Origin of the sequence: Luteibacter sp. (genome assembly GCF_009912395.1) — a bacterium.
Lineage (GTDB): Bacteria > Pseudomonadota > Gammaproteobacteria > Xanthomonadales > Rhodanobacteraceae > Luteibacter.
In genome coordinates this window covers 115,344-168,967 of sequence record NZ_WNDO01000010.1, presented here as the reverse complement: position 1 = coordinate 168,967, position 53,624 = coordinate 115,344, and the positions used below count along the sequence as shown (strand labels likewise).

The following is a 53,624-nucleotide window of genomic DNA, read 5'->3' as shown; positions in this document are numbered from 1 at the left end:
TCGCAACAGTGCCTGCTGCCTGAACTCCAGGCTGAACTCCTGCCCCTTTCTGCCTGCCTTGCTCTTGGTCATCGTCCACCTCCTATTGCGATAGTTAATCGCTTATAGGGGTGTCCGTGAAACGGGGGCAAGATCACATGCGATGAGAAAACGCCCCACATGTGCCGATTCCGCCCATCAACGCCATCCGGTGGAGCGTCAACATGTCGAGAGTCGGCGATAGCATGAGTAGTGAATCAAGCACCTGCCCGAGATGACGACGGGCGAAGACATCGTTGCGATGTTGAGGGCCAGCCCCGGAATCGAAGTGCGAATTAATTGCCGTCTAATAAAAATCAGAATCAAACACGGCAATAAAAAAACACCGATAGCTTTCGCTACCGGTGTTTGGAATTGGTGGGCCGTCTAGGATTCGAACCTAGGACCAATTGATTAAGAGTCAACTGCTCTACCAGCTGAGCTAACGGCCCGGAAACACAAATTGTAACACGCTAAAAGTGGGGTGGACGATGGGATTCGAACCCACGACATCCGGAATCACAATCCGGTACTCTAACCAACTGAGCTACGCCCACCATAAAACTGAACTGGCGCGCCCGACAGGAATCGAACCTGCAACCGTCGGCTTAGAAGGCCGATGCTCTATCCGGTTGAGCTACAGGCGCAGGCACTGTACGTAGAACACCAGTGGTCGGGGCAGAGGGATTCGAACCCCCGACATCCAGCTCCCAAAGCTGGCGCTCTACCAGACTGAGCTATACCCCGAAACCTAAAGCGACACCGATAACCTGGTGAAGCTGTCAGATGCTACGGGTCACAGCCAAGCCCGTCAATCCGTATGAACACACCACACTTTCAACTACCGTGGTTACCGCATTTCTGCGACAACCTGCTTAAAGATGGTGCGCCCGGAGAGATTCGAACTCCCGACCACCAAGTTCGTAGCCTGGTACTCTATCCAACTGAGCTACGGGCGCACACTTTAAACCTTTGACCCGATGACTACCGCTGCGAAGCGTTGTCGCCGTGTCGAGAAGCGGAATTATTCAGATATCGCGGGTGCTCGTCAACACTTTTTTGAAACTTTTTTTCGCGCGACGGTAACGAAGCGGTCAAATGGATGGCCGTTTCTTTATGGAAGAACGGCTTAGCTTTCGCATGACAACTTGTCGCAGAAAGCCTGATTTGAAGGTGTTTGGCGCGAGATGCGGCAAAACGATCGCCTGGATCGCTGCCCGCGACACCATGCCCCTGGACAGCATCTGGATGCGTGGAGGGTTTGGGTGTCGTAGACCCCGCAAGGCCCCCGGAGGCATCCCTCGGAACACTTCGATGCCTGACGGCAGGAATGCGCTCCTGCGGCGCTGGAGATGGCCTGACGCTGCGTACCCTATCGACGGCCCCGGAAGACGCCTGCTGCCGCAGGATCGCCGCTGAAGCGGCTCCCACCCGGAGTCGGGAGACCCTGACCCAGGACAGCCCCATAACGAAGAAGGGCGGCCCATGGCCGCCCTTCCCTGCTTAGACCTGCGTAGCCGGCTTGCCGACCTTGTCCGGCGCCGCACCGGCGTCTCCGCGCGGCGGAGGCGGCGGCGTGGTGCCCGGCTTCTGCCAGTCAGCCGGCGGACCTGGCTCGCGGCCAGCCATGATGTCGTCGATCTGGCGTGCGTCGATCGTTTCGTACTGCAGCAGCGCCTCGGCCATCACGTGCAGCTTGTCAATGTTGGTGGTGAGCAGGTCCTTGCTGCGCGCGTAAGCGCGGTCGAGGATGGTGCGCACCACTTCGTCGATCTTGCGTGCCGTCTCGTTGGAGACGCTCTTGTGCTGCGTCACCGAGCGACCGATGAAGACTTCATCTTCCTCCTCGCCGTAGGTGACCGGACCCAGCTCGTCGGACAGGCCCCACTTGGTGGCCATGTTGCGGGCCATCTTGGTGGCGCGCTCGATGTCGTTCGAGGCACCCGTGGTGACCTTGTCGTGGCCGAAGATGATCTCCTCCGCCACACGGCCGCCATAGAGCGAGCACAGCTGCGATTCGATGGCCACCTTGTTCATGCTGTAGCGATCGCCTTCGGGCAGGTACATCGTGACGCCGAGGGCGCGACCGCGCGGAATGATGGTGACCTTGTAGACCGGATCGTGCTCGGGAACGAGGCGACCGATGATGGCGTGACCGGCCTCGTGGTAGGCGGTGAGACGCTTTTCCTCGTCGTTCATCGCCATCGAGCGGCGTTCCGCACCCATCAGGATCTTGTCGCGGGCGCGATCCATGTGGCTCATGCGCACTTCACGGGCGTTCTCACGCGCGGCAAACAGCGCAGCCTCGTTGACGAGGTTGGCGAGGTCGGCACCGGAGAAGCCGGGCGTGCCACGGGCGATGGTCATCGCGTCCACGTCGGCGGCCGTGGGCACCTTGCGCATGTGCACCTTGAGGATCTGCTCACGACCCTTCACGTCCGGCAGGCCCACGACGACCTGGCGGTCGAAGCGACCCGGACGCAGCAGCGCCGGATCGAGCACGTCGGGACGGTTCGTGGCAGCGATAACGATGATGCCTTCGGTGCCTTCGAAACCGTCCATCTCGACCAGCAGCTGGTTGAGGGTCTGTTCGCGCTCGTCGTGACCGCCGCCCATGCCGGCGCCACGATGGCGGCCGACGGCGTCGATCTCGTCGATGAAGATGATGCAGGGGGCGTGCTTCTTGGCCTGCTCGAACATGTCGCGCACGCGGCTGGCGCCGACGCCGACGAACATCTCGACGAAGTCGGAACCGGAGATCGAGAAGAACGGCACCTTGGCCTCGCCGGCGATGGCCTTGGCGAGGAGCGTCTTACCGGTACCGGGCGGGCCCACCATCAGCACGCCACGGGGAATCTTGCCGCCCAGCTTCTGGAACTTGCCCGGGTCGCGGAGGAACTCGACCAGCTCGCCGACCTCTTCCTTGGCCTCGTCGCAACCGGCAACGTCGGAGAAGTTGACCTTGACCTGGTCCTCGCCCTGCAGCTTGGCGCGCGAGCGGCCGAAGCTCATGGCGCCGCGACCGCCGGAGCCCGCCTGCATTTGGCGCATGAACCAGATCAGCACGGCCACGAAGATGATGATCGGCAGCCAGTTGAAGACCAGGCCCAGCAGTGAGAAGCCGTTGTCGGCAGGCTCCTGGCGAAGCTCGACGCCCTTGTCGCGCATCTGCTTCACGAGGTCGCTGCTGGACAGGCCGACCACCGGCACGACGGTGCGGTAGGTGCCGCCGTCCTTAAGCTTGCCGGTGATGGTGGGCGGAGCGGTGGAGGTGATCGTACCGCTGGCGACGTTGCCGTTATCCACCTGCTGGGCGAAGGCCGTGTAGGACATGTCCTGCGACGATCCGCCATGCGGGTTGAAGGTCTGGAACACGGTCAGCAGGACCACCGCGATGATCAGCCAGAGCAACAGATTTTTTGCCATCTCGTTCATGCGCGGTTCTCGCCAGGTTGCCGGGACGTGGCCTTGAGGCCCGTCGCCAGCGCATAGACCTCTCGCGAACGCGCGCGGGAGGCCTTCGGTTTACGCATCGTCACGCGACTGAAGTCGGCGCGCAAGTTCTTCAGGTAATCGTCGAAACCCGCCCCCTGGAACAATTTCACCAGGAACGACCCTCCGGGCTTCAGCCAGTCCAGGCTGAACTGCCGGGCGAGGTCGCACAGGTCCATTGCTCGGATCTGGTCGGCGAGTGCCACACCTGACATATTGGGGGCCATGTCCGACAGGACAAGATCGACCTTCTGGCCTTCGAGCATGGACTCGAGCTCGTGCAGCACCGACTCCTCGCGGAAGTCGCCCTGCATGAAGTCCACGCCGGCCAAGCCGACCATGGGCAGGATGTCGAGGGCGATGACCTTGCCGGTATCGCCCAGGCGCTTGCGCGCCAGCTGCGACCATCCGCCCGGGGCGGCGCCCAGGTCGACGATGGTCATGCCCGGCTTGATGAGGCGATCGCGGTCGATCAGCTCCTCGAGCTTGTACACGGCGCGGGAACGCACACCCTCGGCCTGAGCCTTCTTGACGTAGGGATCGTCGAAGTGCTCTTTCAGCCAACGGGAGCTGGTCTTACTGCGTGCCATGGGCTCTTGACCGGATTCTTAATGAGTAGCGGGCCTTGCATGATACCCTTTGCAACCTGTCCGCCGCACATCGAACCTGAACGCAATGTCGCTCTCCGCTACCCAGATCCGTTACCTCCGCAGCCTCGCCCACGACCTGAGGCCGGTCATCCTGCTCGGCAACAAGGGCGCGACAGAGGCCGTGGCCAAGGAACTGGCCTCCGCTCTCGACATCCACGAACTGGTCAAGGTGAAGCTTTCCGGCGGCGACAAGGACGAACGGCAGGAGCAGATCGACTTCCTCACCGGCCACACCGGTGCCGAGAAAGTCCAGGAGATCGGCCATGTGGTCGTCCTGTTCCGCCGTAACGACCAGGATCCCAAGCTGGCCCTGCCCCGGTAACGTCCCATGGACCTCACCCTCGATCGCCCCGGCGATTACCTCTTCGTGCGCCGGGTCGGCGCCGACACCGTCACGATCGTCGATCGCGACTTCCACGCCAGCCTGCTGGTCACGCCGGAACAGGTGGTCGAGGACTGGGGTGTTTCCGACGCGAAGCAGATGAGTCTCACTGATGTCGAGACCATCGCGGCGCTGAAGCCCGAGATCGTCATCGTCGGCACCGGTGAGCGCCAGGTGTTTCCCCCGGCCGAAGTGATGGCGGGCTTCCTCCGCCGCGGCATCGGCGTCGAGGCCATGACCAGCGGCGCCGCCGCCCGTACCTACAGCCTGCTGGCCGGCGAAGGCCGCCGCGTGCTGGCCGCCTTCATCCTTCCCCCCAAGAGCTGATCGCATCATGCGTATCCTGGTCCTAGGCACCGGCGGGACCGGCGGATACTTCGGTGGACGCCTGGCCCAGGCCAACGTGGACGTCACTTTCCTCGTCCGCCCCGAGCGCGCAGCCACCCTGGACCAGCAAGGCCTGGTCATCCGCAGCCCGCTAGGGGATGCGACGGTAAGCGTCCGTCATACGACGGCGGAGCATGTAGCGAGCGCCGGTCCGTTCGACCTCGTGCTGCTTTCCTGCAAGGCCTATGACCTGTCGTCGGCCATCGACGCGATCACCCCCGCCGTCGGCGACAACACCGCCGTGCTGCCCATCCTCAACGGCCTTGCCCATTACCCCGTGCTGGATCGCCGTTTCGGCGCCGACAGGGTCATCGGCGGCCTGTGCGTGATCAGCGCGGCCAAGGGGCCGGCCGGTGAAGTGATCCACTTCGGCAACGGCGCCTCGGTCACCTTCGGCGAGCGCGACGGCCAGGCCCATGGCGGCCGCTGCGAGGCGATTGCCAGCGCTTTCGCCAAGGCAGGCGTGGACCACAGTCATTCCAGCGATATCGCCCGCGACCTCTGGGCCAAGTTCACCTTCCTCACGGCACTGGCGGGATCCACCTGCCTGTTCAGGGCAGCGGTCGGAGACATCGTCGGCACCGACGACGGTCGTCGACTCGTCGAGCACATGTATGAGGAATGCCTGGCGGTGGCGCGGGCGGCCGGACATGCCGTGCCGGACCAGGCGCGGTCGCGTGCATGGACCACCCTCACCCAGGAAGGCTCGCCACTGACCGCGTCGATGCTCCGCGACCTGGAATCAGGCCAGCGAATCGAAGGCGACCACATCGTCGGCGACATGCTGCGCCGGGCGCACGAGGCGGGGGTGAAGGCGCCGATGCTGGAAGTCGCCTGGGCGCACCTGCAGGCTTTCGAGGCTCGTCGAGCCCGCTAATCGTTGTAGGAGCGCGCTTGCGCGCGATCGCGCGCAAGCGCGCTCCTACATGGATTATTTCTGCGGCGGCAGGTACTGCAACGGGTCGACCGGATTGCCGTCGCGACGGATCTGGAACTGCAGCTCGTCACGCGTAGCACCGGACGAACCCATCTCGGCCACGACCTGGCCGGCCTTCACCTTCTCACCTTCCTTCACCAGGCGCTTGCGGTTATGACCGTAGGCGGAGAGGAAGCTGTCGCTGTGCTTGATGATGACCAGCTCGCCGTAGCCCACGAGGCCGTTGCCGCTGTACACCACCACGCCATCGGCGGCGGCCCGCACGGGATCGCCGTTCTTGCCGGCGATCTCGATGCCCGGGATCGCGTCGCCCGATGAGAACTTCTTGATCAACGAGCCATCGGCCGGCCAGCGCCAGGTGATGCCGCCCGCGTTGCGGGTGGCGCCGGTGGCGATGATCGGCGTGGCAGCGGAGGGGTTTTCGACCGGTGGAGGCGGCGTGTTCGCGGGAGCGACCGGTTGCGGCGGCGGCACCACGGATTCGGCCGGCTTACCTGCGACAACGACCGGCGTGTTGGTCGTGGTGGCCGGTGCGGGCTCGACGGGTGGCTTGGCCTCGGCTTCGGAGACCCCCTGGAAGCCGGGTTGACCGGCAGCCGGAGGCGTGGAGGCGGCGTGCGCCGCAGGCGGCACCGCAGCGGCGACGACGGGGGCGGCCGCATGCGGGGCTTCGGACGCCGCAGGCTTGGCGCCACCCGGAGCCGACAGGCGAAGCTCCTGCCCTGGCCAGATGGTGTAGGGGGATGCGATGCCGTTCCAGCTGGCAAGGTCGCGGAAATCGACCTTGTTGCGGAACGCGATGCTGTAAAGCGTGTCGCCCTTCTCCACGTGGTAGCTGCCACCCGGCGCCGGTGCCGGCGCGTTGTTGTCGGGTACCCGGCTATGGGTAATCGGCTCGTAGCTGCCGGGCGAACGGGTCACGACGACCGAACTGCGGGTGATGCCGCAGCCGGTCAGCACGAGGACGGCGCCGACGACGGCGGCCAGGCACAGCGGTCGGGTCATGGACATCGCGGATTTCCTTGCACGTTCACTCATCGCAACAGGAACCACCAAAGGGCCAGCAGGACGAGGATCACGATAACAGCCCAGCCTATCCACTCGATGTGTTTGCGCAGCATCTGTTCCGCGCGTTCACCGAACAGACGGACCAGGAGCGCCAGCAACCAGACCCGTTTGCCCCGGCCGATGAGCACGCACAGCAGGAAGGGCAGCACCGGCACGCCGACGATACCCGACGCCCAGGTGACGAACTTCATCGGCACCACCGGCTGCAACGCGGCCATGAACAGCACCACGTAAAGCCCCAGCGCGTGGGACTGCATCTTGGCCTGGAGGTCTGCCACGCCCTTCATGATGGGTGCGAGCAGGTGCATCGAATCGAGCGCCGGTTTCAGCGCTTCGAACGCGAAGTGGCCCAGCGCATAGCCGACCAGTGAGCCCATCAGCGAGAAGAGCAGGCTCCAGTTGGCGTAGCGGAACGCCTTGCGGGGCTCGGCCAGCATCATCGGTGCCAGCATCACTTCCGGCATGATCGGGAAGATGAAGGCCTCCACGAAGGAAAGGCCGGCAAGATAACGGACCGCATGGCGGTGACGCACCCAGACGATGGCACGCTCGTAGAGTGAAGCGAACAGCCGCATTCAGCGGTTTCCCCTGTAGTGAAAGTCCATTAGCCGATGCCGCCGAGAAGCGGCACGAAGCTGACCGGACCGAGTTCTTCGCGCTGCACCTCGCCCTGCTCCGTCTTGCGCAGGCGCACCAGCACCTGCTGGCTCGGGCTGCCGACGGGTGCTACCAGCACGCCGCCCGGCTTCAGCTGGTCGAGCAGCTTCATCGGGATGCGGTCGCCAGCGGCGGTGAGGAGGATGGCGTCGAAGGGCGCGTCGGATTCCCAGCCCAACTTGCCGTCATCGTGACGGGAGCGGAGGTTCTCGATGCCCAGCTGCCGGAACCGACGACGCGCCTGGCGAAGCAGTTCCTCGATGCGCTCCACCGTGTACACGGTGGGCACGATCCCGGCGAGCACGGCGGCCTGGTAGCCGGATCCCGTGCCGATTTCGAGCACCCGTTCGGGTACCCCGTGTTCGATCAACGCCTCGGTCATCCGGGCCACGATCCACGGCTGGGAGATGGTCTGTCCGTGACCGATGGGCAGCGCGGTGTTTTCATAGGCGCGCGAATGCAGCGCCTGGTCGATGAAATGGTGGCGGGGCAACTGGCGGATCACCTCGAGCACGCGCTCGTCGCGGATGCCCTCCTCCACCAGCTTCGCCACCAGGCGATCGCGCGCGCGTTGCGAAGTCATGCCTTCGCCGCGCAGGGCCGAGGGTGGCAGGGCGTGCAGGTTCACCACCTCAGGCCGCCTCCTCGCCCATGGAGGACGAAAGCGCCGTGGCCCAGTGGCTTACCTTGTCCAGCGCCTGGAAGCGGGTGAGATCGGTGTGGATCGGCGTGACGGACACATAGCCGCGACGCACTGCGTTGAAATCGGTACCCGGACCGTCGTCGTCGACCTCGCCCGGCGGCCCGATCCACCACATCGTGCGACCGCGCGGATCTTCCGTGCGGATCGCCGGCGCGGCACGATGACGCTTACCGAGGCGGGTGACCTCGAAGCCCTGGATCTCGCTCCACGGCAGGTCCGGGACGTTGACGTTCAGGATGGTGTCCGCCGGCAGCGGATCGGCGATGAGCTGGCGCATCAGCATGAGCACGGCGCTGGCGGCAGTATCGAAGTGGCGACCGGTGCCTTCCTTCGTGACCAGTGACACGGCAATGGCCGGAAGACCGAGGAAACGCCCCTCCATCGCGGCCGAGACCGTGCCGGAGTAGATGACGTCGTCGCCGAGGTTGGCGCAATTGTTGATGCCGGATACCACGATGTCGCTCTCGTGCTCGAGCAGACCCGCCAGCGCGAGATGAACGCAGTCGGTGGGCGTGCCGGCAACGCGGTAGAAACCGTTGTCGAGGCGTTGCGCGCGAATGGGCGCGTCGAGCGTGAGGGAGTTGCTCGCACCGGAGCGGTCGCGATCGGGGGCGACCACCGTCACCGCGCCGAACTCGGCCAGGCGGGAAGCCAGTACCCGGATGCCCGGGGCTTCCACGCCGTCATCGTTGCTTACCAGAACCTGCATGCTGATCCAGATCGAAAAACGGAGAAGGCGCCCCGACTTAAGACGGAAGACGCCCGACCGTCCAAGTCTACCGGACCGGGGCGCGGGATTCACCGAGAGCGGCTAGGATTGTGAACCATGAAACGTCGCACGCCATCGGTCCACGAGGACGACAGCCGTCTCTTCCGCGAGGCGATTGGCGACGTGCGCCCCATGGATCCGGTGGAAGCCGTGCCCGAACGCCCTCGGCCGGCGCCGTTGCCGGTCATGCGCGATGCCGACGAGGCCGCCGTCGCAGCGGACTCGCTGCTGTTCGACTACGATCCGGCCGACCTGGAGGTGGGCGAGGAGTTGTCCTACCTGCGCGACGGCTATCCGCCAAAGCTACTCAAGCAACTCAAGCGCGGCCAGTTCAGCATCCAGGCGGATGTCGACCTGCACCAGATGAACGCGGCTGCCGCCCAGCTCACCATCACCGAATTCCTTGCCGAATGCCATCGCGACGGCATCCGTTGCGTGCGGATCATCCACGGCAAGGGCCTGCGCTCGCGCGCGGCCGGCCCGGTGCTCAAGGGGCTCACCGATAAATTGCTGCGGCGACGCGACGATGTCGTCGCGTTCGCCTCGGCCCGCCCCATGCAGGGCGGAACCGGCGCGGTGGTCGTGCTGCTGAAGGCCTGACCCCGCGCCGGTGTTCCTTCAATGCGCCAGGGCTTGCGTGGCCTTGCGCAGATCGGCGGTCGCACGACGGGTCGCCTCGACCGTGAGACCCACCTCGGCGCGTGCCTGCGCCCAATCCTTCGCATCGATGGCGTCCCCGATACCGGGCAACGGCGCCACGTCCTCACCTTCCTTGCGTCCGGGTGCCTGCAACAAATGCCGGTACCAGGGGCGCTGCGGCAGGCCGGAGGCTTGCAGGAACGCGGGCCCGATGTCGCGAATCGCCCGATTGGCGATATCGATCCTGGCGGGCGCCACATCAGCGCCGGCCGCATCCGCCGCGTGATCGTAGGCTTCGGCGGCCAAACGCAGTTCCTTCACGGCATCACGCAGCGCGGAGAGATCGACATCCTCCCAACGATTGTCGACACGGTCGGGAGGCGCCGTCTTCCGATAGGCCACCGCCGCCAGTCGCCACGCATCACTTTCCACCAGCGCGTTATGACGAAGCGCCGCCTTGTGCGCCGATGCCGCATCGGCCGCGAGCCGTTCGACATCGCGATCCAGCGAGGCGGCGAACGCCGTGTAGCGCCACGGCAGCACATTCGCGTCGGCCACGCGCAACACCAGCCGCGCGTTGGTCTGGGCGAGCAGCCGAACATATGCGAGGCCCGGATCGCCGAAGCGCTGGTAATGCGTGTACGTGTCGTAGAGCGAGTGGTAGACCGGCACGCTTTCCTCGTCGCCGTCACGGTCGTAGCCATAGCGCACATGCAACGAAGGAATACCCAGGCGGTGCGCGAACGCCAGGTAGTCCGATCCGGTGCCAAGGCGCGCCGGCACGATCTCGCCGGACGCATCCCTGCCCTTCTCCGCCGCATCCACGGCACGCTTGGCGAGGCGTCGGGCCTGCACGGTCGCACCGGTTTCCGGATCGCGAAGATCGCTGGCAACGCCATCGACCAGGACGGCCAGCGACGGATCGCCGCCGGCGGAGAGGAAACCGCGACCGGTCGTATCGTTGTTGAGATAAAACACCGCCTTGCGCGACAACTCGTCCGCGTGGCGATCGGTCCAGGCCTTGGAGCCGAGGATACCCAGCTCTTCGCCGTCCCAGCTGGCAAACACCAGCGTGCGCTTCGGCCGCTGGCCGGCCTTCGCCAATTCGCCGATGGCCTTGGCCTCGGCCAGCATCGCGGTGGTACCGGCCAACGGATCCCAGGCGCCGAAGACCCACGCGTCGTGATGCACGCCACGGATCACCCATTCGTCCGGACGCTCCGAACCGCGCAGCGTGGCGATCACGTTATAAAGCGTTCGCCATTCCCACGGCGAGCGAACTTCCAGGTGCACCGACGCATCGCCGCCGATGTGATACGCGAACGGCAACCCGCCCTGCCAGCGGTTGGGCACGGCCGTACCGCCCAGGGCACGCAGGAAATGCTCGGCATCGCCGTAACCGATCGTCACGACCGGGATCGACAGGTCGGCGGTGTGACGCTGCGCCTGGATCGCCTTCGCGCCTTTCTCATCCAGCACGCTGTCGATGCCCAGCGTGCCACGCTGGACCGTGCGCGGTGTGCGCCACGCGCCCGTCGGATACACGTCGCCCTTGGCATAGCCGTCGGCCTCGGGATCGGAATAGATCACCACGCCGACCGCGCCGTGCTCCTGGGCCAAACGCGGCTTCACCCAACGACCGGCACCGCTGGATTTCACCAGCACCACCTTGCCCTTCACCGACTGGCCATAACGCGCCAGTTCGTCATAGTCCTTCTGCAGGCCTTCGTTGACGTAGATCAACGGCGCATCGACGTTGCCGTCCGGGCTATACGATTCCATGCCCGGCAGCACGCCGTCCTGGCGCGCCGTGTCGGCATCGCCGGGTATCGCCGGTTCCTTGAAGTCGGCGGCATAGTGGTCGCCGTCCGTCAGCGACAGCTTCTGCACCGTCGGATACGCCACCAGCACGCGAACCGGCTCGATCTTCACGCTCCAGCCCCACTCGCGGAAACGGTCGGCGATGAAGTCGGCGTTCTCCTTGTTGTGCGGCGAACCGACCTGGTTGGGCGCCGAAGTCAGACGCTTCAGCCAGCCGTCGAGATCGGACGCACCGATGGACGCATCGACACGATGCTCCCGCTCGGCCTGCGCAGGCACCTCCTGGGCGAAGGCTCCACCCGTCGCGCCGAGCAGGAGGGACACTAGCAACGTACGTACCTTCATCACTTCCACCGGTACGTCACGCTGGCGTAGTAGTAACGACCGTTCCAGCTGAGCGGCGAGAACAGGCTGTACTTGAAGTTGCCGCTGGTCGAATTGGCGTACTTCACCTGCCCGGGCTTGGCATTGAACACGTTGTCGGCGCCCGCGCTGAAGGTCCAGTTGTCGAGGTTGTAGTCGGCCGACAGATCCAGCGTCCAGCGATGCGCGAAGTTCTGGTCAAGCGCCGGGCCGCTGTTGCTGTACACCGTGTAGCTGCCGTAACGCTGCACGTTGGCATGGCCGGCCCAGCGACCGTGCAGGTAGTCGAAGCCGAGGTCGAGCTTGGTACGTGGGTTGGTATCGCCCAGCAGGCCCAGGCGCTCGCGGCGTTCCACGCGCTGCACAGCCACGCCCAACTCGTCGAGGATCGCCGGGTTGGCCTTGACCTTGGTGACCTTGTTCTCGTTGTAGGCCCAGCTCACCGTCGTGTTGAGACGGTCGCCGTTGGAGAAGTCGAAGCCGTACTGGCTCACGAAATCAAGGCCACGCGTACGCGTGTTCACCGCGTTGGTGAAGTAGCGAATCGACTGGTAGTTGGCGTCGACGCCATTGGCCACGAGATAGCTGTTCACCGCCGGCGTGTCGACCGGGATGTTCGACGACAGGTTGATGCGGTTGCTGATCTTGATCCAGTACGCGTCAACGCTGACGTTCCAGCCCGCGAGCGGCTCGGCGACGAAGCCCAGCGTGGCGCTGCGCGACTTTTCAGGTTTCAGCTTCTCGGCACCAAGCAGGCTGGCAGGCTTGGAGTCCACCGGGAACGTACCCGACTGCACGATCACCTGGCCGTGACCCAGGTCCTGCAACTGCGAGGAGATATCCGCATAGTGCTGCTGGACCAGCGTGGGCGCACGGAAACCGGTGCCCACGCTGCCGCGAACGGCGAAGCGCGGCGTGAAGTCGAAGCGACCGGACAACGACCCCGAGGTGGTGCCACCGAAGTCGCTGTAGTTCTCGTGGCGACCCGCAAGCGATACCGAGAAGCGATCCGTGAGGTTGGTCTCCAGGTCGATGTACTCGGAGGTGTCGTGGCGCTGCCAGTTGCCCTGGAGGTCGCCCTTGATGCCGCCGCTGGCGCCGTATTGCGACACCGCGTCACCCGGACGCACCTTGTACGCCTGGCGCAGGTACTCCACGCCGAACGACACGCTCACCGGATTCGGCAGCCAGGACGGCGAGAACTCCTTGCCGATGTCGAGGTTGGCGACCTGCTGCTGCGTCTTGTAGTCGGCCCCCTGGATGGCGAACGGCGTGTAGCCGTAGGCCTTGTACCAGTCGGCATTGATCTCGTGGCTGCGCTGGTCGTATTCATTGGAGCCATGGCTGGCCGACAGGTCGTAGTGCCAACCGTCGCCCACCTGCCCACGCAAGCCGGCGGTCAGCGTCGTGTCGTTCACCACGGGGACGCTGATCGGCAGGTAGCCGTTCGGATAGATCGCGATGACGTTGGTGGAATCGTTGCGATGACGGTAGAGGCTTGCCGTTTCCGCGCGGTCACGACGATACAGCGCCTCGAAGTACACCTCGGCCGCCTTGCTGAACTCGTACTGCCCGACCAGCGACACCTTGTTCGACTTGATCGCCGGATCGCCCAGGCGATAGACGCGCTGGTTGAACGTCGGCCCCTTGGTCTGGTCGAGGCCGGCGCGGTTGGTGTAGTCGTTGTTCTGGGTATCGATCGCGACGTGGATCGAGCCCTTGTCGCCCAGCTTGAAACCGGTATCCGCCGAGAGCTGGCGCTGCAGGCCATCGCCCGCGTCGTAGCCACCGAACTTGGCGGTCACCTGGCCGCCCTCCCCGCCCTTCTTCAGGATCACGTTGATGACGCCGCCGATGGCGTCGGAGCCGTACCGGGCCGACTGACCGTCGCGCAGCACCTCGATGCGCTCGATGGCGGAGATCGGAATGGCGTTGAGATCGACCGGGTTGGAGCCGCGACCGATGGCGCCGCCCAGGTTGAGGAAGGCGCCCGCATGCTGGCGCTTGCCGTCGATGAGCACCAACACCTGGTCGGGGCTGAGGCCGCGCAAGGTCACCGGACGCACCACTTCGGCGCCGCTGATCGTCGTGGGCTGGGGGAAGTTCAGCGACGGCACCAGGCGCGCGAGCGCGGCGCTGAGCTGGGTCGCGCCACTTTGCTGGAGCTGCTGGGGCGTGATGACGTCGATCGGCTGCAACGAACTGGACACGGTGCGCTCGGTGCTGCGGGTGCCCGTGACGATCACGGTGTCGAGCTGGCTGGCCTTCGCCGGCGTGGCGTCCTTGCCGGTGTCGGCATCCTGGGCGAAGACCGGCATGGCGGCCGAACCGAGGACGAAGGTGACGGCAAGGAACAAAGGCTTGCGACGGCGGTGTACGAGAGAAAGCATGAGGCGTGGATCCCCTGGATGCGAGGCATGGTGCCGGCGCGTCATGGCACGCCGGTTCGGAAAGGACAGCCGCCCGGCGACGATGCGCGCATGCGACGCATCGCCGGCCAGGTAAGCCGGAGTGAAAGAGGTCGTGTCCCGCGATCAGGCCGCGGGCATGGACAGCGCGCTACGCGCTAGGGACGAGGTGTCGCTTCAGCCCAGTCGACAACAACACGCGCGCACCACCTGACATCGCGGCGCGGCCGCGAGGATCATGGGGGAGTTGTTCGCGCTGAGGTTGGTTGCGTTCACTGGGACTGTGGATCGCCTGGTGGTGGACCGCGAAAGCGGTGGATTGGCAGTGGGCACGACCGTCCGGAGACGGCCCTGAGTGCCATTTGTTGCACCGCACAGTACATTTGTCAACCGACCCGCCCCCTTTCCGATCACCGACGCCCCGCTCGCGCCATGGCATCATTCGCGCCGATCAACGAGACCTTTCCCCCATGAGCGACTACGAAGACGACTACGACCGCGAGCGCGATTTCGACGACGAGGACGGCGACGAAACTGTCGAATCCTACGTCTGGCAATTGCTGCTGCTGATCAATCCCGGCGACGAAGAAAGCGCCGCGCAGCAGTTCAAGGCCTTCCAGGAGGAAGCCGAGGACCAGGGCGACGAGGACCCCATGCGCATCGTGGGCCAGGTCACCGACTGGCGCGCTGGCTTCGAGGTGGACGGCGACGACACGCGCGCCATCGTCGAGGCCATCAACGAGCTCGTGGCACGCTGGAACCTGCAGATCGACTGGGACGGTGATCCGGACGACGACGAGTTCCACGAGGACATCGAAGCCGGCGATATTTTCTCGCGCGCCTACGACCAGCTCAACGAACACGGCTACACCTTGTGGGCACGCGAAACGGAAGACGACGACGCCATCGCTGGCTGGATCACGTCCACGCGTGACAACGAAGGCATGCGCCTGATCGCCACGGCGCTGGGCATCAACCTGAGACTGGGCAACCAGGTCTCCTGAAGGGTGACTTGCGGAACATGCCGGGCAGGTTTGCCCGGCGCATAGTGCGGGGTGCGTCACATCGCCAGGGGAGGCGGACGATGAGCGGCATCCATGACATGCACATTTCGCGTTACGCCTCCGGCGCGGCCATGGAGGCCCATCGCCACGACGAGGCCTGGTTCTGCCTGGTCGTGGATGGCGGATACGAGGAGCGCATCCTCGGCATGTGCAACGAGCATGCCCCGGGCGACCTGCTCTACTGCCCCGCCCATGCGTCCCATGCCCAGCGCTTCGGGCGGGAGGGTGCCCGCAAGGTCATCTTCGCGCCCGATGCCGAACTCACGGCGGTGCTGGACGACCACGCCGCACGCCTCGATGGCCGCCCCCTGCTCCGCCGGTCCAGCGAACTGCTGGCCCTGGGACGTCGCGTCATCGCCGAGATCGGCGTCGACGATGCCTTCTCGTCGCTGGCCGCCAAATCACTCGCCCTGGACATGCTCGCCGTCACCGCAAAAGGGCTGGTAGACGAAAGCCATCACGAGCCACGCTGGCTACGCCTTGCCCGCGAATACCTGCACGACGATCCCTCGCGCGAGGTGACGCTGGAGGCCTTGGCGGCCGTGGTCGGTCGGCACCCCGTGCACCTGGCGCGCAGCTTCCGGCAGTTCCACCAATGCACCATTGGCGATTACGTGCGTCGCCTGCGCATCGACCGGGCCGCCCACCTGCTACGCACCACGCGCCGGCCGCTGATCAATATCGCCCTGGACTGCGGCTTTGCCGGCGCCGCCCAGTTCTCGCGCTCGTTCCGGGCGGTCCACGCGACCACGCCCAGCGCCTGGCGAAGCGCCCTCACGCCGCGCTAATCCGCGTAAAGCGACACCGTCGCCGGCTTGCTAGGTTGGCGACATGCGAACCCGACACCTCATCCCCGTCCTTCTCCTCCTCGGCGCCAGCGCGCTTGAGGCCCGCGACTATCGCATCGACCAGACGGCGTACTTCGCCAGCCCTGCCGCCGAAGCGCAGGATCGCAAGGCGCTGGACGCCGACATCGCCGCGCTCGCGGCGCCCTCGCCCATGACGCCCAGCACCTTGCTGGCCTACCTCCGACGCGCGGAAGCCCTGATGGCACGGGGCCAACGACACAACGCCTACATGCACCTTCGATCGGCGATGGACATCGACGATCACGAGGCGTCGGATGGCTACGCCCAGGCCGGGACGGCACTGGGCGCCCTCTCCCTCAAGGTGCGCACGACGCTGCGCGGCGTCGGAAACGACGGCTTCGACAAGGCAGCGACGAGCGAACCGGCATTGCGCAAGTACGCCTACATGCTCGACAAGGCGACGCGCAGCCTTCCGCATGAACTACCCGAGGGGGAGCAGAAGATCCTGGACGACCTGTCGGACCAGGGAGGCACGGCCCTGTGGAACGTCTATCAAAAAACACGCCGTGCCATGGCCTACGGCAAGATCCACACGGCCCACGGCGACCTGGACGTGGACAAGGACGCGACGACCCTCGCTCACGACCCCGACCGTGATGTGCGACGCGACGCGTGGCGACGCCGCCAGGCCGACAGCGCGGCCCAGGCCGAAACCTATGCCAGCATCCTCGTCGGCGTGGTGCGGCTGAACGACCGCACGGCGCGCCTCCAGCACTTTGCCGACGCGCCGGAAGCCGCGTATTTCGCCCGCCAGTTCGATCGCGCGGACGTGGACGCCACGGTGGCCGCGGTGCAAGCGCATGCCGACGTGCTCATGGACTACCAACGACTGCGCGCCGCGGACGCAGGCAAGCGCCTGGCTGTCCCGGATGTGCACACGTGGGACATGGGCGTGCCGATGGCCGGATTCACGGCACCCACCTTCGACTACGACGCCATGCGCGTGACGATCCCCAAGGCGCTCGCGCCCCTTGGCAAGGACTACGTCACCCATTTCACCGCCCTGCTCGATCCGGCGAACCAGCGCACCGACCTGGCCGCCTCGCGCGGCAACCGGGAAAGCGACGCCTTCTCCGTTGCCGCGCCCGGCGTGCCGGCCGGCCTGTTCGTCAGCGAGTGGTCGCATGCCCTCGCCTCGGCCAGCGTCGTCGCCCATGAAGGCGGCCATGCGATACACAGTCAGCTCATGAACGAGCACGGCGTATCGCCGTTCTATAACCACGGTCCGAGCTGGATGCACGAAGGCATCGCGATCCTCAACGAGATGCTGCTCTACGAATACCTGTACCGCCATGCGCCGGATGCGAAGACCAAGGCGTTCTACCTGCAATCTCAACTCGACGAGATGACCTTCGAGATCTTCACCTCGGCCGAAGAAGCCCGGCTGGAAGAATCCATCTACGACGGCGTGATCCACGGCACCGTGCGCAAGGCGGCCGACCTGGATGCCCTCACCCTCGACGTGACGAAGCGCTTCGAGATCTAGCCCGCCATTGATCCCGAACTCGCCCATGCGTGGATAGGCAAGCGGCTGATGTACGAGGACCCGCTCTACCTTGTGAACTACCTCTACGCCGGCTTGTGGGCGACGAAGATGTTCGACATGGCGATGAAAGACCCTGCGGATTTCCAGCGACGCTACGGCGCGTTAATGGCGGAAGGGTTCGACGCGCCGCCAAAGGACGTGATGCGTCGCTTCTTTGGCCACGAGATGACGCCGGGCGACCTGGTGGACGCGGACATGGCGTTGCTTCGGGCGAAAACGAAGGCGTTGCACGAACTCTACGACGCGATCCGGTAAGCGTTCGCCGCGTCGTTCGCACCGAACCAGGCGAGGCGCCCGGCCAGCCCGGCGACCTCGCCCACGATCAGCAGCGCCGGCGAGCGCACGGCATGCCGTGTCGCCAGGTCGGGAAGATCCGCCAGCGTGCCGGTCACCACGCGCTGCTCGGGGCGTGACCCGTTTTCCACCAGCGCGAACGGTGTCGCGGCATCGCGGCCGTGGGCAAGGAGGTTGTCGCGGATGGTCTCCACCTCCGCGACACCCATGTACAGCACCAGGGTCTGCCGCGCCTGTGCGAGCGACGCCCAATCCAGGTCGGCCCCCGCGGCTCGGCAATGCGCCGTGGCGAAACGTACCGACTGGGCATGGTCGCGATGGGTCAGCGGAATGCCCGCGTAAGCGGCGCACCCGAGCGCAGCGGTGATGCCTGGGACGACCTCGTAAGGCACACCGGCATCCCGCAAGGCTTCCAACTCTTCCCCACCGCGGCCGAAGACAAAGGGATCGCCGCCCTTCAGCCGCACGACCCGGCGACCGGCCCGGGCGAAGGCGATCATCAGCACATGGATGCGCTCCTGGGTGACGTGATGACGACCGGCCTCCTTGCCGACCTCAATGCGCTCGGCGTCCCGCCGCGCCAGCGCGAGCACCTCGGGGCTGACCAGTCGGTCGTGCAGGATCACATCCGCCTCGTTGAGGGCGCGTAGCCCGCTTAGGGTCAGCAGGCCGGGATCGCCCGGCCCCGCGCCCACCAGCACGACCGAGCCCGTCACGGCCGACCGTTCGCCCGCCAGTTCCTCCTCGGCCGCCTGTTGAGCTTCTTCCGGCCGCCCCGACCGGAGCAGGGTCGCGACCCGCCCGTGGAAAAGGGTTTCGTAGAACGCGCGCCGCGCCGCCGGTGCCGGCAGATGGCGACGGATGCGGTCCCGCAACGCCCCTGCCAGCAGGGCCAGCGCACCGAGGGACGGATCCAGCAAGGCCTCAAGACGTTCGCGGACGAGACGGGCGAACATCGGCGCGTGGCCGCCGCTCGAAATCGCCACGCACAGCGGTGCACGATCGATCACGGCCGGCACATGGAACGCGGAGGCCTCCGCATCGTCGACGACATTGGCCCAGACCCGACGATGTTGGGCGGCGTCGGCCAATCGTCGGTTCACGACCGTGTCCGAGGTCGCCGCGATGGCGAGCCAGGCGCCTTTCAGGTGCACTTCGTCGAACAGGGCTGCCACGTGGGCCACGCGACCGTCGTTCGTCCAGGTGCGCAGCGAGGGGGTAAGCTCCGGCGCGACCAGACGGACGATCGCGCCTGCGTCGAGCAGGCGCGAGACCTTCCGCTCCGCCACGGCACCTCCCCCGACAACGAGAACAAGGCGGCCGGACAGATCGGCGAACAGGGGATACAGCAACATGGCGATACGACGGCGGATGAGGGATGTCAACGCTAGGGCAGCCTTCACCGCCCCGGAAATGATCGCTGGGCACGTGGATATGCCTGCCGGTTATGAGCCAACAAAAACTTGACACTTTAGTTAAATAGACGTATAGACGTCTTTATGACGAACGTCGATGCCACCCGCATGAAGCTCACCCACCGGCATCCCGCACGATGTTTCCACGACGCCTGTTCCAACGCCGCCCTCGCATCAGGCCTTTCGTGGATTCCCCGCCATGACGCTCGTCCAGCTTCGCTACCTCGTCGCCATCGCCGACGCGGGTCTTAACATCACACTCGCCGCCGAGCGCGTCCACGCGACGCAACCCGGCCTGTCCAAGCAACTTCGCCAGTTGGAAGACGAACTCGGCTTCCGGCTCTTCCTGCGTAAGGGCAAGAGCCTGCAGGGCGTCACCGCCGCCGGCGAAAGCGTCCTCCACCGGGCACGCACCATCCTTGCCGAAGCCGGCAACATCCTCGCCATCGCCGCCAACCTGCGCTGCGAAGCCCAGGGCAGCCTGCGCATCGCCACCACCCATACGCAGGCGCGCTTCGCCCTTCCCGATGTCGTGGGTGCCTTCACACGGCGACATCCCGAAGTCAGCGTGCATCTTAATCCGGGGCGCGAGGCAGGTGTGCTGCCGCAGCTGCGTGCGGGTGGCGTGGATCTCGCGGTGGTCAGCGGCAGCGGCGGTCCGCCGCTTACCGGCATCGCCCTGCCCGCCTATCACTGGAATCGGACGATCGTGGTGCCGAAGGACCATCCCTTTGCCCGCCGTGCCCGTCCACCGTCGCTGGAGGAATTGGCGGCGCAGCCGCTGGTGGGCTACGAGTCGTCGATGCTTCCGGATTCGGCGTTGCAACGCACTTTCGTGGCCGCCGGCCTGCGTCCGCGCATCGCCATGACCGCGGGCGACGGCGACCTCATCCGTACCTACGTGCGCGAGGGCCTCGGTGTCGGCGTGCTGGCGGAAATGGCGGTGTCGCCGGACGAGCGCGATCTCGTGGCCTTGCCGGCGGATCATCTATTCGACCGTTGCACCACCTGGATCGTGTTGCGCGATGGATTGGTGCCGCGCGACTACCTGCTGGACTTCATCCACGAGTTCGCGCCGCACATCGATCCTCGCGATGTACGGCGCGTCGTATCGGGTGAAGCGACTGCCGGATGGCCCGCCGCGCCGCATTGGCGGCAGCGCGGCGGACGGACGGCTCAGGAAACGACCTGATCGATCAGGTCCTTTTCGAACAGCAGGTCGAGCACCCGGAGGGCCAGCACCTCCGGGGAGGCGGCATCGCCGTCCAGGATTAGCTCGGGGGCCTCGGGTACTTCATAGGGATCGTTCACGCCGGTGAAATTGGCGATCTTTCCGGCTCGGGCCTGCGCATAGAGCCCCTTACGATCGCGCGCCTCGCAGACTTCGATGGCCGTCGCGACGTGGATCTCGATGAAGCTGCCATGCGCCTCGACCAGACGACGTGCCTCGTCGCGCGCCGTGGCGAAGGGCGCGATCGGCGCGCAGATGGCGATGCCGCCATGACGGACGACCTCGCTGGCGATATAGCCGATACGCGTCACGTTGGCGTCGCGGTCTTCCCGTGAGAAACCCAGGCCCTTCGACACGTGGCGACGCACCTCGTCGCCATCCAGCACGGTCACCGGTCGCGCCGTGCGTTCCAGCAGCCGGGCGAGCACGGCCTGCGCGATCGTCGACTTGCCCGCGCCGGAAAGTCCGGTGAAAAACAGGGCGAACCCTCGCGCCGCCCGTGCTGGATGACGCTCGCGCAGGATGTCCACCACCTCGGGGAAACTGAACCACGACGGGATTTCGGTGCCTTCGCGGAGATGACGGCGCAGTTGCGTCCCCGAGATGTCGCGTACGTCGTCGTTCTCCACCACCTCGGTGCTGGGCAGGTAGACATCGCGATTGGCGGCATAGACCATCGCGGGGAACGGCACGATGGTGATGCCCAGCTCCTTTTCGTAGGTCTGCAACAGCGCTTGCGCGGCGAACGGATCGTAAAACGGCTTGCCATGGCTGTCCTTGCCCGGGCCGGCGTGATCGCGCCCCACGATGAAGTGCGTGGCTCCGTAGTTTTTGCGCACGATCGCGTGCCAGAGCGCCTCGCGCGGGCCGCCCATGCGCATCGCCAACGGCAGCAGGGATAGCTTCACGCTGTCCTGCGGGTACTGCGGAAGCAAGGCCCGATAGCAACGCACCCGCGTGTAATGATCCACGTCGTCCGGCTTGGTCAGGCCGACCACCGGATGGATCAGCAGCTTGGCGCCCACCTTCTCCGCCGCGCGAAGCGTCAGTTCGCGATGCGCGCGATGCATGGGGTTGCGTGTCTGGAAGGCCACGATGCGGGTCCAGCCCTGGGCCGCGAACCACTCACGCAAGGATCGGGGGGTATCGCGCAGTTCGGCGAAGTCGAAATGCGGAATGCTCGCGATACCGCGGATCCGACCACCGATCGCGAAGGTCCCGGCACGATCCAGCGTGCGCGCCGCGCCGGGATGCAGGCGATCCGTGGTGCCGAACACCAGCGACGCCTCGCGTTCGCGGTCGGGCTGCCAGACATCGCCAACCTCAAGGATCGCCAGCGGTACGCCCTGCTTGTCGCGCAAGGCCAGTTCGTCGCCCGGCGAGACGCCTTGCGCGAACGCGGCGTCCACGTCGAGCGTGATCGGAATGGGCCACAGCGTGCCATCCGCCAGCCGAAGATGTTCGACCACGCTGTCGTAGTCCGCGCGACCGAGGAAGCCTTCCAGCGGCGAGAACGCACCGCTGACAAGCAGTTCCAGGTCGCAGGATTGCTGCGCGTCGAGCACGATGCCCGGCAACGAGGCGCTGTGTCGGCGCAGCGCTTCCGCCTCGTCGGTGGACACGGCGAGGTCCTTGAGCGCGCCGCCGTGTGCGGGCACGGCGTGGAGGGGCCGGACAGCGTCCGGGACCGGTGTGGCGAAAGCGGGCAGGTTCATGGTCGGGGTCTTTTCTTGTGGTGGTGGCTCAGACGGAGTCGTGCAGGCCGCACTCGCGCTTCCATCCGAAGAAGCGCGTGTCTTCCGGGTCCATGCCCGGTTCCAGACGACGGGTGGTGTGGGTGTCGCCGATGGAGACGTATCCCTCGTCCCAGAGCGGGTGGTAGGGCAAGCCGTGGGCTACGAGGTAGCGCCCCACGTCGCGGTCGCTCCAGTCCGCGATGGGATGGACCTTCCAGCGTCCTTCGTGGCGCTGGATGAACGGGGTGGCCGCGCGTCCGCGCGACTGGTCGCGACGCAGGCCGGCGATCCAGGTGCCTGCGCCCAGTTCGTCGAGCGCATGGCGCATCGGCTCCACCTTGCGCATGCGGTTGTATGTCGCCAGGCCCTCGCTGCCCTGCTCCCAGAGCCGACCGTCGCGCGCCTCCTGCCAGGTGGGGCCGATGGCCGCGCGCGTGACGTGGAGATTCAGCGACAGGCGCTCACGCAACGTATCGATGAAACGATAGGTCTCGGGGAAGAGATAGCCGGTGTCCACGACCACGACGGGCAAATCCGGTCGCAGGCTCACGGCCAGATGCAGCGACACCGCGGCCTGTGCGCCGAAGCTCGACGACAGCACGTGCGCGCCCGGCAGGTGTTCCAGTGCCCAGGCGATGCGATCCCTGGCGTCGAGCGATGCCAGCGAGGCCTCGGCGACGGCAATATCCACGACGCTCATGCCACCACCGCCAACGCGGGCGCATCGAGTACGCCGCTGCGCAACAGCCAGTCGCCGAAATGTTCGGCCGCCTTGCGCTCTCTCGCATAGGCGGCGAAAAGCGGCTCCAGCGAGGCGAGGATGGTCGACTCGTCCACGTTCTCGCGATACGTGCGGTTGAGCCGCTGCCCGCTGAAATCGGCGGCGAGACGCAAGTCGTAGCGTCCCGGCGCACGACCGACCAGCGCGATTTCACCCAGATACGGACGAGAGCAGCCGTTGGGGCAGCCCGATAGCCGCAACAGGATCGGCGCGTCGATCAGCCCATGCCGGTCGAGCAAGGCTTCGATGCGCGTGACGATATCCGGCAGGTAACGCTCGGCCTCGGCCATGGCGAGACCGCAGGTGGGCAAGGCGACACAAGCCACCGCATGGCGGCGGATACCGCTGTGCCGCCGGTAACCGTCGAGCCCGTGTTCGGCGACGAGGGTGTCGATCCTCGCCCGCTCGCCGGCGGGCACGTTCGCCACGATCACGTTCTGGTTGCAGGTCAGTCGGAAGTCGCCGGCATGCACCTTAGCGATCTCACGCAATCCGCTCAGCCAACGTTGCGAACCGACATCCGCCAGTCGCCCGGATTCGATGTGCAGGGTGAGGTGCCAGCGTCCGTCGTGCCCTTCGACCCAACCGTAGCGATCGCCGTTGTGGTCGAAGCCGAAGGGACGCGCGGGTTCGAACGACGTACCTGCGCGACGCTCCACCTCGGCGATGAAACGATCGAGTCCCTGGTGGTCGAGCGTGTACTTGAGCCGCGCATGCTTGCGTTCGACGCGGTTGCCCCAGTCGCGCTGTACCGACACGACCGCCTCGGCGACGACCGATACCTGCTCGGGACGAACGAAGCCGACGACACTGCCCAGCCGGGGATACGTACTCGGATCGCCATGGGTCGCCCCCATGCCACCGCCGATCGCGACGTTGAAGCCGCGCAGCTGCCCCTCTTCGACGATGGCGATGAGGCCCAGGTCCTGGGAGAACACGTCCACATCGTTGAGCGGCGGGATGGCGAGGCCGATCTTGAACTTGCGCGGGAGGTAGGTTCGGCCGTACAGCGGCTCCGGCTCGGGCTCGCCGACCAGGGCTTCGCCATCGAGCCAGATCTCGTGATAGGCGCGGGTCGTCGGCGCCAGGTCGTCGGACAGTCGAGCCGCCCAGGCATACGCTTCGGCATGGCCCTGGCTTTCCACCGGATTCGCCGTGCTCACCACGTTGCGCACCACGTCGCCGCAGGCCGCGATGCTCGTGGCCAGTGCGTCATGGATCGCCGCGATCGCCGGCTTGAGGTCGCCCTTGAGGATGCCGTGCCACTGGAAGGTCTGCCGCGTGGTGATGCGCAGCGTTCCGTTGGCGTGCTCGCGCGCCAGCGTGTCGAAGACCAGCCATTGCGCCGGCGTCACCACGCCACCAGGCAGGCGTGCGCGGAGCATGAAGGCATAAGCCGGCTCCAACTTGCGACGGCGACGCTCGTCGCGCTGGTCGCGGTCATCCTGCAGATAGCTGCCGTGGAATTTCAGCAGCTTGTTGTCGTCGTCGCTGATCGCACCGGTGACCGGATCGGCCAGCCCTTCAACCAGCGTGCCGCGCAGCTGGCGACTCTGCGCCTTGATCCGTTCGAGGTCGGATAGTTTCTCGCTCATCGTCAATACACGTCCCGGGCGTAGCGCCCTTCCCTCAAGAGTTCGTCCAACCACGCACTTGCCTCGTCGTGGGACTTGGCACCGTGCGTCGCGATCGCATCGATGAGCGCGGCATGCACATCCGCCGCCATCGCCTTCGCGTCGCCACAGACGTAAAGATGAGCACCACCGGCAAGCCAGCCGTGCAGTTCGGCCGCGTTCTCACGCAGCCGCTGCTGCACGTAGACCTTGCCGCCGCGATCGCGCGAGAACGCGAGGTCGAGCCTGTGCAGGGAGCCATCCTTGAGCGCTGCCTGCCATTCGGTCTGGTAGAGGAAATCCTCGCGTGCATGACGATTGCCGAAGAACAGCCAGTTACGACCTGTTCCACCCTGCGCGCGACGTGCCTGGATGAAGGCGCGGAATGGCGCCACGCCCGTCCCCGGGCCGATCATCACGATGTCGCGCGACGGATCGACGGGAAGCCGAAAGCGTTCGTTGCGCTCGACGAAAACCCGCAACGTTCCACCCTCTTCTGCCGTCGCCAGGTGGGCCGATGCCACGCCATGACGCGCTTCGCCCTCCGTGCGGTAGTCAACGACCGACACCGTCAGGTGCACCTCGTCGCCGACCTCTGCGTGACTCGACGCGATCGAGTACAAGCGCGGCACCAGCGGACGCAGCGCGACAACCAGCGCGTCCGCCGTCCATGCCACCGGATGCCGGCGTAGCAGATCGATCGGCTGGAGGGTTTCGAGCCACTCGCGCAAGGTCGCGTTGCCTGATGGTTCGAGCGCCCTGCGCAACGCTTCATCGGTGGAGCGTTCCGCCAGCGCGGCGACGAACGGCCGGGACAACCGCGTCAGTTCGCGATGCGTCTCCAGCCACGTCGACAACGGCAAGGTAAGGCCATCGCGCTCGACCGATGTATCGCCATCAAGGCTCGTGGCGAGCAACACCTGCGCCACCAGCGCCGTCGACTGGCGCGGCCAAACGCCGAGCGCATCACCGGGCTCGTAGACGATTCCGGACCCTTCCAGCGACAGTTCGACATGGCGGATATCGCGCGCATGGCCTTCGGCGACGATCGGCTGGTTGAGCAGGACCGCCGCCTCGAACGGCCGGTCGCGATCATGCGGCGACGTGACGGGACGAACGGGCGCGATCGCCACCACGTTGGCGCTGCGGAATAGCGGGCGAACACCTTCGATCGCGGTGGTGCGCCAGGGCGAAGCGTTGGTCTCGACATCGACATCCGCTTCGGCCAGCGGCGCAAAACGCGTCGCACCCAGTTCGGCCAGGCGCGCATCGATGGTACGGCCCACGGCGCAGTACAACGGATACGACGAATCGCCCAGTGCGAGCACGGAGAAGTGCAAATCCGGCAAGCGCGACGCGCGACGGCTGGTGAGAAACTCAACGAAACCCTTCGCGTCGTCCGGCGGATCGCCATCGCCTTGCGTGCTGATGACCACGGCGACGAAGCGTTCGCGCGCCAGTTCGCGGGTCGGATACGCGTCGGCGCGAACCAGGCGGACGCGCAAGCCGGCCGCCTCGGCCACGCGGACGAGGTGTTCGGCGGCGCGCTTCGCATTGCCGGTCTGGCTGCCGTAGATCACCGTCAGGTGCTCCACCGACGCATGGGCTACGACCTGCGTGGGCTGCTCGGCGCGGGCCGCCAGCCACGCCGCGGCACGATAGAGCTGCGCGGGTCGGAGGCCTTCCGCAAGTCGGGCCAGTTCGGCGCGGATCGCGGCGTCGAGCGGCGCGTCGGCGACATCATTGGATACCACGGCGTTCAAAAGCTCACCTCGGACTGTCGTTCATTTGGACGTCCAAAGGTTAAAAAGCAGTCAATCGCAACGGAAAGGATGCGTTCGCATATCCATATAGCCAACGCTTACTTCACGCCGTCATCGTGCGCTGCGGATACTCTGCCGACGCTGTATTCTTGGGACACGCATGCCACCGCTCTCCGAATTTCTCACCTTCATGGCCGCCGGCGCGCTCGCGCAATTGGTGGACGGCGCGCTAGGCATGGCCTTCGGCGTGGTCTCGGCCGGCATCCTGCTGGCCCTGGGCCTGCCTCCCGCATTGGCCAGCGCCAGCGTGCATTACGCGGAGACCTTCACCTGCGGGGCCTCGGGGCTGAGCCATTACTTTGCGGGCAATGTCCGCAAGCGCCTGCTCCTGACCCTCGCCCTGCCCGGCCTGGTCGGCGCGACGATCGGCGCTTACGTGGTGAGCCATGTCCCGGCAACCTGGATGAAACTGGCCCTGACGCCCTATCTGCTGGGCGTCGGCGTATTCCTGATCCTGCGCGGCGCCCGCCCGCCTCGCACCACCGACGACGACGCGAAGGCCCCGCGCTGGCTGGGTTTCCTGGCCGGACTGGCCGACACCATCGGCGGTGGCGGCTGGAGCGCGATCAACGTCACGGCGATGATCGCCCGGGGCGCCACGCCGCGCATCGTCGTCGGCACGGTGCATGTCGCCAAGTGCATCGTCAGCGCGGCGGCCAGCGTGAGCTTCCTGTTCCACGTGGGGCCGCCGCATATCGCCTCGGTCGGCGGCCTGATCGTCGGCGGCATGGTCGCGGCGCCCTTCGGCGCGATCTTCGCCCGCAAGGTGCCGGCCCGGGCGATGACCTGGCTGGCGGCGCTAGCCGTGCTGGGCCTGGGCCTCAACAACGTCGCGCGAGCGTTTGGCTGACGACGGCGGCGTCGCGTTGGGGCAGATCGACGCCATCTGCTCCTTCAACAAATCGATGAACGCACGCACTTTCACTGGTGGCTGTTTGCCGGGATACACCGCGTAGACGCCGCCCTGCGGCAGGTGGTACTCCGGCAGCAGCGCCACCAGCCGGCCGGCCGCGATGTCGTCGCCTACGAGGTAATCGGGCAGCACGGAAAGACCCAGACCCGCCAGCACGAAGGCGTGCGCCGCCGGCGTGCTGTTGGCGCTGGCCACCGCCCGGGTCTGCACGACGTGCTCGGCACCCGAGTCGTCAGTGAACGTCCAGCGCGTGGGCGACGACAGCACCGTCAGGGCGATCCAGTCGTGGGCCGCGAGGTCGTCTGGGGTCAGCGGAGTGCCGCGCCGGGCCAGGTAGGCGGGCGTCGCGACCAGACATTGCCGGAACCACGAGAGCTTCGCGGCGCGATGATTGGAGTCGCGCAGCCAGCCAATCCGGATGGAGAGATCGAAGCGCTCGGCAATCAGGTCGACGATGGTGTCGCTGACCACCAGTTCGACATCGACTTGGGGATAACGCTCGACGAAGGCGGCCAGCGCCGGTGCCACAATGGCGGGCCCGTGGTCACCCGCCGCGGCCACTCGCAGCGTTCCCATCGGGGTATCCCGGCACTCGCCGAGCCGGGTTACGGCAGCCTCGGCGTCGGCCAGCACGCGGGCGCAGTCCTCGTAGAAGCGCTCGCCGGTGTCGGTGAGCGACATTCGCCGGGTGCTACGCAGGAGCAGGGTCACCCCCAGTTCTTCCTCCAGCTTGGCCAGGTGCTGGCTCACCATGGCCTTGGTCGTGCCCAGTTGCTCGGCGGCGGCCGTGAAGGAGCCTGCCCGGACAAGGGCGACGAAGACGGCAAGGCGGTTGAGGTTGATCTCGGGGCTGGCCATGGTCCGGCGCTCGATCGTAAAGCCATACTTTACGATGAATTGTCCGGAAGGACGTATTTCCGAAACGATGGAACGGGCATCCTGTGCCTATCGTCTTTCCCTTCCCAAGGAATCCACCCCATGAAGATCGTCCTGTTCGGCGCCACCGGCAACATCGGCAAGGTCATCCTCGACGAGGCCCTGGCCCGCGGTCACGACGTGACCGCCATCGTCCGTGACCCGGCCAAAGTCGACGCGAAGCACGCCCACCTTCACGTCGTGCAGGGCGATCTCGCCCAGCCGGCGTCGTTCGAAGGCGCGCTGGCCGGTGCCAACGCCGCCATCGCCAGCCTCAACGACCCGGTGCCGGCCAACTTGCGCATCCGCGCCGAAGCCCTGCTGGGCGCCCTCGACAAGGCTCACGTCCGTCGTTTCGCCTGGGTGGGCGGCGCCGGCAGCCTGCTGAACGCCGAAGGCATCCGCGTGATCGACGACCCGCACTTCCCCGCCGAATGGAAGGACAACGCCAACGGCCAGGTCAACGCCCTCGAAGGCTTCCGTGCCAGCCAGAACAACGTGGACTGGACCTATATCAGCCCGGCCAAGATCATCGCCCCGGGCGAGCGCAAGGGCAGCTTCCGCGTCGGCGGGGACCACGTGCTGGTCGACGACAAGGGCGAAAGCCGCATCTCCATCGCCGATTTCGCCATCGGCGTGCTCGACCGGATCGAAAAGGGCGACGCGGCGAAGAAGCGCGTGACCCTCGCCTACTAACCCCTCCCTTGTAGGAGCGCGCTTGCGCGCGATGGGGCGGAGCGGTGAGTCCCAGGGCACAAAGCGGCTCGCGACTTACAGGCCTCGCCAGCGACCGACTCACCCCTCCGGCCCATCGCGCGCAAGCGCGCTCCTACAGGAAGCAAGGCCCCGGGCCGCCGGCGGTTATACTGCGGCGATGAACTATCGCCACGCCTACCACGCCGGCAACTTTGCCGATGTCATGAAGCACATGGTGCTCGTGGCCCTGATCGACTCGATGCAGCAGAAGGCCACGCCTTTCGCCTACATCGACACCCATGCCGGTACCGGCCGCTACGACCTGCGCGGCGTCGAAGCCCGCAAGACCGGCGAGTCCGACGACGGCGTCGCCGTGCTGAAGACCGCCGTCGGCCTGCCGCCCCTGCTGTGGAAGTGGCTGGAGACGGTGCGCGCCTGCAACGAAGGCGATGACACCTTCCGCTACTACCCCGGCTCGCCCTGGATCGCCGCGCACCTGATGCGCGAGAACGACACCGCGCAGCTGTGCGAACTGCATTCCACCGACGTGGGCCTGCTGCGCCAGCAGTTCCACCAAGACAAGCGCGTTCACGTACACCATCGTGACGGCTACGAAGCCCTCAAGGCCTTGGTGCCGCCGAAGGAGAAGCGTGGCCTGGTGCTGATCGACCCGCCGTTCGAGCAGCAGGAAGCCGAGTTCCGGGTGATTGAGAAGGCCCTGGCCGCCGCCATGGGAAAATGGCCGACCGGCATCTTCGCCGTGTGGTACCCGATCAAGATGCGCAGCCACGTGCAGCCCTTCCACCGCTGGCTCGCCAAGAGCGGCGCCAAGCGCGTGCTGGCCGCCGAAGTGCTGCTGCATCCGGCCGACTCCTCGCTGCGCCTCAACGGAAGCGGCGTGGTCATCGTCAACGCGCCATGGAAGCTCGACGACACCCTGCGTGACTCCCTGCGCCTGCTGCCCAAGCTGCTCGGCCAGCAGGGCGAAGCCGAGTACCGGCTGACCTGGCTGGTGGAGGAAGGCAAGGACCCCACGCCCATGCACACGGCACATCCGCCGCGTTCATTGCCGAAGCGGTAAAGTCGGCCCATACGACAGGAGCCGCCCCATGCGCACGATCCTCGCCCGTCTCGCCATCCCCGCCGCCCTGCTCGCCCTGGGCCTCGTCGGCTGCGCGCCGGCACCGATCTACAAGGCCACGGCGAACAACGTTGCCGTGCCGCCGGCGCAGGTCGCCCGCGAACCCGAGCGCTACGGCTCCGCCGACGTGATCTGGGGCGGACGCATCGTGCAGGTGCGCAACTTCGCCGACCACAGCGAAGTCGAGGTGCTGGCCTACCCGCTCGACAGCTCACAGCGGCCCAAGGCCAACGACACCGGCAGCGGGCGCTTCATCGCCTCGATGCCCGGCTATGTCGAGAGCCTGGATTTCCCGGCGGGCGGCCTGGTTACCGTCGCCGGCCGCCTCAACGGCACGCGCACCGGCAACGTGGGACAGGCCAGCTACACCTTCCCACTGGTTTCGGTGAACCAGTCGCACGTGTGGACGGCCAAGGAAATGTCCGGCGGCCATCCGAACATCGGCTTCGGCGTGGGCGTCGGCGTCATCCGGTAAGATCCTGCGACTCCGCCGGCCACGAGAGCCGGCGGCATCCATCCAGCGGGGGCACTGCCACACATGTCGGGACACGCCGATTCGAAGCGCGCGATCTTTCTCGCGCTCGGAGCCAATTTCGCCATTTTCGTCGCCAAGCTCGTGGCGGCCCTGTTCACCGGTTCGGGCGCGATGCTCGCCGAAGCGGTCCACTCGCTGGCGGATTGCGGCAACCAGGGCCTTCTGCTGCTCGGCATGCGCCAGGCCAAGCGGCCGCCGTCCCCCGATTACCCGCTGGGCTGGGGCCGCGCGCTGTACTTCTGGTCGTTCCTCGTCGCCATCCTGCTATTCAGCGTCGGCGGCATGTTCTCGGTGTACGAGGGCGTGCACAAGCTCACCCACCCCGAACCGCTGCGCTGGGCGTGGCTGGCCGTGGGCGTGCTGGTGTTCTCGATCGTCACCGAGGGCATCTCCATGCACGGCTGCCTGCAAGAGGTGAACAAGGCCCGTAACGGCCGCTCGCTGTGGCAGTGGTTCCGCGAGACCCGCGCCAGCGAGTTGCTGGTGATCTTCGGCGAAGACCTCGCCGCCCTGCTCGGACTGTGCTTCGCCCTGGCGGCGATCCTGCTGACCATGGTTACCGGCAATCTGATCTACGACGCCATTGGCACCATCGCCATCGGCGTGCTGCTGATCGTGGTCGCCGTGGCCGTGGCACGCGAGGTGAAGGCGCTGCTGATCGGCCAGGGCGTCGAGCCCCGCCGCCGGGCCGAGATGGTCGCCTTCCTGGAGGCCCGCCCGGAGATCGACCTGGTCTACAACGTGCTGACCCTGCAGATGGGCACCGACGTGATGGTCGCCGTGAAGGCGCGGATGGCGGCCACCCCGACCGCCTGCGCGATGATCGAGGCGATCAACGTCGTCGAGGCCGATTTCAAGGCCCGGTTCAAGGATGTGCGGTGGAGTTTCTTCGAGCCGGATATCGCGGACTGAGGGGAATCTGAGGGCATCGCGCGCAAGCGCGCTCCTACAGGTGCTTTCAGCCGGGGGTAGTACAATCGCCGTCTTGTCCGCAAGCCGAGCTGTCGATCCGATGCCCGTAGCGATACCCCGTCCGCCGCTTCCCGCCAACGCCAAGACCCGCCGCTACTGGGCGACGCCAAACGGCTCGTCCTGGGCCCTTGAAGTCGCCGAAGCCGCCCGGGCGCACGACGGCCTGCTGGTGGTGGTGACCCGGGACACGCGCAGCGCCGACAACCTCGAAAGCGAGCTGGGCGTGTTCGCGGGCGAACTGCCCGTGCTGCATTTCCCCGACTGGGAAACCCTGCCCTACGACGTCTTCAGTCCGCATCCCGAAGTGGTCTCCCAGCGCATCGCCACGCTCTACCGGCTGCCGTCGATCAAGCGCGGCGTGCTGGTGGTGCCGGTGGCCACGCTGATGCAGCGGATCGCCCCGCGCAGCCATATCACCGGGTCGGGCCTGGTGCTGCGCAAGGGACAGAAGCTGGACATCGTCGCCGAGCAGCGCCGTCTGGAGGCCGCCGGCTACCGCAACGTGCCGCAGGTGTCCGAGCCGGGCGACTTCGCCGTGCGTGGCGCCCTGATCGACATCTACGCCATGGGCGCGAGCGAGCCCTACCGCGTGGAGCTGTTCGACGACGAGATCGAGTCGATCCGCACCTTCGATCCAGAAACCCAGCGCTCGCAGCACCAGGTCGAGAACGTGGAGCTGCTCCCGGCCCGCGAATTCCCGGTGACCGACGAGGCCGCCAAGGATTTCCGCGCCGCCCTGCGCGACCGCTTTCCCATCGACGTGCGCCGCTGCCCGCTTTACCAGGACATGAAGGAAGGCGTGACGCCGGGCGGTATCGAGTACTACCTGCCGCTGTTCTTCAAGGCCACGGAAACCCTGTTCGACTACCTCGCGGGCGAGACGCTATTCGTGCTTGGCGAAGGCTCGCTCGATGCCGCCGACGCGTTCTGGACGCAGGTGGCCGAGCGCTACGACCAGCGCGCGCACGATATCGAGCGCCCCGTGTTGCCGCCGGCAGACATCTACCTGCCGCCCGAACTCCTGCGCGAGCGGCTGAACAAGCAGGTCCGCATCGACGTCGTCGCGAAGGACCACGAACACGCCGTGGATCTGGGCACCCAGCCGGCGCCCGAGCTGCCGCTGAACCGCAAGGGCGAGGAGCCCGGCACCGCCCTGCGCCATTTCCTGGCGCATTATCCGGGCCGCGTGCTGATCTCCGCCGATTCCGCCGGTCGCCGCGAAGCGCTGATCGAACAACTCGGCGGCGCCGGCATGAAGCCGGTGAACGTCGAGCACTGGAAAGCCTTCCTCGCCTCCGACGCGGCGTTCTCGATCACGGTCGCCTCGCTGGAACAGGGCTTCGCGCTGACCAAGCCGGCATTGACCGTGCTTACCGAGCGCGAGCTGTTCGGCGAGCGCGTGCGTACCGACCGCCGCAAGCGCGCCGGCGCCGCGCGCGACCCTGAAAGCATCATCAAGGATCTCACCGAGCTGTCCATCGGCTCACCCATCGTGCACATCGACCATGGCGTAGGCCGCTACCAGGGCCTGCTCTCCCTCGATGTCGGCGACATGCCGGGCGAATTCCTGACCATCGAGTACGCCAAGGGCGACAAGCTCTACGTGCCGGTGGCGCAGCTGGGCCTGGTCAGCCGCTACACCGGCACCGCGCCAGAGCTGGCGCCGCTGCATTCCCTCGGTGGTGACGCCTGGGAGCGCGCGCGCAAGAAGGCGGCGGAGAAGGTTCGCGACGTGGCGGCCGAACTGCTGGCGATCTACGCGCAGCGCGAAGCCAAGCAAGGCGAATCGCTGCCGGTGGACCGGCAGATGATCGAGGAATTCGCCGCGACCTTCCCGTTCGAGGAAACGGTCGACCAGCAGCGCGCCATCGACGCCGTGATCGCCGATCTCGCACGACCGCGCGCCATGGACCGCGTGGTCTGCGGCGACGTGGGCTTCGGCAAGACGGAAGTCGCGCTACGCGCCGCCTTCGCTGCCGCGACCGCCGGCAAGCAGGTCGCCGTGCTCGTGCCGACCACCCTGCTCGCTCAGCAGCACTATCGCAACTTCGCCGATCGCTTCGCCGACTGGCCGGTACGCGTGGAGGTGCTCTCGCGCTTCAAGTCGAAGAAGGAAGTCGACAATGCGCTGGAACGCCTCGCCGACGGCCAGGTGGACGTCATGGTCGGCACCCACAAGCTGTTGCAGCCGGATATCCGCTTCAAGAACCTCGGCCTCGTCATCGTCGACGAGGAACAGCGTTTCGGCGTACGCCAGAAGGAGCAGCTGAAGAAGCTGCGCGCCGAGGTCGACCTGCTCACCCTTACCGCCACGCCGATCCCACGTACGCTGAACATGGCGATGAGCGGCCTACGCGACCTGTCCATCATCGCGACGCCGCCCGCACACCGCACGGCCGTGCGCACGCTGATCTCCACCTACCAGCCGGCGCTGGTGCGCGAGGCGATCCAGCGCGAGCTGGCACGCGGTGGCCAGGTGTATTTCCTGCACAACGAGGTGGAATCCATCGAGCGCACCGCGCGCGAGCTGGGCGAGCTGGTACCCGAGGCGCGCATCCGCGTGGCCCACGGCCAGATGCCCGAGCGCGAGCTGGAACAGGTGATGGCGGATTTCCACCGGCAGCGTTTCAACGTGCTGGTCTCCACGACCATCATCGAGTCCGGCATCGACATCCCCACGGCGAACACCATCATCGTCAACCGCGCTGACCGTTTCGGCCTGGCCCAGCTGCACCAGCTGCGCGGCCGCGTGGGTCGTTCGCATCACCGTGCGTACGCTTATTTGATCGTGCCCGACCGCAAGGCGATGACGCCCGATGCGGAGAAGCGGCTCGAAGCGCTGGCGTCGCTGGAAGAACTGGGCGTCGGCTTCACCCTGGCGACCCACGATCTCGAGATCCGTGGTGCGGGCGAGATGCTGGGCGATGAACAATCGGGACAGATCCAGGAAATCGGCTTCGGCCTATACACCGAGTTGCTGGATCGCGCGGTACGTGCGTTGAAGTCGGGCAAGGTGCCGGACTTCGACCTCACCTCCGAACACGAGACCGAGGTGGAACTGCATCTACCCGCGTTGATCCCCGACGACTACCTGCCCGATGTGCACACCCGTCTGACGCTGTACAAGCGCATCGCCAGCGCACGCGACGACGAAGGTCTGCGCGAACTGCAGGTGGAGATGATCGATCGCTTCGGCTTGCTGCCTGATCAGACGAAGTGCCTGTTCGCCGTGGCCCAGCTGAAGCTGATGGCGACGCCGCTGGGCATTCGCAAGCTGGACTTCGGTGCCACTGGCGGCCGTGTCACCTTCCGCGACAAGCCGGATATCGATCCAATGGCGCTCATCAAGCTGATCCAGCAGCAGCCGCGCGTGTTCAAGATGGACGGGCAGGACAAGCTGCGCATCATCATGGAACTGCCCGGCAGCAGCGAGCGCATCCGTGCGGCGCAGGAGACGCTGGTGTCGCTGGGGGCGCGTAGACCTGCCTGATGACCGTTGTAGGAGCGCGCTTGCGCGCGATCGCGCGCAAGCGCGCTCCTACAGGGCGTGGGTCAGGTTACTGGCGTCGAGCGCACCAGGTATTGCACGCTGAACCTGCGGTCCGCGTCCATCCAGACCTTCTGCACCGACAGGCCGGCCTTCGCGGCCATCAGCGCGAAGTCGTCCAGCGAATACTTGCAGCTGTATTCCACCTGCATCGCCTCGTCTTCGCGGAAGACGTAGGTCTCCGGCCCCACATGCACTTCCTGCCGCTTCGCGCTGACCAGCGAGGTCTCGATGCGACCCGCCAGCGTGTTGTAGCGTGCGCGATGACGGAAGCCGTCCACGTCGAAGTCGGTGCCGATCTCGCGATTGAGCCGCACCAGCATGTTCAGGGTGAAATCGCGCGTGACGCCTGCGGCATCGTTATAGGCCGCCTCGATCTCGGCGGTGTCTTTCTTCAGGTCGACGCCGATGAGCACGCCACCGCCATCGCCCATCTCCGCACGCATCTGGCGCAGGATCTTCATCGCCTCCTTGCTCTCGAAATTTCCGATCGTCGAGCCAGGAAAGTAGATGATGGTGCGCCGCGGCGCACGGGCGGCCACGGGAAGGCGCAGCGGCTGGGTGAAATCCGCGCACACCGGCTGCATCGGCACGTCCGGGAACTGCGTCGCGAGCGACGCCACGCTTTCCATCAGCGCGCTGCGCGAAATTTCCACGGGCACGTACGCGATCGGAGCCTTCAGGTGTTCGAGCAGCATCCGCGTCTTGATGCCGCTGCCGCTGCCGTACTCGACCAGGCGTACCTCGAGGCCTAGCGTCGCCGCGATCTCCGCCGCGTGATCGCGCATGATCGCGATCTCCGTGCGCGTCAGGTAGTACTCGGGTTGATCGCAGATCGCCTCGAACAGGGCGGATCCACGTTCATCGTAGAAAAGTCAGGACGGAAGCTTCTTGGGTTTCGCCGAAAGACCACGGCGAACGGTCTGCAAGGTGTCTTCGATATCCGGATGACGGTCGTCGACACGGATATCCTTCGGTTGAGCGCTCATCGATCGTTTCCCAGTCGTATCCCCGAGAACTGCCAACGGGCATGGGGAGGAAAGAAGTTGCGGTAAGTCGCGCGAATGTGGTCCGCGGGCGTGGCGCAGGAACCTCCTCGAAGCACCCATTGACCATTCATGAACTTGCCGTTGTATTCGCCCAGCGCTCCGGCCAGCGGCCGAAAGCCCGGATAACTGACATAGGGGCTCATGGTCCATTCCCAAACGTCGCCATACATCTGTCCGAGCGGGGTCTCGAACGACGAGGCACGAGGTTGGAACATGTCGGCGTCCTGAAGGTTCCCCTGAACGGGAAGGTCTTCGGCCATCGTTTCCCACTCCACTTCGGTCGGCAGGCGCGCACCGGCCCAGTGCGCGAAGGCATCCGCCTCGAAGTAGCTGATATGTGTCACGGGTGCGTGCGGATCGATCGCACGACGCCCTGAGAGCGTGAACTCCGTCTCCAGCGCCTCGTCCCAGTACAGCGGACGCTTCCACTGCTCGGTTTGCACCGTCGCCCATCCGTCCGACAACCATAGCGTCGGCTCTTCGTAGCCACCGTCGTGGACAAAGGCGCGATACTCGGCGTTGGTTACCGGTCGATTGGCCAGCGCACCCGCCTGGCGATACGTACGATGGCGCGGCCCTTCATTATCGAAGTGGAATCCTTCGCCTTCGTGACCGATCTTCACCACGCCCTCTTCGTAAGGTACGAAGCGCAATGTCGGCGCGACCACGGGCAACGCACGCGGCGCATCAGGTGCGAACGCGGGTTCCAGCGGATTCTGCGCGAAAGCATGCTTGATATCGGTGAGCAGCAATTCCTGGTGCTGTTGTTCGTGCTGCACGCCCAGCTCGACGAGATCGGCCAAGGCGACATCGTCGCCCTTCGCGATCAGCGACATGATCGCGTCGTCCACACGATCGCGATAGTCGAACACTTCCTCCAACGTCGGCCGCGTCAGCAGGCCACGCCGTGGACGCGCATGCATCGGGCCCACCGACTGGTAGTACGAGTTGAACAGGTAATGCCATTCCGGATTCGCCACCACGTAACGGCGGTCACGGCAAAGAATGAACTGTTCGAAGAACCAGGTCGTATGCGCGAGATGCCACTTGGTCGGACTCGCGTCCGGCATCGACTGCACCACGGTGTCCTCCGGTCGCAACCTCGCCGCCAGCGCGACCGTACGACGACGTACGGTCAGGTAGTGGATGGCGACGTCCGCGCCTGCCGGCGGAACGGATACGAGGCCGAGCGGGAGGTGGCTCATCGAGGGATGTCCCATGCGGGCGAAGAGGCGCCAGCGACCGCGCCGACCTTGCCCTAGGAAACGTTCAATGGGTGTGAGCGGCGGCGGCGACGTTCTTAACGGTTCCCGCACCCTTGCCGCAGCCGCCCTCGTTTTCCGCGTCGGATCGGCTTAACGTAAGGCTTCCCACCCCGGAGGATCCGTCCATGAACGTCCGTTACGTCATCGTCGCCGGTTTGATCCTCGTCGGAACGGTCCAGGCCGCCGACTCACCCGCCCCCCAGGGCCGCAAGGAATTACCCGTCGCCGAATGCCTGCGCACCGACCAGATCAGCAACTGGGCGATGGTCGACAACCGCACCGTCATCGTCGCCAACGGCCCGAATTTTTACCGGGTCACGACCAACGTGGATTGTCCCCGCATGGATCTCGGCGGCGGCATCCACTTCCGCGGTGCCGAGAGCATCAAGGCCGTGGCGCCGATGCGTATCTGCGGCAGCCTCAACGAGCAGATCGTGCGTCGCGACGACCCGCCGTGCCAGATCCAGTCGGTGGAGAAGATCGACAAGGCCACGTATCAGCAGCTCGAGAAGAAAGCCGCACGCAAGGGTTCGGGTACCGAACCCAACGGCATGGTCCGCTGATCGTCACTGACCTGTAGGAGCGCGCTTGCGCGCGATGGGGTTCGCGGTAACCCCCATCGCGCGCAAGCGCGCTCCTACAGAGGACGGCCCACAAAAAAGCCCGGCCTAAGCCGGGCTTTTCGTTACCACCTACCGCCGACGATCAATAACCGTCGTCACGAACGTAACGCGTGGTGTAACCGTCGTCGTACGTCGTGGTGGTCGTGGTCACGCGACGCGTGGTGTACGCCGGGCCGTCATCGTAGATGACCGTGGTGGCCGGACGGCTGTAGTACACCGGACGGTCGTAGTACACGGTGTTGCTCGGACGGGTGGCGCTGTAAACCAGGCCGGCCACCGCGCCGGCGACAATGGCGCCAGCCACCCAGCGACCGGCGTGGTCGTAGTGACCGCGACCACCGTAGTAACCGCCGTGGTAGCCACCGTAATAACCGCCACGGTAGCCACCGCCGTAACCCCACCCGTGGGCGAAGGATGCGGGAGCGAATGCCATCAACCCCGCGGCGGCGAGAAATAGAGCGGACTTGACGAACTTACCTTTCATGACAGTTACCTCCGGCTGGTGGCTGCAGATTCGCGCTCCGGCACTGAATCCGGACTGAAGTTTTCTGCACCCTCCGTTCACGTTCTCCATGGATTCACGAACGGCTTCCGAAGCAGCCAGCAACCATGAATATCGTGGCGCCGGGAGAAGTCGAACGGGATGCTCGGTGCGCTCCAGTCCTCGATCTGGAAATGGGGTTCCAGGGCCGCCCGATCAAGCTGGAACCGGCGGTAATTGTTCGAGAAGACGATGACGCCCTCCGGCAGCAGGCGCTCGGCGCACAGCATCAGGAGCTTGACGTGGTCGCGCTGCACGTCGAAGTCGTCGGCCTTCTTGGAGTTGGAGAAGGTCGGCGGGTCCACATAGATCACGCCGTACTGCATCGACCGCTTCTCCAGGAAGGACAACGCGTCTTCCTGAACGAGCCGGTGGCGGTTGCCGGTGAAGCCGTTCAGCGCGAGGTTGCGCGACGCCCAGTCCAGGTAGGTGGCCGACAGGTCCACCGTGGTGGTGTCGCGCGCGTCGCCGGCGGCCGCGTAGACGCTGGCCGTGCCGGTGTACGCGAACAGGTTCAGGAAATGCTTGCCGGCGGCAAGTTCCCGGATCTTCGCGCGGACCAGGCGGTGGTCGAGGAACAGGCCGGTGTCGAGGTAGTCGGTCGGGTTGATCAGGAAGCGCAGGCCGCCCTCGCCCACCTCGATGAATTGCCCCTGCTGGTCGAACTGGCCGTACTTGGAGCCGCCCTTGCCGCGCTCGCGGGTCTTCACCGCGATGCGTTCGCGCGGGGTCTCGAACACCTCGGCGGCCACGCGCACCACCTCGCGCAGGCGCGTGCGGGCGACCTCTACCGGGATGTCCTGTGGGGCCTTGTACTCCTGGATATGCAGCCAGTCTTCGTAGACGTCGATGGCGGCGGCGTACTCGGGCAGGTCCTGGTCGTAGGCGCGCCAGCAGGTGATGCCTTCGCGGGACAGGCGCTTGCGCAGGTGGCGGACGTTCTTCTCCAGCCGGTTTTTCAGCATCTGCGCGCCGTCCGACAACGGCTTCGCCTCGCGCGGGGCCTCGTCGCGGGCACGCAGGCTGAAGGTCAGCAGCGGGGTTTCCAGCGCACCGTTGAACAGGGCGTAGCGCTTGTCCGGCGACAGGCGCAGGGCACGCCCCAGTTCCTCGTCGCCGGCCAGCACGGCGGCACGCCAGCCCGGGAAGCGATCCTTCAGCGCCTGGCCGAGTTCACGGTACAGCTGCGGCAGCTGGGCGCGGTCACCCAGGCGCTCACCGTAGGGCGGATTGGTGATGACCAGGCCCAGCGGGGTCTCGGGCGGCGGCGTCACATGGACGGCGTCGCGGCGGTCCAGGTGGACGAAGCCCGCCACGTTGGCCGCCTGCGCGTTGCGCTTGGCGGTCTGCACCATGTTGCCGTCGCTGTCGCTGCCGAAGAACGCCGGGCGCAGGTTGCGCAGGCCCTCGTCGGCCTGGGCCTTGGCCTCTTCCCATAGGGTGCGCCACAAGACGTAGTCGTGCTTGAGCCAGCCCAGGAAGCCGTAGTAACCGCGACGCAGACCCGGGGCCACCCCGGCGGCCATCAGCGCGCCTTCGATGAGCAGGGTGCCGGAGCCGCACATGGGATCGACCAGCGCGCCACCATCGGCGTAGATCCGCGGCCATTGGGCACGAACCAGCATCGCCGAGGCGAGGTTTTCCTTTAGTGGCGCCTCGCCCTGGCGTTCACGCCAGCCGCGACGATGTAGCGGGGAGCCGGACAGATCAATGGACACCGTGGCGCGATCGCGGCGCAGGCGCACGTTCACACGCAGGTCCGGCTCCTCCGGATCCACGTCGGGGCGCGCGCCGCTGGCGGCGCGGAACTGGTCAACGATGGCGTCCTTGGTCTTCAGCGCGATGAACTGGCTGTGGGTGAGCTTGCTCTGCGCCGTGTTGGCGTCCACGGCCAGCGTGCCGTGCGCGGCCAGGTGCTCCGACCATTCGATGTCCTGCACGCCCTCGTACAGGGCTTCGGGCGTCGCCGCCTCGAACTCGGCCACGGGCAGCAGCACGCGGCTGGCCATGCGCGACCACAGGCAGGCGCGGTAGGCCGTTTCCAGGCCGCCCTCGAACGAGACGCCGGCCAGGGCCTCCTTGACGTTCTCGGCGCCGATGGCGACCAGTTCGTCCTTGAGGAGGTATTCCAGGCCCTTGGGGCAGGTGGCGAAGAAATTCATGCGATGCCTTCCAGGAAGCGGCGGAACTCGGCCTCGATCACCGGCAGCGTGGCGCCCAGGCGGTGGTCGTCGCGCAGCAGCAGGGTCGGCATGCCATGGCCCCGGGCGAAGCCGATCGCCTCGTCCACCGGGCACACGTCATCGTCGAATCCATGAACGAGGAAGGACGGCACGTCGGTCCGGGCCGCGAAGGCGCGCGGATAGCCGGGGATATGGGTGGGCAGCGCCAGCAGGAACAGGCCGGCGACCGGGGCGTCGAGCGAGGCCAGGCCGGACACGAAGGCGCCCATGCTGGAGCCGACCAGCACCGGCGGGACCGGCGAGGCCTGGATGGCCCGGGACAGCTGCGCCAGGCGCGGGTCGATGGACCCGGCGTACCCCTTGTGGTCGTCTTCGCGGTAGTCCGGGCGATGGGTGGTCCAGCCGAGCGATTCGGCCAGGGCCGCCAGGGCGCTCACCTTGGTGGCGTCGGGACCAGAATCGGAACCGTGGGAAAGGATGATGTGGCCGCGCATGGCGGTCTCCGTACGCGGAATGACCGGCTATGTTATCAAAGCGGCATGATCGACATCCTCCACGCCCCGCTCCCCTACGAAGCCCGCCTGCCCGAACGCGCCCCAGCCGACGTCGACCTGGTGGTCATCCATTGCACCGAGCTGCCCGACCTGGCCATGGCCCGCGAATATGGCGAGCGCGTGCTCTACGAGGATCGGGGCACCGGCGCCAGCGGGCATTACTACGTCGATCGCGACGGCTCGATCCTCTGCTACGTCGACCCGTCGCGCACGGCCAACCACACCCGTGGCTACAACCCGCGTTCGATCGGTATCGAACTGGTCAACCTCGGTCGCTACCCGGAGTGGTTCGACTCGCGCCGCCAGGTGATGACCGAGCCCTACCCCGAGGCCCAGATCACCGCCCTGCGCACCCTGCTCCAGCATCTCCTGGAGCGCTTTCCCTCACTGCGCCATATCGCCGGCCACGAGGATCTGGACACCGCGATGGTCCCGGCCAGCGACGATCCGGAAACCGAAGTGCCACGCAAGCGCGACCCCGGCCCGCAGTTTCCCTGGGCCCGGGCGATGGTGGACACCGGACTGATCCGACTGGACACCTGAGCGCCGTATAATTCGCTGCATCGTTACAGGGAAACCGCTCCATGTCGGACAACCACGTCAGCGAACTCGTTGAACTGCTCGAACTGGAGCGCCTGGAAGACAACCTCTTCCGTGGCCAGAGCCGCGACATCGGCACCCGCTTCGTCTTCGGCGGCCAGGTGCTCGGCCAGGCGCTTTCCGCCGCCCAGCGCACCGTACCGAACGACCGCGTCGCCCATTCGCTGCATGCCTACTTCCTGCGTGCCGGCGATATCGACGCGCCCATCGTCTACAGCGTGGAACGCACCCGCGACGGCGGTTCCTTCTCCTCGCGCCGCGTCGTGGCGATCCAGCACGGCCAGCCCATCCTCAACGGCTCCATCTCGTTCCAGGTGCCGGAGACCGGCTACGAACACCAGATGTCGATGCCCGAGGTGCCCGCCCCCGAGGACATCGAGCCCATGCCGGCCATGTCCTCGGACCAGCTCGCCCGCCTGCCGGAGAAAACCCAGCGCTGGCTCGGCAAGGACGGTCCGTTCGAGTTTCGCCACGTCTGGCCCCGCGACGAACTGCGCCCGGCCAAGCGGCCGCCGTACCAGCACATCTGGTTCCGCCTCAACGCGCCGGTGGCCGACACCTTGTCGCTGCATCAGGCCTTGCTGGCCTATGCCTCCGATTTCCATCTGATCGGGACGGCCACGCTGCCGCACGGCATCTCCTATCTCACGCGCAACATGCAGATGGCGAGCCTCGACCACGCACTGTGGTTCCATCGTCCGTTCCGCATCGACGACTGGTTGCTGTACTCCTTCGACAGCCCCACCTCGCAGGGCGGTCGCGGACTCGCGCGCGGCATGATCTACACGCGCGACGGCAGACTGATCGCCTCGACCGCACAGGAAGGCCTGATCCGCGTCCGTCCGGACTGAGCATGAGCGTCGAGCTGCGGCACCTACGTTATTTCATCGCCGTGGCCGACGAGTTGCATTTCAGTCGCGCCGCCGAGCGGCTGGGCATGTCCCAGCCGCCACTCAGCCAGCAGATCCGCGATCTCGAATCGATGCTTGGCGTGCGCCTGCTACGCCGCACCAACCGACGCGTGGAACTCACCGACGCCGGTCGCGCCTATCTCGACGCGGCCCGCGACATCATCGCCCGCGTGGACGATGCCGGCGACGTGGCACGCCGCGCGGAACGCGGGGAGATCGGCGAACTGCAGGTCGCCTTCACTCGCTCCACGCCGCTGATCGAATCGTTTCCGCGCGCCATCCGCGCGTTCCGCGAAGCCTATCCGGCGGTGCGGCTCGTGCTCGTCGAACGCAACACGCTGCAACAGATCGAGTCCTTGCTCGACGGCAGCCAACAGGTGGGGCTGCTACGCGGCGGCCACCTGCCCGCCCCGTTGGTATCGCAGACACTGGTGTCCGATCCGCTGGTGGCCGTGCTGCGCGCCGACCATCCGCTGGCCACGCGCAAGCGCAAGGGGCTGCGCATGGAAGAACTCGCCGACGAACATTTCGTGGTGTTCTCACGCGGAGCGGGTACCGGGGTCTACGACCAGTTGCTCACCATGTGCCGAAACGCCGGCTTCATGCCGCGCATCGCACAGGAGGCCGGAGAGTCGTCGACGATGGTGAGCCTCGTCGCCGCCGGACTCGGCGTCGCCGTGCTGCCCGAGTCGATGCGCCACGTACACATCAAAGGCATCGCCTATGTAGCCATCGATTCACCGGATTCGGCAAGTCAGCTGCATCTGGTGCACCGTCGCGACGATACGTCACCGCTGGTGAAAGCCTTCGCCAAGCTCATGTTCGACGCGGCCGACACCTCGCGTTAAAGGCGCTTTGGACGTTTCTATCGCGAAGCACGAAACTGCCGTCCAGTACACAGTTTGACCACGCGGGGTGGGTGTTAATCTCGAAGAAGCCAGGCTGTCTGGCGCCCACCCGAGGATCGACCTTATGCGTAAGTGGAACAAGCCCGCCTACACCGATCTGCGTCTCGGCTTCGAAGTGACGATGTACGTTTCGAATCGCTGACACATCGGCGTCGACGCCCCGGCCTTCCGGGGCGTTTTCTTTCCTGCAACGGACGAACGGATCACCGTGCACATCCAGGTTCTGGGTTCCGCCGCCGGCGGCGGCTTTCCGCAATGGAACTGCAACTGCGCCAACTGCGCTGGCTTTCGTGCCGGCACGCTGCGCGCCACCGCGAGGACACAATCGTCCATCGCCCTGTCCGACGACGGTGTGCATTGGGTGCTCTGCAACGCCTCACCCGACATCCGCGCGCAACTCGCGAGCTTCGCGCCGATGCAGCCGAACCGTGCGCTGCGCGACACCGGCATCTCGGCGGTGGTGCTGCTGGACAGCCAGATCGACCATACGACGGGGCTGCTGAGCCTGCGCGAGGGATGCCCGCACGAAGTGTGGTGCACGGACATGGTCCATGAAGACCTCAGCCATGGATTCCCGCTGTTCCGCATGCTTTCGCATTGGAACGGCGGGCTCGTGCGCCGGCGCATCATTCCGGGTGAGGATTTCACCATCGCCACCTGCCCCCGCCTGCGCTTCACCCCCTTCGCGCTGCGCAGCGCGGCACCGCCCTATTCCCCGCACCGTGGCGATCCGCACCCCGGCGACAACATCGGCCTCGTGGTCGACGACATCGAGACCGGTGGTCGGCTGTTCTACGCCCCGGGACTTGGCGAGGTGGACGACGCGCTACGCGCCGTCATGGCCAGCGCGAATTGCCTGCTCGTGGACGGCACGCTCTGGCACGACGACGAGATGCAACGACGCGGCGTCGGCACACGCACCGGGCGCGAGATGGGCCACCTCGCCCAGCACGGACCGGGCGGCATGCTCGACGTGCTGGATACGCTGAACGTACCGCGCAAGATCCTCATCCATATCAACAACACCAATCCGATCCTGGACAACGACTCGCCCGAGCGCGCGGAACTGACGCGCCGTGGCATCGACGTCGCCTGGGACGGCATGGGTATCACCCTCTAGGCGGACGACGTGACACAGGCGCTCTCCCGGCAAGCGTTCGAACAGGCCCTTCGCGACAAGGGCCGCTACTACCATATCCATCACCCGTACCACGTCGCCATGTATGAAGGTCGCGCCACGCGCGAGCAGATCCAGGGTTGGGTGGCGAACCGCTTCTATTACCAGGTGAACATTCCCCTGAAGGACGCGGCGATCCTCGCCAACTGCCCGGATCGCGACGTGCGCCGCGAATGGCTGCAGCGCATCCTCGACCACGACGGTGCGCCGGGCGAAGGTGGCGGCATCGAAGCATGGCTGAAGCTCGGCGAAGCGGTCGGCCTCGATCGCGAACAGGTGCTTTCGCAAGAGCTGGTGTTGCCCGGCGTGCGCTTCGCCGTGGATGCCTACGTGAACTTCGCGCGCCGTGCGACCTGGCAGGAAGCGGCCAGCAGTTCTCTGACCGAACTGTTCGCGCCGGAGATCCACCAGTCGCGCCTGAGCAGCTGGCCGCAGCACTATCCGTGGATCGATCAGGAGGGTTACGCCTATTTCCGTACCCGTCTCGGGCAGGCACGTCGGGACGTGGAGCACGGCCTGTCGATCACGCTTGACCACTACACCACGCACGATGCCCAGCAGCGCATGCTGGAAATCCTCCAGTTCAAGCTCGACATCCTCTGGACCATGCTCGATGCGATGAGCATGGCGTATGAACTCCAGCGACCGCCGTATCACACGGTCACGGCGGATCGCGCCTGGCACAAGGGAATCGCCCTGTGAGTCGTGAACGCATCCCCCGCTGGCGCCCCGGCTACCGCTTCCAGTGGGAGCCGGCGCAAGAAGCTTTCGTTCTGCTGTATCCCGAAGGCATGGTCCGGCTCAATGACGGTGCCGGCATGGTCGGCGAGCTGATCGACGGCCAGCGCAGCATCGCGCAGATCATCACTACGCTGTCGGACGAATTCCCCGACGAGGATATCGGCGGCGACGTGGACGACTTCATGCAGGTGGCCCATGAAAAGCACTGGCTCCAGTTCGCCTGACACCACGCGTCCCGGCATGCCGTTCTGGCTGCTCGCCGAGCTGACCTACCGCTGCCCGCTGCAATGCCCCTATTGCTCCAACCCGCTCGACTTCGCCGCACAGGGCAAGGAGTTGACGACGGAGGACTGGTTCCGCGTACTGCGAGAGGCGCGCGCCATGGGCGCGGCGCAACTGGGTTTCTCCGGTGGGGAACCGCTGGTACGGCAGGACCTGCCCGAGCTGATCAGCGAGGCGCGCCGGCTCGGTTTCTATACCAACCTCATCACCTCCGGCATTGGCCTGACGGAAGCGAAGATCGCCGACTTCCGCGAGCGTGGGCTCGACCATATCCAGATCAGCTTCCAGGCCAGCGACGAGGACATGAACAACCTCATCGCGGGATCGCCGAAGGCCTTCGCCCAGAAACTCGCGATGGCGCGCATGGTGAAGGCACAGGGGTATCCCATGGTGCTGAACTTCGTGACGCACCGGCACAACATCGATCGCATCGACCGCATCATCGACCTGTGCCTCGCGCTGGAGGCCGACTACGTGGAACTGGCCACCTGCCAGTTCTACGGCTGGGCCCACCTCAACCGGCTCGGCCTACTGCCCACGCGCGAGCAACTGGAACGCGCCGAGCGGATCACCAATGACTATCGCGAACGGTTAGCGCGGGAAGATCATCCCTGCCAGCTGATCTTCGTCACCCCCGACTACTACGAGGAGTGCCCCAAGCCGTGCATGAGCGGCTGGGGCAGCATTTTCCTGACCGTAACCCCGGATGGCACGGCCCTGCCATGCCATGGCGCCCGCCAGTTGCCCATCGCGTTCCCGAATGTCCGCGAGCACTCGCTCTCGCACATCTGGTACAACTCGCCCGGCTTCAACCATTTTCGTGGTGATGGCTGGATGCCCGAGCCATGCCGGTCCTGCGACGAGAAAGCGAAGGACTTCGGCGGCTGCCGATGCCAGGCCTTCATGCTCACCGGCGACGCCGCCGCGACGGACCCCGTGTGTGCGAAATCGACACACCACGACCTGATTCTCGCCGCACGCGCCGAAGCGGAAACGGCAACCCGTCGTATCGATGAGCTGACCTTTCGCAACGCACCCAACTCACGCCTCATTGCACGCGTCACGCCGACATGACCCAACGCCTCAGCGCAGCGCAGGCCGTCGCGGCCGGTGCCGACTTCACCGAACTGGCCGCAGGACCGGAAGGTCTCGTTTTCGGACGCTTCGATCCCGCCGATGGTGCGACCCGCCTCTGGATCTGGCGCGATGGACAAGCACGCTGCCTGACGCCGGACGGATACAGCATGCGCAGCCGCGTCTACGAATATGGCGGTGGCAGTTTCTGTGTCGCAGGGAGCGCAGTGTGCTTCGTCAACGAGAAGGACCAGCAGGTCTATCGACAGGCGCTTGATGCAGGTGCGCCGGAGCGCTTCGGTGGCATCGACGAGGCGCGCCATGGCGACCTTGTGTACGACCAAGCACACGAACGGGTGCTCGCCGTGGAAGAGCATGACGAAGGTGCTCGGCTGCCGGTGCATCGGATCATCGCCATGGATGCACGAGGACAACGACAAGTACTCGCGGAAGGCACCGATTTCTATGCGTCGCCTCGCGTCGCGAATGACGGCCTGTCGCTCGCCTGGATCGAATGGGATCGTCCTCATCAACCCTGGACCCGAACGCGTTTGATGCGTGTTGCCTTGGATGGATCTGGCATGCCCTCCGGCGCACCCGTAGTCGTCGCGGCCGGTGACGAATCGATCCAGCAGCCCGCCTTCGCCAGGAACGGCGATCTGATCGCACTGACCGATCGGGATGGCTGGTGGCAACCCTGGCGTTTTCCCGTTCATGGCGCAGCCATGGCCATCCCCTCGCCGCAAGCCGATCACGCTGGCGCCTCTTGGCAACTAGGCGCCCATACGTGGCTCGGACTCGACGACGGCCGACGGTTCGTCACCTGGTTCGACAAGGATTTCGGGCGGCTGTCGTTGCTCGACGGCGAGGATGTCCATGAGCTCGCGCCGTCCTACACACGCTTCCGCGCCATCGCAGCGGACGAGCGACGTCTCTACGCGATAGCCGCATCCGCCACTCGCTCCTCGACCATCATCGCGATCGATCGTGGCACGGGCGAGTTGGACATCATCGCTGGCGGGGGATCGCCATTGCCCGATGAGGACATCACGCCACCTCAACCCATCACCTGGCCCGTCGTAGGAGCGCGCTTGCGCGCGATCGCGCGCAAGCGCGCTCCTACAGAAGCTCACGGTTTCCTTTATCTGCCACGCACCACCACGCCGCCGCCCCTGCTCGTCTTCGTCCACGGCGGCCCGACCTCGGCGACACATCCCGCCTTCGACCCGCGCATCCAGTTCTGGACCGGCCAAGGTTTCGCCGTGGCCGACGTCAACTACCGGGGCAGCACCGGCTACGGCCGCGCGTATCGCGACGCGTTGCGTGGCGCCTGGGGCGAAGCGGACGTCGACGATGTCTGCTCCCTCGTACCCTGGCTCGCCGAACAGGGGCTGATCGATCCGAAGCGCGCCTATATCCGCGGCGGCAGCGCAGGTGGCTATACGGTGTTATGTGCCCTGGCCTTCCGCGATGTCTTCCGCGGCGGCGCGAGCCTCTACGGTGTGAGCGACCCCATCGCGCTGGCGAAGGACACCCACAAATTCGAAGCGGACTACATGGACTGGCTGATCGGCGACCCCGTGGCCGACGCCGCGATCTACCGCGAACGCACGCCCCTGCTCCATGCGCAGGACATCGACGTACCGGTGATCTTCTTCCAGGGCCTGCGCGACGCGGTGGTCGTACCCGCACAAACCGAAGCGATGGTCGCCGCACTCCGCGAACGCGGCATCCCTTGCGAATACCACGCCTACCCCGAAGAACGACACGGCTTCCGCCAGGCCACCACCCTCGCCCACGCCCTGGAACACGAACACACCTTCTACACCCACCTCCCCTGACCACGCGCGCTCTATCCCGGCGACTCCCCCCCTTGTAGGAGCGCGCTTGCGCGCGACCCCTCAGCACAGCCAACGCGAATGAAGCCATGCCCAACATCCCGGGCAACGCTCCCCTACCCCAACGGCTCCAACCGCCGAAGTTTCAACGAAATCACCAACCCCGCCACCACCAGCACACCTACGTACATAGCGACACCATTCCACCCCGCATGCGTCCACGCAAAGCCACCCAACGACCCGGCGATACTCGACCCCATGTAATACGAAAACAGATAGCACGACGACGCATGCGCCTTAGCCAGCGGCGCCCGCTTGCCCACCCAACTACTCGCAATGGAATGCCCGCCGAAGAACCCAAAGGTCACCAGCGCGATGCCGGTGACAATGGCCCACAGCGACTGCGTCGCCGTCAGCGCCACACCCGCCAGGGTGATCACGAACGCCGTCCACAACACACGACGGCGCCCCAGCTTGCCGGCAATCGCCCCCATCCACGCGGAACTACCCACGCCGATCAGGTACACCATGAAGATCGCACCCACATGCGACTGTGACAGCGAGAACGGCGGCGCCAGCAGTCGATACGACGCATAGTTGTAAATCGTGACGAAGGCGCCCATCAGCAGGAACGCCTCGGCAAACAGCCACGGCAAGCCCTTGTCACGCCACAACGAGCCGAACGACGACAACAACGCACGCGGATGCGCGCGACGCGGCTCGAAATGCAACGAGGGCGGCAGCCCTTTCGCCACCAGCGCACAAGCGACCAGACCCAGCGCACCGATCACGCCGACGGCAACACGCCAAGAGGAATGATCCGCCGCAAAGCCGGAGATGAGGCGACCACCCATGCCACCGATGGCATTGCCACCGATATAGAGGCCCATGGCGAAACCGAGCGAATCGGCGTGGATCTCCTCACTGACATACGTCATCGCCACAGCGGGCAAGCCAGCCAGCGTCACACCGAGCATTGCGCGCAGCACCAGCAGGCTCGTCCAGTTCGGCGCCATCGCCGTCGCCAGCACCAGCAACGATGACCCCAGCAATGATGCAAGCATCACCGGCTTGCGCCCCCACATATCCGACAGCGCGCCCGCGAACAGCATCGCCACGGCGAGCACGCCCGTGGTGACCGACAGCGACAGCGAACTACCGGCGGCATCGACACCGAAGGCACGCGAGAAGGCAGGGAGCAACGGCTGCACGCAGTACAGCAGCCCGAACGTGGCGAAGCCCGACGAGAACAGGGCCAGGTTGGTGCGCCGAAACGCCGGCGTGCCATGACGAATGCGCCGATCAACCAACACCGCCGGCGCGGCGGACGACGAGCCGTCCACAAGAACCTCCAGGGAATGAACCATAAGAAAAGGTTAGACCCTGAATTGAGTCGAATCGATAGAGCAAAAGCTCCCGTTCAATACTCAGGACGAATCAATGTATGTGTAGGAACGCGCTTGCGCGCGACCCTACCGGGAAGCCTCGCCGCTCACGGCCCCATCCCACCGCACCGCCGCCGCCAGCTCTTCATCGGACAACCCCAGGTCACCGGCGTCGTCACCAAGGGTAAAGGTCACCACCCGATTCCCATGGCGGGAGAGCACCCGATCAGCCGACGCCTCGTCGATCGACAACCCCTTCTTATCCTCGCTATGCAAGGTAGCCACGGTCTTCCCGGCGGCGACGAAGCGCACGCCATCCCCGTGCGTCAAGGCGACGGCCTGCACCACCCCCGCCCAGCGCTCCGGCCCGACAAAGGTGAACCCCGCCTTGGCGTCCCGCCACTCGAAACGGCGCATCGGCTCGGCGGCCGGCGCGGGCTCGCCATGGGTGCCGGGCGGCGGCCCGGCCTGGGCGAAAGCCGGAAGGGAAAGGAACAAGGCGAGCGCGACAGCTTTCATGACGGACTCCGGAAGGAGCACACAGCCTACGCCGTCCGTGTGTCAGGCGCCCCTGTCGCTCGCCGATGCCGGGTCGATGGCTGATTCGCGGCCGCTCACCCAGGCAAACAGCACGATGCCCAGCACGATGGCGACTGCGCCGAACGCGGCCAGCGCGTCCGGGAACGGCTCGCCGAGGAAGGCGACGCCGATCCCTGTGGCAAACAGCAATTCGGCGGCCTGCATGGCCTCCACCGCCGCCAGCGCGGTCGGATTCCGGCCCACACTCTCGGTCGCGTGGAAGAACAGCACCGTAGCGATGACACCCGAGGACAGGGCCACACCGCCCGCGAGCAGCACCTCGCGCCCCGTCGGCGGCCCGACGGTGGCCCAGGTCACCACGGCCAGCAACAGCCACAGCGGCCAGCTCGCCAGCGTCATGCCGAAGACCCGTTGCACGGCGCCCAGCCGGGTGCCGCTGCGCTCCAGGTGCAGGAGGATCATGCGGTTGCCCAGCGGATAGGCGAACGCCGAGAACATCACCGCCGCCACGGCCAGCCATGCGGCGGCGTCGAGCGAACCGTTCGCATGCCCCACCTGGAGCAACATCACGCCGCCCACGATCAGCGCGCCGATCGCCAGGGCACCGACCTGCCACCGGGCGCGCTCGTCGCGATAGATGAACGGGGCGAGCAATGGCCCGGCAAGCACGGTGGTCTGGAAACTCCCCGCCACCAGCCAGGACGGACCACTGGTGGCGGCCCAGGTCAGCGGGATGCTGAACAGCACGAAGCCCACGCTGCTCCACAACCACCAGGTACGCGGGTACGTACGTAACTCATAGGGCAGCTTGCCCAGGCCGCCCTGGAACGGCAGCACCGCCGCGAGCAACGGCAACGTGATGAGGTAGCGCAGGATCACCGCCCATTGCCAATGACCACCGCCACTGACGATGGCACGGTTGAACACATAGGTGCACGCGAAGAACAGCGCCGACAACAGCGCGATCGCCACGGCTTTGAGGGCAGTAGGACGCATGGGGACATTGATGATCGACATGGGTGGGTCGACTATGCCAGATCGAGGCGACATGCATCCCGACTGCGGGACGCGACCCGTTTTTCTGTAGGAGCGCGCTTGCGCGCTCCTACAAAAGCCGTCGCCCGGTCAGAGCGGCTCGAGGTGCGTCAGCAGCAGCCGCACGCTTTCCCTGCCCTGCCAGTCGTTGACGGTGAGTTCGTACGCCGCGCGGAAGCGCTGCGGGGGTGGCGTGCCGTCGTAGCAGCTGAACATCACGGCATCCAGCGGTGCGCCGCCTTGTTCGTGACGAAGCTGGAAACGCAGGTGGCGCGTGCCCATCGGCTTCCATGACGCGCATTCGAAAACGTTCTCGAACAGCGGCGGCGGGAAGCCCTGGCCCCACGGCCCGGCATGGCGCAGTTGCCGTGCCAGGTCGAGGGTGTGGTCGCGGTAGTCGAGTTCGCCGTCCGTGTGGATCGAGGCCTGCAAGCGCTCCTCGTCGAGGTGCGCGGTGGCTACGGCGTCGAAAGCGGCGACGAAGCGTGCGAAGTCCGCCGCGCGCAGGCTCATGCCGGCGGCCATCGCGTGGCCGCCAAAACGCAGGATCAACCCAGGGTGCTTCGCGTCGATCTCGGCCAGCGCGTCGCGGATGTGGAAGCCAGCGATGGAACGCGCCGAGCCACGCAGTTCGTCGCTGTCGTCGCCGGCGGGCGCGAAGGCCATGACAGGGCGATGCAGCTTGTCCTTGAGCTTCGAGGCGACCAGGCCGACGACGCCCGCGTGCCAGCCGGGATCGAACAGCGCCACGCCCACCGCGTCCACATGCGCCGCCTTGGTGACCATGCGCTCGGCCTCGTCCACCATGCCCGCCTGCATCTCACGGCGTTCCTGGTTGATCGCGGAGAGCTGTTCGGCGTAACGGCGGGCGATGGCGATGTCGTCGGTGAGCAGGCACGCGACGCCGAGCGACATGTCTTCCAGGCGCCCCGCCGCGTTGAGACGCGGACCGATGGCGAAACCCAGGTCGGTGGCGGCCACGGTGGCGATGGAACGGTTGCTCGCCTCGACCAGCGCTGTGATACCTGCGCAGGCCTTGCCAGCGCGCATGCGCTTCAGGCCCGCTTCCACCAGCACGCGGTTGTTGAAGTCCAGCGGCACGAGATCGGCCACCGTGCCCAATGCGACCAGGTCGAGCAACGCGCCGAGGTCCGGCTCGCCTTGTGGGAAACGACCTTGCTCGCGCAACGCCGCGCGCAAGCCGAGCAGAAGATAGAACATGACGCCGACACCCGCGAGCGCCTTGCTCGGGAAGCCGTCGCCGGAGAGATTCGGATTCACCATCGCATCGGCGTTGGGCAGCACGTCGCCCGGCAGATGATGATCGGTGACGAGCACGCGGATGCCACGTGCGTGCGCCGCTTCGACACCGGCGATGCTCGCTACGCCGTTGTCGACGGTGACGATGAGGTCCGGTGCGGGGTCGAGCGAGGCGACAAGCGCTTCGCTGAGACCGTAGCCGTGGACGAAACGATTCGGTACCATGTGGCGAACCTGACTCGCGCCAAGCAAGCGCAGGCCGCGCACCGCCAC

General features: G+C 66.1%; 47 protein-coding genes, 5 tRNA genes and 1 pseudogene (1 of these 53 only partly in view). 25 read left to right on the top strand and 28 right to left on the bottom strand.

Going from position 1 to position 53,624, the window contains the following annotated elements; genetic code table 11:
• Window positions 1–394 precede the first annotated feature (394 nt).
• From GAK28_RS11360 to rlmE, 7 genes are all read right to left on the bottom strand, one after another.
• Window positions 395–470, bottom strand: a tRNA-Lys gene (locus tag GAK28_RS11360).
• Between the two features lie 28 nt (window positions 471–498).
• Window positions 499–575: transfer RNA gene (locus tag GAK28_RS11355), tRNA-His, on the bottom strand.
• A 13-nt stretch (window positions 576–588) separates the two neighbouring features.
• A tRNA-Arg gene (locus GAK28_RS11350) sits at window positions 589–665 on the bottom strand.
• Window positions 666–688: 23 nt separating this feature from the next.
• A tRNA-Pro gene (locus tag GAK28_RS11345) sits at window positions 689–765 on the bottom strand.
• 135 nt (window positions 766–900) lie between these two features.
• A tRNA-Arg gene (locus GAK28_RS11340) sits at window positions 901–977 on the bottom strand.
• A gap of 544 nt (window positions 978–1,521) precedes the next feature.
• Complete coding sequence (ftsH, locus tag GAK28_RS11335) at window positions 1,522–3,453, bottom strand: ATP-dependent zinc metalloprotease FtsH (RefSeq protein ID WP_291778730.1); 1,932 nt, start codon at window positions 3,451–3,453, stop codon at window positions 1,522–1,524.
• The gene (gene rlmE, locus GAK28_RS11330; protein ID WP_291778727.1) at window positions 3,450–4,100 is read right to left on the bottom strand and encodes a 23S rRNA (uridine(2552)-2'-O)-methyltransferase RlmE; all 651 of its coding nucleotides are present in this window, start codon (window positions 4,098–4,100) and stop codon (window positions 3,450–3,452) included. The genes ftsH and rlmE overlap by 4 nt, the downstream gene beginning before the upstream one ends.
• An 85-nt stretch (window positions 4,101–4,185) precedes the next feature.
• Here rlmE and GAK28_RS11325 point away from each other — a divergent pair, with 85 nt between their 5' ends.
• From GAK28_RS11325 to panE, 3 genes are read left to right on the top strand one after another with little or no spacing between them, the layout of a single operon-like run.
• The gene (locus tag GAK28_RS11325; protein WP_291778724.1) at window positions 4,186–4,482 is read left to right on the top strand and encodes a YhbY family RNA-binding protein; all 297 of its coding nucleotides are present in this window, start codon (window positions 4,186–4,188) and stop codon (window positions 4,480–4,482) included.
• A 6-nt stretch (window positions 4,483–4,488) separates the two neighbouring features.
• Window positions 4,489–4,869 (top strand): Mth938-like domain-containing protein, encoded by a 381-nt coding sequence (locus GAK28_RS11320; protein ID WP_291778720.1) that lies wholly within the window; start codon window positions 4,489–4,491, stop codon window positions 4,867–4,869.
• A 7-nt stretch (window positions 4,870–4,876) separates the two neighbouring features.
• A complete protein-coding gene (gene panE / locus GAK28_RS11315) occupies window positions 4,877–5,806 on the top strand; it encodes a 2-dehydropantoate 2-reductase (protein ID WP_291778718.1) in 930 nt (309 codons plus the stop codon).
• Between the two features lie 54 nt (window positions 5,807–5,860).
• On the opposite strand, the gene GAK28_RS11310 is transcribed toward panE, so the two are convergent.
• From GAK28_RS11310 to surE, 4 genes are read right to left on the bottom strand one after another with little or no spacing between them, the layout of a single operon-like run.
• Complete coding sequence (locus tag GAK28_RS11310; protein WP_291778716.1) at window positions 5,861–6,871, bottom strand: peptidoglycan DD-metalloendopeptidase family protein; 1,011 nt, start codon at window positions 6,869–6,871, stop codon at window positions 5,861–5,863.
• Between the two features lie 29 nt (window positions 6,872–6,900).
• On the bottom strand, window positions 6,901–7,509 hold the full coding sequence (locus tag GAK28_RS11305) for a DedA family protein (RefSeq protein WP_291778713.1): 609 nt from the start codon (window positions 7,507–7,509) through the stop codon (window positions 6,901–6,903).
• A 29-nt stretch (window positions 7,510–7,538) separates the two neighbouring features.
• A complete protein-coding gene (locus tag GAK28_RS11300; protein ID WP_291778710.1) occupies window positions 7,539–8,219 on the bottom strand; it encodes a protein-L-isoaspartate(D-aspartate) O-methyltransferase in 681 nt (226 codons plus the stop codon).
• Window positions 8,220–8,223: 4 nt separating this feature from the next.
• On the bottom strand, window positions 8,224–9,003 hold the full coding sequence (gene surE, locus GAK28_RS11295; protein ID WP_291778707.1) for a 5'/3'-nucleotidase SurE: 780 nt from the start codon (window positions 9,001–9,003) through the stop codon (window positions 8,224–8,226).
• A 117-nt stretch (window positions 9,004–9,120) separates the two neighbouring features.
• On the opposite strand from surE, the gene GAK28_RS11290 reads away from it, so the two are divergent.
• Entirely contained in the window at window positions 9,121–9,663 is a 543-nt protein-coding gene (locus GAK28_RS11290; RefSeq protein ID WP_291778704.1) for a Smr/MutS family protein, read from the top strand.
• An 18-nt stretch (window positions 9,664–9,681) separates the two neighbouring features.
• On the opposite strand, the gene GAK28_RS11285 is transcribed toward GAK28_RS11290, so the two are convergent.
• Together GAK28_RS11285 and GAK28_RS11280 are read right to left on the bottom strand one after the other, a co-directional pair.
• Window positions 9,682–11,847, bottom strand: a complete 2,166-nt coding sequence (locus GAK28_RS11285) for a transferrin receptor-like dimerization domain-containing protein (RefSeq protein WP_291778745.1) — start codon at window positions 11,845–11,847, stop codon at window positions 9,682–9,684.
• 20 nt (window positions 11,848–11,867) lie between these two features.
• Complete coding sequence (locus GAK28_RS11280; RefSeq protein WP_291778701.1) at window positions 11,868–14,276, bottom strand: TonB-dependent receptor; 2,409 nt, start codon at window positions 14,274–14,276, stop codon at window positions 11,868–11,870.
• A 488-nt stretch (window positions 14,277–14,764) separates the two neighbouring features.
• Between GAK28_RS11280 and GAK28_RS11275 the strand changes: the two genes are divergently transcribed.
• The 4 genes from GAK28_RS11275 (at window position 14,765) to GAK28_RS11260 (ending at window position 18,028) form a co-directional block, all read left to right on the top strand.
• Complete coding sequence (locus tag GAK28_RS11275; protein ID WP_291778699.1) at window positions 14,765–15,298, top strand: hypothetical protein; 534 nt, start codon at window positions 14,765–14,767, stop codon at window positions 15,296–15,298.
• Window positions 15,299–15,378: 80 nt separating this feature from the next.
• The gene (locus GAK28_RS11270) at window positions 15,379–16,146 is read left to right on the top strand and encodes an AraC family transcriptional regulator (RefSeq protein ID WP_291778696.1); all 768 of its coding nucleotides are present in this window, start codon (window positions 15,379–15,381) and stop codon (window positions 16,144–16,146) included.
• A 43-nt stretch (window positions 16,147–16,189) separates the two neighbouring features.
• Entirely contained in the window at window positions 16,190–17,713 is a 1,524-nt protein-coding gene (locus tag GAK28_RS11265; RefSeq protein WP_291778694.1) for a M3 family metallopeptidase, read from the top strand.
• 48 nt (window positions 17,714–17,761) lie between these two features.
• Window positions 17,762–18,028 carry a hypothetical protein gene (locus GAK28_RS11260; protein ID WP_291778692.1) on the top strand — a complete coding sequence of 89 codons (267 nt, stop codon included), beginning with the start codon at window positions 17,762–17,764 and terminating at the stop codon, window positions 18,026–18,028.
• Here GAK28_RS11260 and cysG read toward each other — a convergent pair.
• Complete coding sequence (gene cysG / locus GAK28_RS11255; protein ID WP_291778743.1) at window positions 18,010–19,422, bottom strand: siroheme synthase CysG; 1,413 nt, start codon at window positions 19,420–19,422, stop codon at window positions 18,010–18,012. The two genes, GAK28_RS11260 and cysG, sit on opposite strands and share 19 nt — an antisense overlap.
• 259 nt (window positions 19,423–19,681) lie before the next feature.
• Between cysG and GAK28_RS11250 the strand changes: the two genes are divergently transcribed.
• A complete protein-coding gene (locus GAK28_RS11250; protein ID WP_291778690.1) occupies window positions 19,682–20,674 on the top strand; it encodes a LysR substrate-binding domain-containing protein in 993 nt (330 codons plus the stop codon).
• Here GAK28_RS11250 and GAK28_RS11245 read toward each other — a convergent pair.
• Genes GAK28_RS11245 through GAK28_RS11230 form a run of 4 tightly spaced genes read right to left on the bottom strand, consistent with a single transcriptional unit; the run spans window position 20,659 to window position 26,606 of the window.
• Entirely contained in the window at window positions 20,659–22,428 is a 1,770-nt protein-coding gene (locus tag GAK28_RS11245) for a bifunctional sulfate adenylyltransferase/adenylylsulfate kinase (protein WP_291778686.1), read from the bottom strand. The two genes, GAK28_RS11250 and GAK28_RS11245, sit on opposite strands and share 16 nt — an antisense overlap.
• Window positions 22,429–22,456: 28 nt before the next feature.
• Window positions 22,457–23,149 (bottom strand): phosphoadenylyl-sulfate reductase, encoded by a 693-nt coding sequence (locus tag GAK28_RS11240; protein ID WP_291778682.1) that lies wholly within the window; start codon window positions 23,147–23,149, stop codon window positions 22,457–22,459.
• The gene (cysI, locus tag GAK28_RS11235; protein ID WP_291778680.1) at window positions 23,146–24,825 is read right to left on the bottom strand and encodes an assimilatory sulfite reductase (NADPH) hemoprotein subunit; all 1,680 of its coding nucleotides are present in this window, start codon (window positions 24,823–24,825) and stop codon (window positions 23,146–23,148) included. The genes GAK28_RS11240 and cysI overlap by 4 nt, the downstream gene beginning before the upstream one ends.
• Before the next feature lie 2 nt (window positions 24,826–24,827).
• Entirely contained in the window at window positions 24,828–26,606 is a 1,779-nt protein-coding gene (locus GAK28_RS11230) for an assimilatory sulfite reductase (NADPH) flavoprotein subunit (protein ID WP_291778677.1), read from the bottom strand.
• 160 nt (window positions 26,607–26,766) lie between these two features.
• Here GAK28_RS11230 and GAK28_RS11225 point away from each other — a divergent pair, with 160 nt between their 5' ends.
• Window positions 26,767–27,516: a sulfite exporter TauE/SafE family protein gene (locus GAK28_RS11225; protein ID WP_291778674.1), complete on the top strand. Its 750-nt coding sequence runs from the start codon at window positions 26,767–26,769 to the stop codon at window positions 27,514–27,516.
• Here GAK28_RS11225 and GAK28_RS11220 read toward each other — a convergent pair.
• Window positions 27,466–28,437, bottom strand: a complete 972-nt coding sequence (locus GAK28_RS11220; RefSeq protein WP_291778672.1) for a LysR family transcriptional regulator — start codon at window positions 28,435–28,437, stop codon at window positions 27,466–27,468. The two genes, GAK28_RS11225 and GAK28_RS11220, sit on opposite strands and share 51 nt — an antisense overlap.
• A gap of 120 nt (window positions 28,438–28,557) precedes the next feature.
• On the opposite strand from GAK28_RS11220, the gene GAK28_RS11215 reads away from it, so the two are divergent.
• The 5 genes from GAK28_RS11215 (at window position 28,558) to mfd (ending at window position 35,328) form a co-directional block, all read left to right on the top strand.
• Window positions 28,558–29,190, top strand: coding sequence for an NAD(P)H-binding protein (locus GAK28_RS11215; RefSeq protein ID WP_291778669.1), 633 nt, complete (start codon window positions 28,558–28,560; stop codon window positions 29,188–29,190).
• Between the two features lie 178 nt (window positions 29,191–29,368).
• On the top strand, window positions 29,369–30,271 hold the full coding sequence (gene rlmJ / locus GAK28_RS11210; RefSeq protein ID WP_291778666.1) for a 23S rRNA (adenine(2030)-N(6))-methyltransferase RlmJ: 903 nt from the start codon (window positions 29,369–29,371) through the stop codon (window positions 30,269–30,271).
• Window positions 30,272–30,299: 28 nt separating this feature from the next.
• On the top strand, window positions 30,300–30,806 hold the full coding sequence (locus tag GAK28_RS11205) for a Slp family lipoprotein (RefSeq protein WP_291778663.1): 507 nt from the start codon (window positions 30,300–30,302) through the stop codon (window positions 30,804–30,806).
• Window positions 30,807–30,869: 63 nt separating this feature from the next.
• Window positions 30,870–31,778 carry a cation transporter gene (locus GAK28_RS11200; RefSeq protein WP_291778661.1) on the top strand — a complete coding sequence of 303 codons (909 nt, stop codon included), beginning with the start codon at window positions 30,870–30,872 and terminating at the stop codon, window positions 31,776–31,778.
• A gap of 100 nt (window positions 31,779–31,878) precedes the next feature.
• Window positions 31,879–35,328, top strand: coding sequence for a transcription-repair coupling factor (gene mfd, locus GAK28_RS11195; RefSeq protein WP_291778658.1), 3,450 nt, complete (start codon window positions 31,879–31,881; stop codon window positions 35,326–35,328).
• A gap of 62 nt (window positions 35,329–35,390) precedes the next feature.
• Here mfd and egtD read toward each other — a convergent pair.
• Together egtD and egtB are read right to left on the bottom strand one after the other, a co-directional pair.
• A pseudogene (egtD, locus tag GAK28_RS11190) lies at window positions 35,391–36,374 on the bottom strand (L-histidine N(alpha)-methyltransferase).
• Complete coding sequence (gene egtB / locus GAK28_RS11185) at window positions 36,371–37,639, bottom strand: ergothioneine biosynthesis protein EgtB (RefSeq protein WP_291778656.1); 1,269 nt, start codon at window positions 37,637–37,639, stop codon at window positions 36,371–36,373. Before egtB ends, egtD begins: the two are co-directional and overlap by 4 nt.
• Window positions 37,640–37,824: 185 nt before the next feature.
• On the opposite strand from egtB, the gene GAK28_RS11180 reads away from it, so the two are divergent.
• On the top strand, window positions 37,825–38,262 hold the full coding sequence (locus GAK28_RS11180) for a DUF6491 family protein (RefSeq protein WP_291778652.1): 438 nt from the start codon (window positions 37,825–37,827) through the stop codon (window positions 38,260–38,262).
• A gap of 142 nt (window positions 38,263–38,404) precedes the next feature.
• On the opposite strand, the gene GAK28_RS11175 is transcribed toward GAK28_RS11180, so the two are convergent.
• The 3 genes from GAK28_RS11175 to GAK28_RS11165 form a co-directional block, all read right to left on the bottom strand.
• Window positions 38,405–38,806: a hypothetical protein gene (locus GAK28_RS11175; protein WP_291778649.1), complete on the bottom strand. Its 402-nt coding sequence runs from the start codon at window positions 38,804–38,806 to the stop codon at window positions 38,405–38,407.
• Window positions 38,807–38,883: 77 nt separating this feature from the next.
• Window positions 38,884–41,025 (bottom strand): bifunctional 23S rRNA (guanine(2069)-N(7))-methyltransferase RlmK/23S rRNA (guanine(2445)-N(2))-methyltransferase RlmL, encoded by a 2,142-nt coding sequence (gene rlmKL / locus GAK28_RS11170; RefSeq protein ID WP_291778646.1) that lies wholly within the window; start codon window positions 41,023–41,025, stop codon window positions 38,884–38,886.
• Complete coding sequence (locus GAK28_RS11165; protein WP_291778643.1) at window positions 41,022–41,540, bottom strand: alpha/beta hydrolase; 519 nt, start codon at window positions 41,538–41,540, stop codon at window positions 41,022–41,024. Before GAK28_RS11165 ends, rlmKL begins: the two co-directional genes overlap by 4 nt.
• Before the next feature lie 45 nt (window positions 41,541–41,585).
• Between GAK28_RS11165 and GAK28_RS11160 the strand changes: the two genes are divergently transcribed.
• The 9 genes from GAK28_RS11160 to GAK28_RS11120 all read left to right on the top strand — a co-directional run bounded on the left by GAK28_RS11160 (window position 41,586) and on the right by GAK28_RS11120 (window position 49,134).
• Window positions 41,586–42,143, top strand: a complete 558-nt coding sequence (locus tag GAK28_RS11160; RefSeq protein WP_291778640.1) for an N-acetylmuramoyl-L-alanine amidase — start codon at window positions 41,586–41,588, stop codon at window positions 42,141–42,143.
• Window positions 42,144–42,184: 41 nt separating this feature from the next.
• Complete coding sequence (gene tesB, locus GAK28_RS11155; RefSeq protein ID WP_291778636.1) at window positions 42,185–43,051, top strand: acyl-CoA thioesterase II; 867 nt, start codon at window positions 42,185–42,187, stop codon at window positions 43,049–43,051.
• 2 nt (window positions 43,052–43,053) lie between these two features.
• Window positions 43,054–43,959, top strand: coding sequence for a LysR family transcriptional regulator (locus GAK28_RS11150; protein WP_291778633.1), 906 nt, complete (start codon window positions 43,054–43,056; stop codon window positions 43,957–43,959).
• A gap of 124 nt (window positions 43,960–44,083) precedes the next feature.
• Window positions 44,084–44,161, top strand: a complete 78-nt coding sequence (pqqA, locus tag GAK28_RS11145) for a pyrroloquinoline quinone precursor peptide PqqA (RefSeq protein ID WP_291778738.1) — start codon at window positions 44,084–44,086, stop codon at window positions 44,159–44,161.
• A 66-nt stretch (window positions 44,162–44,227) separates the two neighbouring features.
• The gene (gene pqqB / locus GAK28_RS11140) at window positions 44,228–45,139 is read left to right on the top strand and encodes a pyrroloquinoline quinone biosynthesis protein PqqB (protein ID WP_291778630.1); all 912 of its coding nucleotides are present in this window, start codon (window positions 44,228–44,230) and stop codon (window positions 45,137–45,139) included.
• Window positions 45,140–45,148: 9 nt separating this feature from the next.
• Complete coding sequence (pqqC, locus tag GAK28_RS11135; protein WP_291778628.1) at window positions 45,149–45,898, top strand: pyrroloquinoline-quinone synthase PqqC; 750 nt, start codon at window positions 45,149–45,151, stop codon at window positions 45,896–45,898.
• Window positions 45,895–46,161 carry a pyrroloquinoline quinone biosynthesis peptide chaperone PqqD gene (gene pqqD, locus GAK28_RS11130; RefSeq protein WP_291778626.1) on the top strand — a complete coding sequence of 89 codons (267 nt, stop codon included), beginning with the start codon at window positions 45,895–45,897 and terminating at the stop codon, window positions 46,159–46,161. Before pqqC ends, pqqD begins: the two co-directional genes overlap by 4 nt.
• Window positions 46,133–47,293: a pyrroloquinoline quinone biosynthesis protein PqqE gene (gene pqqE, locus GAK28_RS11125; RefSeq protein ID WP_291778622.1), complete on the top strand. Its 1,161-nt coding sequence runs from the start codon at window positions 46,133–46,135 to the stop codon at window positions 47,291–47,293. Before pqqD ends, pqqE begins: the two co-directional genes overlap by 29 nt.
• Window positions 47,290–49,134, top strand: coding sequence for a S9 family peptidase (locus tag GAK28_RS11120; protein WP_291778619.1), 1,845 nt, complete (start codon window positions 47,290–47,292; stop codon window positions 49,132–49,134). The genes pqqE and GAK28_RS11120 overlap by 4 nt, the downstream gene beginning before the upstream one ends.
• Before the next feature lie 113 nt (window positions 49,135–49,247).
• Here the strand turns inward: GAK28_RS11120 and GAK28_RS11115 are convergent, their stop codons facing one another.
• The 4 genes from GAK28_RS11115 to recJ form a co-directional block, all read right to left on the bottom strand.
• Window positions 49,248–50,474 (bottom strand): MFS transporter, encoded by a 1,227-nt coding sequence (locus tag GAK28_RS11115; RefSeq protein WP_291778616.1) that lies wholly within the window; start codon window positions 50,472–50,474, stop codon window positions 49,248–49,250.
• A 129-nt stretch (window positions 50,475–50,603) separates the two neighbouring features.
• On the bottom strand, window positions 50,604–51,035 hold the full coding sequence (locus GAK28_RS11110) for a hypothetical protein (RefSeq protein ID WP_291778613.1): 432 nt from the start codon (window positions 51,033–51,035) through the stop codon (window positions 50,604–50,606).
• A 42-nt stretch (window positions 51,036–51,077) separates the two neighbouring features.
• Complete coding sequence (locus GAK28_RS11105) at window positions 51,078–52,052, bottom strand: multidrug resistance efflux transporter family protein (protein WP_291778610.1); 975 nt, start codon at window positions 52,050–52,052, stop codon at window positions 51,078–51,080.
• Window positions 52,053–52,181: 129 nt separating this feature from the next.
• On the bottom strand, window positions 52,182–53,624 hold the 3' portion of the coding sequence (recJ, locus tag GAK28_RS11100; RefSeq protein WP_291778607.1) for a single-stranded-DNA-specific exonuclease RecJ. The gene runs 267 nt beyond the window's last position; 1,443 of the gene's 1,710 nt are visible here — the last part of the coding sequence; its start codon lies beyond the right edge, outside the window; the stop codon is at window positions 52,182–52,184.

Excerpts from the sequence above, each read along its gene's own strand:
- ftsH (WP_291778730.1), bottom strand. The coding sequence starts at position 3,453 with ATGAACGAGATGGCAAAAAATCTGTTGCTCTGGCTGATCATCGCGGTG.
- rlmE (WP_291778727.1), bottom strand. The coding sequence starts at position 4,100 with ATGGCACGCAGTAAGACCAGCTCCCGTTGGCTGAAAGAGCACTTCGAC.
- GAK28_RS11325 (WP_291778724.1), top strand. The coding sequence starts at position 4,186 with ATGTCGCTCTCCGCTACCCAGATCCGTTACCTCCGCAGCCTCGCCCAC.
- GAK28_RS11320 (WP_291778720.1), top strand. The coding sequence starts at position 4,489 with ATGGACCTCACCCTCGATCGCCCCGGCGATTACCTCTTCGTGCGCCGG.
- panE (WP_291778718.1), top strand. The coding sequence starts at position 4,877 with ATGCGTATCCTGGTCCTAGGCACCGGCGGGACCGGCGGATACTTCGGT.
- GAK28_RS11310 (WP_291778716.1), bottom strand. The coding sequence starts at position 6,871 with ATGACCCGACCGCTGTGCCTGGCCGCCGTCGTCGGCGCCGTCCTCGTG.
- GAK28_RS11305 (WP_291778713.1), bottom strand. The coding sequence starts at position 7,509 with ATGCGGCTGTTCGCTTCACTCTACGAGCGTGCCATCGTCTGGGTGCGT.
- surE (WP_291778707.1), bottom strand. The coding sequence starts at position 9,003 with ATGCAGGTTCTGGTAAGCAACGATGACGGCGTGGAAGCCCCGGGCATC.
- GAK28_RS11290 (WP_291778704.1), top strand. The coding sequence starts at position 9,121 with ATGAAACGTCGCACGCCATCGGTCCACGAGGACGACAGCCGTCTCTTC.
- GAK28_RS11280 (WP_291778701.1), bottom strand. The coding sequence starts at position 14,276 with ATGCTTTCTCTCGTACACCGCCGTCGCAAGCCTTTGTTCCTTGCCGTC.
- GAK28_RS11275 (WP_291778699.1), top strand. The coding sequence starts at position 14,765 with ATGAGCGACTACGAAGACGACTACGACCGCGAGCGCGATTTCGACGAC.
- GAK28_RS11270 (WP_291778696.1), top strand. The coding sequence starts at position 15,379 with ATGAGCGGCATCCATGACATGCACATTTCGCGTTACGCCTCCGGCGCG.
- GAK28_RS11265 (WP_291778694.1), top strand. The coding sequence starts at position 16,190 with ATGCGAACCCGACACCTCATCCCCGTCCTTCTCCTCCTCGGCGCCAGC.
- GAK28_RS11260 (WP_291778692.1), top strand. The coding sequence starts at position 17,762 with ATGTACGAGGACCCGCTCTACCTTGTGAACTACCTCTACGCCGGCTTG.
- cysG (WP_291778743.1), bottom strand. The coding sequence starts at position 19,422 with ATGTTGCTGTATCCCCTGTTCGCCGATCTGTCCGGCCGCCTTGTTCTC.
- GAK28_RS11250 (WP_291778690.1), top strand. The coding sequence starts at position 19,682 with ATGACGCTCGTCCAGCTTCGCTACCTCGTCGCCATCGCCGACGCGGGT.
- GAK28_RS11245 (WP_291778686.1), bottom strand. The coding sequence starts at position 22,428 with ATGAACCTGCCCGCTTTCGCCACACCGGTCCCGGACGCTGTCCGGCCC.
- GAK28_RS11240 (WP_291778682.1), bottom strand. The coding sequence starts at position 23,149 with ATGAGCGTCGTGGATATTGCCGTCGCCGAGGCCTCGCTGGCATCGCTC.
- cysI (WP_291778680.1), bottom strand. The coding sequence starts at position 24,825 with ATGAGCGAGAAACTATCCGACCTCGAACGGATCAAGGCGCAGAGTCGC.
- GAK28_RS11225 (WP_291778674.1), top strand. The coding sequence starts at position 26,767 with ATGCCACCGCTCTCCGAATTTCTCACCTTCATGGCCGCCGGCGCGCTC.
- GAK28_RS11220 (WP_291778672.1), bottom strand. The coding sequence starts at position 28,437 with ATGGCCAGCCCCGAGATCAACCTCAACCGCCTTGCCGTCTTCGTCGCC.
- GAK28_RS11215 (WP_291778669.1), top strand. The coding sequence starts at position 28,558 with ATGAAGATCGTCCTGTTCGGCGCCACCGGCAACATCGGCAAGGTCATC.
- rlmJ (WP_291778666.1), top strand. The coding sequence starts at position 29,369 with ATGAACTATCGCCACGCCTACCACGCCGGCAACTTTGCCGATGTCATG.
- GAK28_RS11205 (WP_291778663.1), top strand. The coding sequence starts at position 30,300 with ATGCGCACGATCCTCGCCCGTCTCGCCATCCCCGCCGCCCTGCTCGCC.
- GAK28_RS11200 (WP_291778661.1), top strand. The coding sequence starts at position 30,870 with ATGTCGGGACACGCCGATTCGAAGCGCGCGATCTTTCTCGCGCTCGGA.
- mfd (WP_291778658.1), top strand. The coding sequence starts at position 31,879 with ATGCCCGTAGCGATACCCCGTCCGCCGCTTCCCGCCAACGCCAAGACC.
- egtB (WP_291778656.1), bottom strand. The coding sequence starts at position 37,639 with ATGAGCCACCTCCCGCTCGGCCTCGTATCCGTTCCGCCGGCAGGCGCG.
- GAK28_RS11180 (WP_291778652.1), top strand. The coding sequence starts at position 37,825 with ATGAACGTCCGTTACGTCATCGTCGCCGGTTTGATCCTCGTCGGAACG.
- GAK28_RS11175 (WP_291778649.1), bottom strand. The coding sequence starts at position 38,806 with ATGAAAGGTAAGTTCGTCAAGTCCGCTCTATTTCTCGCCGCCGCGGGG.
- rlmKL (WP_291778646.1), bottom strand. The coding sequence starts at position 41,025 with ATGAATTTCTTCGCCACCTGCCCCAAGGGCCTGGAATACCTCCTCAAG.
- GAK28_RS11165 (WP_291778643.1), bottom strand. The coding sequence starts at position 41,540 with ATGCGCGGCCACATCATCCTTTCCCACGGTTCCGATTCTGGTCCCGAC.
- GAK28_RS11160 (WP_291778640.1), top strand. The coding sequence starts at position 41,586 with ATGATCGACATCCTCCACGCCCCGCTCCCCTACGAAGCCCGCCTGCCC.
- tesB (WP_291778636.1), top strand. The coding sequence starts at position 42,185 with ATGTCGGACAACCACGTCAGCGAACTCGTTGAACTGCTCGAACTGGAG.
- GAK28_RS11150 (WP_291778633.1), top strand. The coding sequence starts at position 43,054 with ATGAGCGTCGAGCTGCGGCACCTACGTTATTTCATCGCCGTGGCCGAC.
- pqqA (WP_291778738.1), top strand. The coding sequence starts at position 44,084 with ATGCGTAAGTGGAACAAGCCCGCCTACACCGATCTGCGTCTCGGCTTC.
- pqqE (WP_291778622.1), top strand. The coding sequence starts at position 46,133 with ATGAAAAGCACTGGCTCCAGTTCGCCTGACACCACGCGTCCCGGCATG.
- GAK28_RS11120 (WP_291778619.1), top strand. The coding sequence starts at position 47,290 with ATGACCCAACGCCTCAGCGCAGCGCAGGCCGTCGCGGCCGGTGCCGAC.
- GAK28_RS11110 (WP_291778613.1), bottom strand. The coding sequence starts at position 51,035 with ATGAAAGCTGTCGCGCTCGCCTTGTTCCTTTCCCTTCCGGCTTTCGCC.
- GAK28_RS11105 (WP_291778610.1), bottom strand. The coding sequence starts at position 52,052 with ATGCGTCCTACTGCCCTCAAAGCCGTGGCGATCGCGCTGTTGTCGGCG.